The following is a 57,671-nucleotide window of genomic DNA, read 5'->3' as shown; positions in this document are numbered from 1 at the left end:
GCCGAACGGCCGGGACGGCTTAATTCAAAAATTAGACTTTGCTCCGGTTTCATAAACAGCCCTCCAGTGCGCTAGCGAATTGGTCGATTTCGTTTTTGCTTCTTTTTTCCGTTACGGCAACCAGCATATGTCCAGCAAGCTCAGGATAATCACGGCCCAGATCATAACCGCCGAGATAACCTTCCTTCAGCAGCTTCGAATTAATTGCGCTAACGCTGCTTCCCTCAGGAAGCTTCAAGACAAACTCGTTAAAGAAGGGGGAGGAGAAGGCATATTCAGCACCTGTTAGTTGGCTAAGTTTATCAGCGGCATAATGGCTTTTACGAATGTTTAGCTCGCCTACTTCACGCATGCCTTCTTTGCCCATAACGGACAAGTAAACCGATGCGCAGAGAGCCAGCAGCGCCTGATTGGAGCAGATGTTCGAGGTAGCTTTTTCTCGGCGGATATGCTGCTCCCGTGCTTGCAGCGTCAGAACGAAGCCGCGTTTCCCGTTACGGTCAACCGTTTGGCCTACGATACGGCCCGGCATCTTACGCATCAAGTGCTCAGCTACCGCGAAGAATCCACAGGTTGGACCGCCGAGGGAAGCTGGAATACCAAGCGGCTGAGCGTCACCGACTACGATGTCGGCTCCAAGCTTACCTGGTGTTTCTAGTACGCCAAGAGCGATCGGATTTGCACTGACGACGAACAACCCTTTAACAGCATGGATCAGCGGCTCAACAGAGCTAAGATCTTCGATGCTGCCAAAAAAGTTAGGCGATTGCATCAGTACTGCAGCTGTATCACCATCAATGGCTTCAGCAAGCTTTACCTGATCGGTAACGCCGTTTTTATAGTCAATCTCCACGACCTCAAGCCCCCAAGCATTAGCCGATGTGCGTAACACTTGGCGTGCTTCAGGATGAACGGTGCGGGAAACAATTAATTTTTTGCGTTTGGTAGCACCAGCTGCGAGGACTGCTGCTTCGGATAATGCGGTTGCGCCATCATACATGCTGGCATTGGCTACTTTCATACCGGTTAGTTCGCAAATGTAGGATTGGAATTCGAAGATCGCCTGCAGTTCGCCTTGGCTGATCTCCGGTTGATACGGGGTGTAAGCAGTGTAGAATTCAGAACGGGAAATGACATGGTTGATCACCACAGGGATGTGATGGTCGTATAATCCGGCGCCGAGGAAGCTGGCGTGCGAATCGAAATCAGCATTTCGGTCAGCGAGACCTTTCATGTGACGTAGCAGGGCGTACTCATCGAGTGGTTCAGACATCGGCATAGTGCCTTGATAACGGACGGCTTCAGGAATATCGGAGAACAGCTCATCTATGGACTGAATCCCGACGGTTTCCATCATCTCTACGCGGTCCTGTGCTGTCATGGGCAGATAACGGTGCTTCATTAAGGTTTCACTCCTTGGCTTTTTTAAAATATAAGAAAGTACAATTTTCACGCTATACTTTATCCTTCTATTTCTCGCTTAAAAGCTAACCGTCCCAATATGGACGCTAAAGGCGTTTATACTTGTAAAAAGGGGCTTTAATCACGACAGCCTTAAGCTGCTTGCCGCGTATCTCTACGAATACCTCTGTGCCTATTTCACTGTAAGCTGTATCAAGCAAAGCTAATCCCAGATTGCGTTTCAGCGTTGGTGATTGGGTTCCGGTTGTGACCTCTCCGATTTTAATTCCGTTCGCATAGACTGGGTAATGGGAGCGCGGAATGCCCCGGTCAATCATTTCTAAGCCGACCAGACGTCGGGGTAGACCGGCTTCTTTTTGCTGCAATAGCGCATCGCGACCGATAAAGTCCGCTTTGTCCAGCTTCACAAAGAACTGTACTCCAGCTTCAAGAGGGGTGATGTCAGCTGACAGCTCCTGACCGTACAGCGGCAATTTTGCTTCAAAACGCAGCGTATCACGGGCGCCCAGTCCAGCAGGTGTTAATCCGTGAGGAGTGCCAGCTGTAAGTAGGCCGTTCCATAACGTTGCTGCCCGATCCAGCGGAGCGTAGATCTCGAAGCCATCTTCGCCGGTGTAACCCGTACGGGAGATCAGTACTTCTACACCGCAGACGGTTGCGCGTTCGATGAAGTGGAAAGGCTTGAGTTCTGAGATCGGAGCATCAGTAACTTTCGCGAGTATGGTCTCTGCCAACGGGCCTTGCAAGGCAAGCAAAAGCGTCTCGTCAGAGACATTAGTGAGTGTAACTTCACCGAATTCAGAGGTCAGATGCTCTTGCAGCCACTGGAAGTCCTTATCGATGTTGGAGGCATTTACGACAAGCATATAACGGTCTTCACTTATTCGGTACACGAGCAAATCGTCGACCACACCGCCGTTTGGATAACAGAGCAGCGTATATTGTGCCGCACCATCGGTCAGGCGGCTGACATCGTTGGTCGTCATTTTTTGTAAAAAGGCTTCAGCACCGCTCCCGATCACCATGAATTCACCCATATGCGATACATCGAACAGTCCAGCCTGCTGGCGAACAGCTTCATGCTCCTTCACGATACCTGTAAACTGTACTGGCAGCTCCCAGCCGCCAAAATCAATGCACCTGGACTCCGTGTAAGCGGAATAGAGATCGTAAAAAGGTGTTCTTTTCAAAGCATCCATATTGTCACTCCCCTAGTCTGATTACATACGAAAAAAAGGACAGGCAGAAGCAATCATGCATAAATGCACTAATCGCTTTCTGCTCTGTCCTTTGTACCTGAGAGTTACCCTGCCGTAACGAACCTGCAAGTTTCCCCGTTGGTGACCTGACGCACTCAGCCCCGCGTCTGATGCTCTCCAGAGGTACGTCCGACAAAGGTCCTTTTGCCTGAGAGATTCACCCCTGTTAGGGCTTACTCCTTCGGCGCCGTCTTCAAGTGAGACAGTCTCTCCCTATGCCATCATCCGCAACTGTATTTGTTTTATATTTCTCCGAGAAACGGTTATCGTCTATAAAAAAGACGACAACGTCGTTTCTTCTTGTATGTCTCCATTAAACGGGTATAGGAGGGCGCTGTCAACAAGAAAAAGTCAAAAAAACGACAAATTTATTTTACTGTTAGTAATATTGACATTCTGCTCTGGGATCACTTAGGCTATAACTAAATTTAGAATTCCAATTTGGAAATGAGGCGGCTTGAAATGAGTGAAGTTTTAGATCACCTTCTTTACAGCGAAGAGCATGAGTGGGCACAGCAAGTGGAAGGACGCGTAGTACGTATTGGGATTACGGATCATGCTCAGCATTTGTTAGGCGATATCGTATTTGTGGAATTTCCAGAAGTGGGCTCGGCCATTTCAGCCGGTGACAGCGTAGGCAGTATCGAATCCGTTAAGACTGTATCGGAATTATATTCACCCGTCTCGGGGACGGTTACCAAGATTAATGACGGTTTAGAGGCTAGTCCGGAGCTGATCAACGATAAGCCGTATGGCGAGGGTTGGATTTTTGAAATTGAAGTGGACGGAGAGTATGCTGATGCTGTAAAAGGTCTGCTGGATGCATCCGGATATCGTGCATTGGTAGGAGAGTAATTGGGATTATTCACAGGATATTAATTTTATCGCGAGTGATATTTGTAGCAGCAAGTTTCTGTTTTTGGGGACTTGCTGTTTGGTATTTTTATTTAGAGGTGGGTGGGAATTTTTGCGTCATACCCTGGGACGGCTCGGAATTATTTGATTTTATTTAAAAGCGAATCTGCTAGTTGTGTAAATAGGGAAAACCTCCCTCATTTTAGACGAATATAGCGTGAAACTAAGGCTTTTAGGGAATTTCTCCCTGAAAATTCCGGTGAAACCGCTATTTTTTACTAAATAGGGGATTAATCAGGGAGGAATTCCCTAATCTTGCGCCTGAACAAGAGATCACGCGGATAATCAGGGAGTATTTCCGTAATTAATAGTGGCAAGTCCATTTTAGTATGTTGATAGCAGATTCGCACCCGCACTAACTACTATATCTAGCTCTGAGTACAATCAATATTTTATTCACCCTCTTGAAGCTGCCGCAGCACAATGATCTCTACACGGCGGTTCTTCTGCTTACCTGCTATCGTGGTATTATCTGCGGTGGGCTGGGTGTCAGCATAACCTGCGTATTGAAAAGTATCCGGCTTCAGTCCTTCATGGTCTAGAAAAAAGCGCAGTACAGATAGCGCACGAGCACCAGACAGCTCCCAGTTGTCGTTATAGTGAGAAGCCGAAGATACTGGCGTATTGTCGGTATGTCCTTCAATGCTAATCTTTGCGCCGATGTCTTTGAATAAACCAGATAACTGCTGAAGAGCAGGGAAGGCTGGTGATTTCAGGTCTGCCTTACCTATATCGAATAGAAAACGATCACTGAGTGTGATTTCTATACCCTGCGGTTTGTCAGCAACAAAAATTTGTTCTCCGAGATTATTTTCCTCCACATAGTGGGTGATCACACCCATTAATTCAGCAAGTTTAGTCTCTTGTTCTCGAAAAGCGAGCTCACGTGCCGAAGGTGTTTCATTCTCCGCTTGTTCACCAGATCCGTCATCCGGTCTTGCAGTTGCAGCTGCATCCTCATTTCCGTCTGTACTTTCCGGTTTGTTCTCAGTTGATTTCCCAGCATCTAAAATACCGTTCCCACCCTCAAGGACAGTGGTTCCAGACTTGAAGGTCTCGGATAACGAGCCTGTCACGATGTTATATTTGTCAGTATCCAGGCTGCTCATCGCATACAATATAACGAAAAAAATAAGTAAAAGTGTAATTAGATCTGCATAAGTAATCATCCAACGGTCACGGCTTTCCCGAGTCTCTACACGCCGCTTGCGCCGGTCTCTTTGTCTCATAAAAGGCCTCTAGTTTCCGCACGGTCATTCGTGTCCGAGTCTGAGATGAATGAGTTCATTTTTTTACGTACCAGCAGTGGATGATCCCCATTCTGTAGAGAAAGAATACCTACTAGCAGCATTTCCATGCTATGTAGCTCACTTTGACTGCGGGATTTGATTTTGGAGGCAATGGGTAAAAATATTAAATTAGCGATGGCTACACCGTACAACGTTGCAGTGAACGCTACTGCGATAGATGTGCCCAGATTTGACGGATCTGTAAGGTTGCCAAGTACACGGATGAGACCCATCACCGTCCCGATAATTCCCATCGTTGGTGCATATCCACCAGCAGCTTCAAAAATCTTAGCATAGTTCTCATGCTTCAATTCTTTAGCGTCCATTTCCAGTTCCAAAATCTGTCTTACCTGCTCAGGATCAGTGCCGTCGACAATAAGAAGCAGACCTTCACGTGTAAAAGAATCCGGATGTTCTTCAGCTTGTTTTTCTAACATTAAAACGCCGCCGCGACGGGCCACGGTTGCCATTGCAATGAGTTCTTCAGCTTTTTCCATATCACGATCAGGGTTGCTGCCGAAAGCCATGCGTAGTGCTGTTGGAATGGAGCGCAGCTTAGATGCCGGGAAGCTGATCATAACGGCGGCAAATGTACCCCCGAACACAATCAAAGCCGCATTAAGCTGCAGCAGTCCTGAGAGGCTTCCGCCTTCCCAGAGATAGCCGCCGATTAACGCAGCCAGTCCAGCCAATAGGCCAATTATTGAGGTAATATCCATGCTTCAAGCTCCTAACATTTCTATGTATTATGGTTTGCATCGATCTAGTCAACACTGTATAATGAACGGGAACACATATTCTTATCTTCCATATTTTTAATTATAAGAAAGTATAAGTTTCACGTTATACTTAAACCTTATAATTCTCGCACAAACGCTTAACGTCTTTTAGAGACGCCAAAGGCGTTTAGCTTGCTATCGTATGGAGAGAGAACATTCAGACAACAATTATAATATATTAATCTAGTTTAGACGATAGAGGGGAGACGGGCAAATGAGTGATATTGTCGTCAGTACGAAGACTTTTGAATTGGAGTCCGAGTATACACCCCAGGGCGATCAGCCTCATGCCATAGAGGAATTACTACAAGGCATCCGGCAGGGCAAGAAGCACCAGACGCTGCTGGGCGCGACGGGTACGGGGAAGACGTTTACCGTTGCACAAGTTATTTCCAAATTAAACCGCCCGACATTAGTTATTGCGCACAACAAGACTTTGGCTGCCCAACTGGCGAGTGAGTTTAAGGAGTTTTTTCCGCATAATTCGGTAGACTATTTCGTCAGCTACTACGACTATTACCAACCAGAGGCGTATATTCCCTCCTCCGATACTTATATCGAGAAAGACTCCAGTATTAATGAAGAGATTGATAAATTGCGCCACTCCGCAACGAGCTCCTTGTTCGAACGGCGTGACGTTATTATTGTGGCGAGTGTGTCTTGTATTTACGGCCTCGGTTCGCCGATGGAATATGGAAGCTTGCTTTTGTCATTGCGGGTTGGGATGGAGAAGCCTCGAAATGAGATTTTGAGCAGGCTAGTGGATATCCAGTACCAGCGTAATGATATCAATTTTGTACGCGGAACCTTCCGTGTACGTGGTGATGTGGTTGAGATTTTCCCGGCATCTCAGGGTGAGCATGCCATTCGGGTCGAATTGTTCGGTGATGAAATTGAGCGAATCACTGAGATTGATGTGCTGACGGGTGAACTGATCGGGGAACGCGATCATGTCGCTATTTTTCCGGCGTCTCACTTTGTTACCAAAGAAGAAACAATGCGTGTAGCACTGGTCAACATTGAAAAAGAGTTGGAAGACCGCTTAACGGTTCTTCGTGACGCAGGAAAGCTTCTTGAAGCTCAACGTCTGGAACAGCGGACACGTTATGATATTGAAATGATGAAGGAAGTGGGCTTCTGCTCAGGGATTGAGAACTATTCCGGACCACTCACCTTCCGTGAACCAGGGGCAACCCCATATACATTAATGGATTATTTTCCGGATGATATGCTGATCATTATTGATGAGTCCCATGTTACACTTCCGCAGATTCGGGCGATGTATAACGGTGACCGGGCGCGTAAGACAGTACTGGTAGAGCATGGTTTCCGTTTGCCGTCTGCGCTCGATAACCGTCCACTTCAGTTTGAGGAATTCGAAGAAAAGGTGAAGCAGATCGTATATGTTTCTGCGACACCGGGACCTTATGAAATGGAGCACTGTGACACCATGGTGCAGCAGATTATTCGGCCTACAGGTCTTTTAGATCCGATCATTGAGGTTCGTCCTACAGAGGGACAAATCGATGACTTGATTAGTGAGATTCGTGATCGGGTAGAACGAGACGAACGCGTCCTCGTCACAACGTTGACGAAGAAGATGTCGGAAGATCTGACAGATTACTTTAAGGAAATTGGGATTAAGGTTCGGTATATGCACTCTGATATCAAAACACTGGAACGGATGGCGATCTTGCGGGATCTTCGTCTGGGTACTTTCCATGTTTTAGTAGGGATTAACCTGCTAAGAGAAGGTCTCGATCTACCGGAAGTATCGCTGGTCGCTATACTCGATGCCGATAAAGAGGGCTTCCTTCGTTCCGAGCGTTCGCTAATTCAGACGATTGGCCGTGCGGCCCGTAACTCCGAGGGGCGTGTCATTATGTACGGTGATCGGATCACGGATTCGATGGAGAAAGCGATGAGCGAAACATCGCGTCGCCGCGCCATCCAGATCGCCCATAATGAGAAACATGGCATTACCCCAACCACCATTAATAAAAAGGTGCGTGACATCATCGAGGCAACGAAGGTTGCTGAGACTAAAGCGGATTACCTCACGGGTGTTGGTGGCAAGATGAATAAGAAAGAGAAACAAAGCCTGATCCAGCGTCTGGAAGCCGAGATGAAGGACGCAGCGAAGAACTTGCAATTTGAGCGCGCGGCAGAGCTGCGTGACGCATTGTTGGAGCTTCGGGCCGAGTAATAAACCTTAAATGCATCACCGATATTTAAAATATGTAAATGAACGGTGCTGTCCAGGCCGTTCTTTTTGAATAAATAGATGGACACGCATCCCGCAGGGACAGCTTAGCACTTACGTGTATTACGTAGGGAGAGTGCTCCGCAATGCTCTTAGCACTTACGCGTATCCCGCAGGGACAGCGCCCTGCAACGTTATAGCAGTTGCGGTAATCTTGCACTTCCCGCACTTAGCAAGTGTGCGCCTAACGTCCAAGCGGTCCCGTAGGGATAAGCGCTCCAAGCAGCACTGTCACTAAGTCCCGTCCTACCAACCTCCTTCGCCAATAAATGCGGGTGTCCAGAGGGTGCAACCCTTGGGGCCCTCCCTTGGAAGGGAGGGTTTGGGAGGGATCGAAAACGCTTTTGATAAAGCTTTGATATTTGATATTTGATTCATTAAGGAGAGGTTCCGTTGGCGAACGAAAATATTGTAATTAAAGGCGCGAGGGCGCACAATCTCAAAAACATCGATGTGACGATTCCACGTGACCGTTTCGTCGTGCTGACGGGACTGAGCGGCTCAGGTAAATCGTCGCTTGCATTTGATACGATTTATGCTGAAGGACAGCGGCGTTATGTTGAATCTTTGTCCGCTTATGCTCGTCAGTTCTTGGGGCAAATGGAGAAGCCGGATGTGGATTCGATAGACGGATTATCCCCGGCAATCTCTATTGATCAGAAGACAACAAGTCGCAACCCTCGTTCCACAGTAGGTACGGTAACTGAGATCTATGACTATTTACGGCTGCTTTTCGCACGGATCGGTCACCCTCATTGTCCAGAGCATGGAATTGAGATTACTTCCCAGACCGTTGAACAAATGGTAGACCGGATTATGCAGTATCCAGAGAAGACTCGTTTGCAAATCCTAGCGCCTATTATTTCAGGACGTAAAGGGGAACACAAAGGACTCTTCACAGACATTTCTAAGCAAGGGTTCGTACGTGTGCGTGTGGACGGTGAGCTAAGAGATCTGTCTGAGGATATTGAACTTGAGAAGAATAAAAAACACACTATAGAAGTTGTTGTAGACCGGATCGTCGTTAAAGACGATGTGGAGACCCGGCTGACGGATTCACTGGAGACGGCACTTAAACTTTCGGGCGGTAAAATCCTTGTGGATATCATCGGTCAGGAAGAGCTGCTGTTCAGCTCTAACTTCGCTTGTCCGATTTGTGGTTTTAGTATTGAAGAGTTGGCACCACGGATGTTCTCTTTCAACAGTCCATTCGGAGCCTGCACAGAGTGCGATGGACTTGGCATGAAGATGGTGGTCGATCCAGACCTGCTTATTCCTGATGCTGAGAAATCCATTGAAGAGGGCGCTTTTTTAGCTTGGACAGGAAGTACCTCCAATTACTATCCGCAATTTTTGAAATCCGTGTGTGAACACTTTAATATTCCACAGAACGTTCCAGTGAGCAGTTTAACACCTGATCATATGAACAAACTACTAAATGGTACAGGCAGTGAGAAGGTTCGCTTCAAATATGAGAATGATTTTGGACAAAAGAAAGATGCGATGGTTGCTTTTGAAGGGATTATTCCTAACCTTGAGCGGCGTTATCGTGAAACTGCTTCGGATGGTATTCGTGAATTTATCGAAGGATTCATGAGTGCAAAGCCTTGTCATGTATGTAAAGGCAAACGTCTGAAGAAAGAAATTTTGGCGGTGACGATCAACGAACAAAATATTTCGGACATTACCGATCTCTCGATTGGTGACTGTCAGCATTGGTTTGAAGAGATAAAATTGAGCGAAAAAGAAACAGCCATCGCCAATCTCATTTTAAAAGAGATTTGTAATCGGCTTGGATTCCTTGTAAATGTAGGCTTGGACTATTTGACGCTTAGCCGTGCAGCAGGCTCACTGTCTGGTGGGGAAGCACAGCGTATCCGGTTGGCCACTCAGATTGGTTCGAGCTTGATGGGTGTGTTGTACATTCTGGATGAGCCAAGTATTGGCCTGCATCAGCGGGATAATGATCGCCTCATCTCGACCCTTGCGCATATGCGTGACTTAGGGAATACGCTGATTGTTGTTGAGCATGATGAAGACACGATGATGGCAGCGGATTATATTATTGATATCGGACCAGGTGCGGGTATCCACGGTGGACAAGTTATGGCGCAAGGAACACCGGAAGAAATTATGAAGGATCCGAATTCCTTAACGGGTGATTATTTAAGTGGTCGTAAATTTATTCCGGTAACCGCTAAGCGTCGTGCTACTGATGATCGATGGATAGAAATCCGTGGGGCTAAGGAGAATAACCTGAAAAATGTGAATGTGAAGATTCCATTAGGTGTGTTTACAGCGGTGACAGGTGTTTCTGGTTCCGGTAAATCGTCGCTTATTAACGAGATTCTTTATAAGAGCTTGGCACGGCAACTGAATAAGGCTGTGAAGGTACGTCCGGGTCAGCACAAAGAAATTCGCGGCTTGGAAAATCTCGATAAAGTAATTGAAATCGACCAATCACCAATCGGGCGTACACCACGTTCTAACCCAGCAACCTATACGGGTGTATTTGACGACATTCGTGATCTGTTCTCGAAGACGAATGAGGCAAAGGTACGCGGGTTCCAAAAGGGACGCTTTAGCTTTAACGTAAAGGGCGGACGCTGTGAAGCTTGCCGCGGGGACGGAATTATCAAGATTGAGATGCACTTCTTGCCGGATGTCTATGTTCCTTGCGAAGTATGTAAGGGCAAGCGTTATAACCGGGAAACTCTGGAAGTGAAGTATAAAGGGAAAAACATCTCTGATGTACTGGAGATGACGGTAGAGGATGCTACAGAATTCTTCGTGAATATCCCTCGTATCCATCGTAAAATGCAAACACTGATGGATGTTGGTCTTGGTTACATCAAGATTGGTCAGCCAGGTACCACATTATCCGGTGGTGAAGCGCAGCGCGTGAAATTGGCTTCCGAGCTATACCGCCGTAGTACCGGAAAGACCCTTTATATTTTGGATGAGCCGACAACAGGTCTGCATGTGGATGACATTGGTCGTTTACTTGAAGTGTTGCATCGCTTGGTGGATTCCGGAGAATCAGTTCTCGTCATTGAGCATAATTTGGACGTTATTAAAACCGCGGACTATCTCATCGATATGGGACCAGAGGGCGGCAGTGGCGGCGGAACTGTGCTGGCAACAGGAACACCAGAGAAGCTCATTACCGTTACGGAGTCTTACACAGGTAAGTATCTGAAGCCGGTTCTGATTCGTGATACAGAGCGTACCAAAGCCCTTATGCTTGAGACGGCAGAAACCATCTAAGCTATAAATAGCTGGATAGTATAACTACTAAATGATAAAGGTCACGGCAATTTGCCGTGACCTTTTTGTTTGTTGTCCGTCCGAAATCATTATTTTGTGAAAACAATTGATAGGTAAAATGCTAGTAGTCACCTGTAAATTAGAGCCATTATCCGTTCTGATGTGAGTGTTCTAGTAAACGTTATATGACTCCTATAAAAAGAAAACAAAATCATAGATGAGATAGGCATAAGTAGGGCATGTCCGTCGTAAGATTTAATGAGTAGTATGCTGTTGCTATTGGTATGCTTAATGGGTAATAGGATGCAATAGGCGAGTAATAGGAGAGCAATAGGCGCAATGGTTCCTTGAAAAATTAATAACTAATTGTTATAGACTTAACTCTATCAAACGAATGTTTTATTAGATTAGGGAAAACCTCCCTAAAAATCTGAGTTTCTAGATCATAAAAGATGAAACCCGGTAAAAACTCCCTAATTATCAGGAAGTTTAAATCATTTAGCAGGATTTCTAATGATTTTTAAGGAGAAATTCCCTAAAAACCTCAAATTGATCTGATAATCGTACGATTTTAGGGAGGGTTTCCCTAATTCTTGAAAAACGTAAGATTTGAACGCAAGTGTGAAGTTCTATCTCTGAATTTTAAACTGAACTCCAAATTGATTCCTCAGTACTTTAAAAAGTACCTTCAAAGCACTAACTGGTTTCCTCTTTGAACCTTCACGACGCATACTATCTCTGGTTAGATTCACCTACTTTTTTTGATCGAAAGCTAAACGTCAGTGACCAATATCATCATTTTTGCGGATTTTGCAGGGATAAAATATATTTTTTGCGACAAATACATAATTTTTCTACAAAACCTATTGCATCGCCCAAATGGTAGCGATAACATAGAAGAGGATATGGGGAATACTGGATCTTGCTTGACAACATTTTTGAGGAGGTAAGGTAATGCTACTTGCAGAAGTTGCCGCGCAAGGACCGTCTAAATTTCATACCTTTGATGTTTTTATGATTTTATTCACGATCCTAATTTTGGTTGGAGTCGTTCGGTTACTGAGAGCTCCCCAGAAGAACAAGTTCGCCATTGCTTTCGGAGCGGTTAGTTTGTTGGTTTTTATAATCTCTGATTATGCCATGGTGATGCATTGGTTAAGTTAACGAAAGAATTAAATTGAACAGCTTTGCACCAAAAGACTCCTTTAACGCCGTGGGCGCATTGAAGGTGTCTTTTTTCAAATTATATAATGTAAAATTTATCCATGTGCAGAGAGAGGGTCTGGTGAAGGTTGATGAGGATTGGGGAGAAGCTGGTGAAGAAAGGATTGGGCCTGATGTTATGTGGTGTGTTGCTGTCAGGAGTATGGAGTGAGTCAGTTTATGCATTTGGTAGTACGACTAAGAAGATTAGCACGGCGACGACAACCCAGAAAAACAAAATCAAAAATTCTACACCAGTTGAAGACCCTGTCCCAGGGATTATTAAAAGTATCACCCCTTCCGTAGTGGGCATTATCGGCAAAGACGATAGTGGCGGGAATAGCGGACCGGATGACCGGTACAATCTGACGCATGGCTCTGGCATTATTGTGAAGTCGAACGGATGGATCGTAACCAATGCACATGTCATCAAGGATCTGCAGAATGCCTTGGTAGTGACGTCAGACTCCAAAACCTACAGCATTAAAGAAACATATCTCGATGAAGTTAGTGATCTGGCCCTGATCAAAATCAATGCAACCTCCCTTAAACCTGCAAAGTTTATTCCATCGACCGGTAAAACCGTTGTTGGTGAGAAGGTAGTGGCCATCGGAACACCGATTAGCTTTTCTCTAAGGAATTCAGCGACGGTAGGGGTTATAAGTGGCCTTAACCGTGAAGTAGCTGCGGCTTATCGCCTGATCCAAAGTGATACAGCAATTAATCCCGGAAATAGTGGGGGTCCGCTAGTGAATATGAAGGGCGAAGTGCTGGGAATAAACAGCCTGAAATACTCAGCGGTGGGTGTGGAGAATATGGGCTTCTCTATACCGGCGGATACCGTGCAGTATATTATGAACCAGCTTTTTAAGTACGGTGAAGTAAAACACCCGAGTCTTGGACTGGAGTTAGAGCCGAGTTGGTCCTCGATTGTGGGCTTGCCAACGCTTGATCCACTTACCGTAACAAAAGTGATATCTGCTGAAGCACGTAAGGCGGGTGTTGCCGAAGACGATGTCTTGTACAGCATTGACGGCCACCGTGTGGTCTCACTAGTTGATATTAATGAATTGTTCAAAAGCTATTCTCCGGGTAAGACGGTACGATTGGTTATGCAAAGTGATGGGGATATTGTCGTCCGCAAGGTCGTACTCACTCAGGGTGATCCCCTGTTAAGTGAAGACAGTTCTGGAACAGATGGGGACGAGCATACGGAAGAGTGATCAGGAAACTTGAGAGGGGGACGGTAAATGGGCTTTAAAGTTTTAACACAAGGATTGTGTGCGATGCTGGCTTTATTATTGCTATTTTTTATATTACCGATACAAACCGCACGGGCAGCAGAAACAGAGAAGCTACAGCTGAGTCTTAAAGTTGGCAGTACTTCAGCTACGGTGAATGGCAAGAAGGTGACTATCGAGCGGCCTTATATGGAGAACGGAACGGTTATGGTACCGCTCGGGGTTTTTAAAAAGACATTTGGCAGCAAGGTTTCCTTAGAAGGAAATGATATAGTGAAAGTAACGTACGGCTCTCATACAGGGTTAATGATGATTGGTAGTATTAGTGCCTGGAAGGATGCGACTAAAGTTAAACTCACCTCCGCTCCTCGGATGGTTTCAGGTGTGTTGATGGTGCCGCTGCGTTTTGTGGCCAGCATCCTGGGTGCAACTCTTTCCCAAGGTAACGGTGGAGAACTCGTCATTACCTTAGTTCCTGCAGATAATGAAGGCGATGTGCCAGTGGATACTGGTATTGATAGCGATGTGGGGAAGACGCAAATTGGGAACAGCTATTTTCGATGGACACTAAATTATCCGTCTGGATTGATTGCTGGAAATAGCGGTGGTGATGAGAGTGTGGCTGCTTTCTCCAGTACGGACAATCTTTATTATTTGGAGATTCATGCAAGTGATCAGGCAGTTGCTGTTGATGCAGACGGGTTATTAGAACAACTAGTCCGGGAAGTCGAGTTAGGCGGTGAGCTGATATTAGATCAGGAGTCGTTTCCGAAAGCCTCTGTACCCTATGCACGATTGGTCAGTAAAGATTCCAGCGGAGCACTCTGGGAAAGCAGGCTGATCTATGCTGAAGGTAGACTTTACGAGATGTATTTGACCGATGAAAAAGCCACTCATTATAAAGACTTAGCCAAATATGCAGGATTGCTGGGCTCTTTTCGACCCTCTTTTGACACTAAGGATAACAAAATCCGTGATCTCTCTACCGTAAAGAATGGCTTAAGTGAAGCCTATAATGAGGACTATGGCATCTCACTACAGGTTCCTGCTGCTTGGACTAAGGATGACCAGCATTTCTATTATGAAAGCAAACAAGGAAGTCATTTGACTGTGGCGATTACATCGGCGCCTGCTGGTTCTACACTAGAGAGCTGGGCTGAAGAGTTGAAGACAAAAACGCAAGAAAACTTTGTATCGGACGCTTATGTTTTTAAGGATAGCATGAAGTCTGAAATCTCCGGCGTACCTGCGCAAATAAGTGAGACACAGCTGAATTTTGGAAACGGTTGGACGACAGAATATCAGGCACTCGTGCTCAAGAACGGGTATCGGTATTATTTTGAATATGTGACACCTGCTGGACAAGAAGAAGATAAGGCCAAGTTTAAAGCCATTATATCCTCGATTGATATTAATTTTGATCACATGAAGGAGAACTTCGGCCGAATCGCTAGTGATGATTATAAGATAATCAAGAATAAAACGATAACCAAAGTATCCAAAAACGGCTATGCCATCGACATTCCACGTTTATGGACACCCAATCAAGATGTATTCGAGACACAACTGGTAGAGTATCGGTTCATCGGAGGACGTTTCCAGATCAACTCGAAACCTGAGAGCTCAGTCGATTATGCTGTAAATATGCTCAAAGATTCTTATCAGAATAAAAATAATGATCCTAAAGGTCCTCACATTGAAAGTATAGTGGAGTCTACCTTTGCTGGTGTTCCTGCTACGATCCTTACTGTGCATCAAATCAAGAATGGTGTTCCTCTCCGCAGTAAGCAAGTTGTTTTTGGCAAAAATGAGGTGGTCTACACGATTACTGTTACGCTGAATGATGCCAATGCTACTGCAGAACAGCAAGCTTTGTTGGATAAAACGCTCCAGTCGTTTCAGTTCACGGGGAATGAGTAGTTTAGGGATGTTTGGAGTTCTTTACTAACTAATAGTAGAGTGTAATTCAATTAGACGAGAACGTCCCTGTAGCCAAAATGGCGTGGGGCGTTCTTTTCTTTATATAAATGTTGGTAAACACATGGCGCTGAGATGTGATATTTGATACAATTATCAAGTTAATCAACTAGAAATGACCCGCCACATGGCGGTTTGGGAGGATATAAATGAAAGAGCAACAAATACGCAGAGAAGACGTGGAGCTATTGGCACCTGCAGGTGACTGGGACTGCATGCGTGCGGCGGTAGCGAACGGAGCGGATGCTATCTTTTTTGGCGTAGAGAAGTTTAATGCACGGGCGAGAGCGAACAACTTTCGCATGGACGAGCTGACGGAAATTATGGCGTTTTTGCATAGTTATGGTGTGAAGGGTTTCCTGACCTTTAATATACTGGTTTTTGAAAATGAATTGACGGATGCTAAAGAACTGATTGACGCTTGTGTAGATGCTGGTGTGGACGCAGTGATTGTCCAGGATTTAGGTTTGGTCAAAATGATTCGTGAAATCTCACCAGACTTCCCGATTCATGGATCGACACAGATGACGATTACTTCCCCGGAGGCGGTCGAGTTCACTAAGCCTTTCAGCTTGGAACGTGTGGTACTCGGTCGTGAGAACAATCTGAAGCAAATTAAGACGATTGGGGAACAAGCTCGTCTGCCGATGGAAGTATTTGTGCACGGTGCCTTGTGTGTCTCTTATTCGGGTCAATGTTTGACTTCGGAAATGTGGGGCGGACGTTCCGCGAACCGGGGAGAATGTGCTCAGGCTTGCCGTCTGCCTTATGATCTGATGGTGGATGGCGAAGTTAAACCTATGGGTGATGTGACTTATTTACTCTCCCCTAAGGATTTGGCAGCTATTGATCTTATGCCTGAATTGATCGAGGCGGGCGTAACTTCTTTTAAAATCGAAGGGCGTCTCAAGACCCCAGAATATGTTGCGAATGTAGTTAGTAAGTACCGTAAGGCAATTGATCGGTATTTTGATGGCGATATGTCCAAACCATCGAAGGAAGAAGTTCGTGAACTGCAACAAAGCTTCTCCCGCGGTTTCACGCATGGTTTCCTAGATGGAACGAACAATAAAAAGCTCGTAGACGGCACTTTCCCGAAAAGCCGGGGTGTATATCTCGGAACAGTTGAACAAATTCTTCGTGACGGCGTAGTATGCCGTATTCACGCACCGCTTAAGCGGGGAGACGGAATCGTGTTTGATGCAGGGGATCCGACGAAAAAAGAAGAAGGTGGACGTGTTTACGATCTTCGTCGTAAAGGTGTGAAGCTCGAAGGTGAAGCAGGAGAAGGCTGGATCATCGACATCGTAGCGGGTCGTAATGATGTAGACCTGCGCCGTCTAAATGTTGGTGACCGCATTTGGAAGACGAATGACCCTGCGCTAGACAAGGCGCTACGTCAGACGTATGAGACTGAGAAGCCGTACCGGGTATTTCCGGTACATGTGCGAGTGCAAGGCTGCGTCGGCGAGAAGCTGACCACTTGGTGGACGGACGTTCAGAAGAACGTTACCGTCCGTGTGGACTCGGAGCTCGCGCTGGAAACCGCGCAAAAGCGTCCGATGGATACCGCGCTGCTGGAAGAACAATTCGGCCGCCTGGGCGGGACCGTGTTCCAGCTTGATGCGCTAGAGTCGCATCTGCAAGGCGACGTGATCGTCCCTATGCGCGAGCTGAACAGCATCCGCCGCCAAGCGGTGGAGCTGCTTGCGGGCGAGCGCCCGAAACCGCCCGTGTACGTGAAACGGGCGATCGAGGTCTACGGCGACGCTACCCGCAGGGGCGTCGCTCCGCAGCGCGCTGGTGAAGCGGAGCTCACCGCGCTGTGCCGCAGCCTGCCGCAGGTGCAGGCTGCGCTCGAGGCCGGCGTGAGAAATATCTACGCCGACTTCGAGTTTATCAAGCAGTTCCCGGCAGCGGTAGATGCGGTACGGGCTGCAGGGGCCAGCATCGCGCTGGCCACACCGCGCATTCATATGCCGGGCGAGAACGGCTACCACGCCAATATCCTGCGCTTGCAGCCTGATGCCGTGTTAGTACGCAATACCGGCGCGCTGTATTATTATCTGCGCCGCCGCCAAGAGCAGCCTGATGCCGTGCATCCACGCCTGATCGGCGATTTCTCACTGAATATCGCCAATCATAAGGCAGTAGACCTGTTCCTGGAGGCGGGCTGTGACATGGTAACACCATCCTATGACTTGAACATTCAACAGATGGTTGACCTGCTTGAACACAGCGATACTTCTCGTATGGAGATCGTAATCCATCAGCATTTGCCGATGTTCCACACAGAGCACTGTGTATACTGTACCTTCATGAGTGAAGGCACAGACTTTACGAACTGTGGCCGTCCGTGTGAAGAGCATCGCGCTTCCCTGCAAGACCGTATTGGAATGTCACATCCAGTTCGTGTGGATGAAGGCTGCCGTAATACCGTCTATAACGCGGTTGAACAGTCCGGTGCGGAGTATTTGAACAATTTCCGTGATCTAGGCGTATCCTCGTACCGCGTGGAGTTCCTGGAAGAGACACCAGAGCAAGTGGCTGAAGTAATTAGTCTCTATAGCCGCGCACTGCGTGGAGAGATCTCTGGTACGCAGGTATGGAAGAGCTTGAAGGCTACCAACCAGCTGGGGGTTACACGGGGACAATTGGTTAACGCGAAGTAATAAGGGTTAAAGGAATAGGGCTAGGTGACTACCAGAGGGTCTTCTGGTGTTGCTTGGCCCTTTTTTATAAGGAAGGAAAAATAACAATTACATCCTACTTTTTTGAACGAACAAATCTTGTGTGAAATTTCTAACTCTAGTTAGGAATGAGTATGTGAAAAGTATTGAAAAATATTGCTCACACAAAAACTTGTCGCTACGTTTGAGCATCCTATTACTTTACCTGGATTCTAACATTATTAATAGTTTTGCGTACTACTTAGTTCTTTGATGTTCTTCTGTTTGCCTCATAACTAAAAAGCGCGCCTAGAAAGCTGGTGAGCAGCACAGGACATGCTATATTAGATCTTCGATAAGTTGATTGTTTCTTAAATGCTTGACCATTCCAACAATAATCCACTGCTCCACACCGACCGTTGTTTTTAGTATACTTCTATGAAATTTGAGGTAATCTAACGTAACAAAACTGATACAAAGGTTGTCCCGAGTGGGATGCTTTATCTATAACAGAGGGATTGAGTCTTTCTGGGGAACATTAAAATGTGAGAAGTGTTTCACATACCTACAGAACCATTGATGAACTCCAAAAGAGCATTAATAAGTACATATATTTTTATAATAACGAACAGTTACAGGTAAAACTAATCGGCCTCAGTCCCATGAAATTCAGGAGCAAGGCCGATTAGCTAAGTTTTATTATTTACTATGGTTACTTTACGGGTGTCAGTTCAAAGTGGGACAACCTCATTGTGTTCTAGCATTTTTAATTTTTTTTCGGTCATCGAGTACTAGCTTAGTTATTAAGTAACCGACGGGGAAATTAATGATGGTTGTAAAAATAGGTGAAAGTCCCTTTAATACTTGAACATAGTGAACAAATATAAATGGAACAAAAAATGATACTACCATTTGGGTCAGTAAGACAAAGGGATAAAGTGTGAACTTTTTTATACTCACCGATGTGCGAAATGTAAAGCGGGTATTTAAAAAGAATGATACAACATTAGCAATTATAAAAGCTATTAAATTTGCATAGATATATCCTAATTGAGAATGGAGCAGATAGAACCAAAAGTAATGATGTAAGGTGTTGAAGACGCCTGTAATTGCATAACGAAAATAAGTGGATTCGAATAACTTAGTTTTTTTCACTATACATTGTTCCTCAATAATACCGGGATGTTTTCTTTTTTTGCTGAACTTATATGTGTATTTTTAATAATATAATTTGGACGTGCTTTTACTTCAATGAATATTCTCCCAATGTACTCACCTATGATTCCAAAGAATATTAATTGGATTCCACCAAAAAGTAATAGCAAGGAGACAATTGAGACATATCCACTAACTGCATTTCCAAAAAACAATTTATCAATAATTATATAAAACATGTATATGAAAGATGATATAGCAGTGAAAAAACCAAAATAAGTCGCCCATCTCAATGGAGAAGTTGAAAACGAAACGATCCCGTCTATGGCGTAATGTACAAGTTTAAAGAAACTCCAACTAGTTTCCCCGACTTGTCTCTCAACATTCTCAAACTCAATACACTTTGTGTTAAATCCCGTCCACATGAACAACCCTTTTGCAAAGCGATTACGTTCACGCAATTTTAAAAAACTATCTACGGCTTGTCTATCCATAAGTCGGAAATCGCGTGCTCCATCTACGATCTGAACCTCACTCATTTTATTAATGAGCCTATAAAACATCTTAGCAAACCAACTACGTATAACCGGTTCTCCTGACCTAGTTACTCTTCGGGTGTACACGACCTGAAACCCGTCATACAACCAATTTTTAATCATTTCTGGCAATAAACTTGGAGGGTCCTGGAGATCGACATCCATAATAATAACAGCGTCTCCCAATGCAGATTCTATCCCAGCTAATATAGCCGCTTCTTTCCCAAAGTTGCGGCTAAAATTGATGTACCCAACGTGATTATGCTCTAAACTTAATTGATGGATTTTTTGCTCGGTTTGATCCGAGCTGCCATCATTTACAAAAATAAATTCATAGGAAATTTCCTTAATCATCTTTAAAATGTTATTTACGCTGGAATAAAATAAATCAATTGAGTGTTCTTCGTTGTAACAAGGTACAACTATCGAAATTAGCTTCATAAGGCTGATCCTCTCTTTCTAAGTAAATCAATACATAATGTGAAATCCGTTGGATAGCCACGAAATCAAAAATTGCAATAAATTTAGGACTGGCAAGCAACCCAATAGGACTAGATGATATTTAGTTGTGATCAATTGACGATCTAAAATAAGTTTCGCAGTGATAAGGGTCAGAATAATCGAACTCACCGCTAATACTCGGTTTCCAGATGCGTATATTGTTGGGGAAAAGAACATGACAACAAGAGAAAAAGCCGCCGCGGATAATGCTAGGAAAATGAATATTTTTTGTTGGCTCAATTTAATAATTAGTACGCACAATAATGCGGTGAATATGGTCCAAAATACGTAAGGTATGAGTGCGTAAAGAAAGCCTTTATCGGTTCCGAAGATATGAAAAATGCTATGGAATAAGTTGTATTGTTTTATCGCCTCGAAATTATAAAATATTTCAGTATTATAACCTAAAACCATATTTGAAAATATGATAAAGATAAGCACACCGAATATTTTATATGAATATTTTCTGTTAAAATTAGAATCTCTGTAGCAAGCTATGAACACTATAATTGAGAGTAACATTATTAGGTATTTTAAATCTACAAATAACTTCTGAAAAATCCAAATAATTCCTATATAAAGATGATCTTTTATTGATAATTTATCGAAACCCGGAAACCAAGTGGCAACTTCATTAACGTATCGTGAATGATTACCAGGGGCGAGAAGTAAAATGCAAGTTCCTAGAATCATTATCACCGTGATTATGAGCAGTTTTATATCTTGCGGTTTACGTTTCAGTATTAGAGAGATGTGAAGCAAAATAGAAAAGGCGATCATGCATAGAGCTACTTGTTCGTTTGATATTGAAGCTAGAGATGCGCAAATGACAGTTATAGCAAAATGCTTCATCGAAAATGGTTGCTCATCTCTAAATAACTTGTCTGCATATGGAATCATAGCTAACAACCCCAAAGCAATCGGCCAAAGATAATTTACGGAACCCGTTCCCCAGAAGAAAGCTGAACTCAAGACATTTTTGCTGAAGTAACCCAAGATCAATAGGCTAATTAATAAATCTCGTATTCTAAAATCCTTTATTACTATTCTTACTATCGCGTATGATGACAACATTATGAAAAGAGGATTTAGTAGCTGCCAAACCTCATAATGATTTTTGAACAACATAAACGCTAGTGTATCAGGAAATAAACGTCCCGACCAAGTCTCATAACGCAATCTAATCCAGTCAAAAAAAGGGAATTCCACTGTGGAGAAATACATGTCGTCACCAACAGTTAAAGACATGAAATTATGGTAAGTATATAAGATAATATAGCAAAAAAAGAAAAAATAGGTATTTTTGTTTCTGAATATGTTTAACATTTGATTCTCCTTCAATTGATAATGCCGATCAATACTATTCTACTATAAGCATACCAAATTTGGCGACCAATGTTTTTTCCAAAAGAATAAAATGGATTAGTATACAATAACGCTGGTGACTGCTCAATCAATAGGCATATTATTCATATAAAATGTGCGTTGAATGTTAAGTTCGATAAATGGTGGAATTTAGCGGATGTTATTAATTGCGAAGTACTCACATTATGCGGGAGACGAGCTTCTGGGGAAATAAAAGAAAACTAGACCAGCATAGGTACAGATTAGCCGCCCGCATTATTAATTTCCGTAAATTACCATAAAGCCATAATGTATGCTTTTCAAACAAACCGCTGTCTTGCATCTGTTTCTTTATATTGGAGAGATAATGAGCATTATAAATTCAATAAACAACTTACCATTTAGACTTTTCTCAGAAGAAACCATTGTGCGGCGCACATTTTGAGTTGCTCTACTAAATTCTGCAAAGGTTTATTTCAGCACAACCTTGTTTTGGATAATATCTAACGCAGTGGTTGCATCACCGTTTCATTTATTATCTGGGGAAAATCATCATATTACCGTTTAGCCATAACAACGACTTCTTCATTATCAGTAATCCGATACTAATAGTAAATGTTGAAAGGTCTTGGTTCAGTACGCATCTTGTTTATAAGGACGATGTTCGGTAAAGTTCCACTGGGTCTGCACGATGTGGCATTAAAGCCTATGTTTGTCGTACGGTGTTAAAATAGCAAAATTGATCGTACCTCCATCCAATTCCTTACGGATCAGCGGTAATGGTATCCAGGGCAAAAACAGTAATAAAAGCTCGCGTGTGGATGTTTTCTTCACTTTGTATGCCCCCCATAACTAGTTTTACTTTAAAAAAACGAGTACAGAGAACTCCGTCAGCAGATCGTGATGGTCTTGACATCCAGGTTGCTTCCTGCAAACTTGCGAGAAGGGCTAAAATAAGCAACTATTATCTAATTTTGATCAATGTTAGATATTGAAAGAGTTATTACGAGAGGCAGATATAGTTGACTTAATCTGCTTGTTTAAAAATTCGATTATACAAATAATTCGCAATTTTTATCCCGTTTTTATCAACATACTTATAGATTAAATAAGAACCAATTAACATCAATGGGAGTGATGCAATAAAGCTTATAATAAACGAAGTACTATACGATAGATAGTTAACGAGTTTGATGAACATATAACTTGTAAACGAACCAATAATTATTACATGGAGCAAATACATCGAAAAGGATATCTTACCTAAAAACTCAAAAAATGGTTTGGAGAGAATGTATTGAAGTTTAGTTGAGTTTAATAGTACAACCATTATGAAAAATGCTCCAATTATATGATATATAACTATTGTAGTGAAATTAGTTGCCTCAAAAAATCTGTACACAGAATTGTCTACCGTTGTACCCGTAGGATATGAACCAAAGAGTACTCCAATTCCTATGAAAAATATCTTTAAACTAAATTGTTTAAAGATTCTATTATCAAAATAACCATTGTTTTTCAAATCACTTAATAGCATACCTAAGATGAATCCTAAATAATAGGTGTTAAAAAGTAAAATTATAATGATCATGTAGAACAAAAATCTATTTTTTACTCTACCAAATAACGCCAAAAAACCAAAAACCAAAAATGATCCAAATAACTCATACGTCATCGTCCAGAGAACAGTATTATATTTATCATCATATTTAAAAAAAACACCAAAAAAAATATTTTTTGCTACATCTATGTAACTTGTGTCGAAATTCCAAAAAATCCCTAGCCACCAATTTGATAAGCTCAAAGAACTAGCTTCTTTGTTATAAAATAGAGATAGTTTCATTAATAAAAAGACAATAGAGACTGATGCTATTACTGGGGCTAAAAGCCTGAAATATCTTTTTACAGCACCACTAACAAGATATTCTGAGTTTTTTGTCATGAAATATTTATAACTTAGTACATAACCGCTTAGTATAAAGAATATACACACAGCAAAATTACCATTGTACAGTAAATTAATAGGATTCTTTGCTATAACTATTTCTACTGCATTACCTGTATGGACTTGGTTAATATCTCCATTATATAGTGCGGGATAAAAAGCAACAATAAAATGACTTAATACAACAATAAGTGCTGCTAATCCTCTAAAGCCATCTAAATATTTTAATTTCTGCATAATGTCACTCCTCTTAATAGTAGTATTATGCATTATAATTTAGTGCGAGACAATAAAGGAATGATCCCCCTAAATTTGAACTCTATAACTCTATAACATTGGGGGGGAATAGGTATACAAAGAAGAAAAGTGAGCAAATAAGCAAAACGCTGTGAGATTCTTCAATAAATACCCACCGAATTAATAATTGATAACTATTCCTATGAGGTAAACTAAATTTCAAATAATTAAAGTCAAAGGTAAAGCTCTTTGTGTGCATACTTGAAAATTTCACTATGATCTTTAATTTGAAGCCTGTTTAGCCATTCTTCGTAGTGAGTATATCTTTACCTTCCGTTTAGAGCACTATTTTCCAGTGTGGAATAAGTGTCTAAATTGAAATTGAATTATTCAGAAAGAAAAATTAGCTTTCGCTCTACTTGAGGGAATCAACTTAAGTATCATAATAAACTAGATGCTGTACAGACGTTGCTTTGATTGTTTATCTCGTAGAATTAGTAAGGCAAAGTATAAAAAACGCCCTAGAGTGCCAAGTGGCATCCTAGGGCAAGATAAAGAGATTTAATATACAAAATTATGTGAGGAATTCTTTAGCAGTGGAGCTCTTTCATCCTTAGCGGATAGCACTGGCTCTATATCTATCGGCCATTCGATGCCAATCTCAGGATCATTCCAGAGGATACCGCCATCGCATTCCGGAGCGTACAGTTCATCGCATTTGTACTGAACCTCCACGTCATCCGTCAGGGTCATAAATCCATGAGCAAAGCCTTTAGGAATCAGTAATTGCTTCTTGTTATCAGCCGTCAGCTCGATGCCAAACCATTTGCCATACGACGGACTACCGCGACGAATATCCAATGCAACGTCGAGGATTGCCCCTTTAGTACATCGGACAAGTTTGGTTTGCGCTTTGGGATTAATTTGATAATGAAGTCCACGCAGCGTACCCTTGGTAGCTGAAAAGGACTGATTGTCTTGTACAAATTCCAATTGCAGCCCTTGCTCCTGAAATTTTGCTTCACTGAAGGTTTCCATAAACCATCCTCGATGGTCCCCAAAGACAGCAGGTTCTACAATAAGAACGCCTTCCAGTTCTGTTGGTGTGAATTTCATGGGTCATTCTCCGCTCCTTAATATTGAATTTTGCCGGTGGCCACTTTAATCAGATATTGTCCATATCCGGTCTTACTCAGCTTTTGCCCGCACTCCAGTAGATGCTCTTTGGTAATCCATCCGTTTATATATGCGATTTCTTCAGGAGCAGAGATTTTGATGCCTTGATGGTCCTCAATTGTTCTGACAAAATTGGTCGCATCGACTAGACTCTGATGGGTACCGGTATCGAGCCAAGTAAAGCCGCGGCCTAGTAAGGCAACGTCCAATTCTCCCATTTTCAAGTAAGCTTCATTAATCGAGGTGATCTCAAGCTCACCCCGGATGGAAGGCTTTACTTCCTTTGCCAGAGATACGACGCGATTGTCATAAAAATATAAGCCAGTAATCGCATAGTTGGATTTGGGATGTTCCGGCTTTTCTTCCACACTAAGCACTTTACCGGTGCTATCAAATTCAACTACGCCAAATCGCTCTGGATCAAGTACATGATATCCGAACACGGTTGCACCGCGTTCTTTTTCAGCTGCCTGTTTAAGAAGTTTGGTAATCCCGTTTCCGTAATAAATGTTATCTCCAAGGACCATGGCGACAGAATCGGTTCCGATAAATTCTTCACCTAAAATAAATGCTTGGGCCAACCCGTCGGGGCTTGGTTGAACAATGTACTGCAGCGAAATTCCAAATTGAGAACCATCACCGAGCAAATTTTCAAAACGAGGGGTATCCTCAGCTGTCGAAATAATTAGAATGTCCTTAATGCCAGCCAGCATTAGCGTGGATAAGGGGTAGTAAATCATTGGTTTGTCATAAATTGGAAGCAACTGCTTACTGGTTACCATTGTAAGAGGATAGAGGCGAGTGCCGCTTCCTCCCGCAAGAATAATGCCTTTCATAAACGGAATCAGCTCTCCTTAACTACATATAAATTATGGGAATAGTGTGAACATTTACGTGATTGATCTATTCTATACTATTCTATTTTACGCTTGATGGCCATAATTTGTCTATTAAAGGGAAAAGGGAAGCTTAACCAATGTTTAATAAGAGAAAGTAAATAGGATTGCCAAAGCCTGTTATATTACTGGTGGTTCGCTGTGATATTTTGAAACTCTAATAAGCTAAAGATATATCAAAGTCCCGCCAAACAGTGGTTTAGGGGGAATAGATAAATAAGCAAGGATTATACAAAGAAATGTGGAGTTGCTGGTTCCAGTCGGTGAATGGGACTGTATATGTGGAGGAGTAGCTAACGGTGTAGATGTCATTCTTCTTTGGCAAGAAATTTAATGCCGAGGCAGGGGAATAACTTCCGCATGGACGAGTGATGGAGAATATGGTATTTCTGCGAAGTTACTAGAAGAAGAGCTTCTGATCCTTAATATTTTTTTTGAAAAAGAGTTGCACGACGCTGATGGCTAATCGAGGTCTTTGTAGACGCGGTTATCGTGCAAAACTTGGAGATGGTGAAGAAGATGCCATGACATATTTTACTGGATTATCTGCTTTATGGTTTAACTCAGATGACGATCACTTCACCGAAGGTGTTCGAATTCAAAAAAACCGTTTGGGATTGAGCGTGTTGTACTCGGTCATGAAAACAACCTGAAGCAGACTCGTACGATCTGTGAGTCTTGCTTAGCCCTTTTTTATAGATACCATATCGTCCTCTTCGAAGTTGCATATACTAGATAATAAATAGCGAGGGTTAGTTAAGGGGTTAATCTTTTGAAAGACTTATTATAACTTCTCCCTCTCGGGTTTGATTGGAATTGATATACAAATATAACAAACTCTCTGACATTAGCCTGCTATAACTGCTATAATAGAAGGAAATATGTAATTTTACTATACAGAGTTTTTTAGATGGAAGAGTAACCGACAGAAGGAGTTAATGTGATGAAGATCCGAAAAGCCATTATCCCCGCTGCAGGTCTTGGTACCCGTTTTTTGCCTGCAACCAAAGCAATGCCTAAAGAAATGCTACCGATAGTAGATAAACCGACGATCCAATATATTGTCGAAGAAGCAGTTGCTTCAGGAATCGAGGATATTATTATCGTGACGGGGAAAGGGAAACGTGCGATTGAAGACCATTTCGACAACTCTTTTGAACTGGAGTTTAACTTAGCAGAGAAGCAGAAGTGGGAACTTCTTGAATCCGTTCGCAAATCCTCCGAAATGGCTGATATCCATTACATTCGCCAAAAAGAACCGAGAGGTCTTGGACATGCGATTTGGTGTGCGCGCAAATTCATTGGGAATGAACCGTTTGCTGTACTGCTAGGCGATGATATTGTTGAAGCAAACAAACCATGTCTCAAACAAATGATTGATGTGTATGATGAATATAAATCTTCCGTAGTTGGTGTACAGCCTGTCCCTTGGGAAGAAGTTTCACGGTATGGTGTTGTAGACGCTTCGCCTTTGGCTGAGCGGGTCTATAAGGCTAACCGTCTTGTAGAGAAGCCAAAGAGAGAAGATGCTCCTTCTAATCTAGCGATTCTAGGACGGTACATCTTAACTCCACGCATCTTTGATATGCTTGGTGAGCAGCAGGTGGGTGTGGGTGGAGAAATTCAGCTGACGGATGCCATCTCCCGCTTAAGTGAAGTGGAGCGGATTATTGCTTATGACTTTGAAGGCAAACGTCATGATGTGGGTGAGAAGATGGGCTTCATCCAGACTACTATACATTATGCACTTCAGCATGAAGAGCTTAAAGATGATTTACTTCGTTATATGAAAGAGCTTGTAGATAGTGAAGTTGCTAGGGCTGGGTTATAAGTAGAACTCATATCATCGAAAAAAAGTGCGCCACTGTAATCACAGTGGCGCACTTTTTTCGTTTCTTGCTTATTTAAAACTGTGAATTTGCGATTGTCTCGATCTGTGCTGCTTCCGCAGGATCTGTTGCGATTAGTTTATCATATATTGCTTGATCCTCGTTGTTTGATTTCTTCAATGCAGCAAGGTACCATCGAGCAATTTCACGATTCGTTGCATTCGTATAATCGTCGCTCAGACCAAGTTTCAAGGTCCCAATAGCATTTTGTAACTGCCCCGACATTAACTGAATTCTACCCGCATTCAGAGCAATACTTGGTGTAAGAGTTGCAAGGTCACCAACCACTTGGTTATAAGCTTGTAGCCCGATCTTGAGATTAAGCAGTTTACTTGCATCGTCTTGCCCGGCACGAGCTTGTTCTGTCAGCTCGTAAGAACGGCTTATGAGCGCTTCATACCAGTTCATATCCCAGAGCGTTCCGCTGTTAATGATATCAGCATAACCTTCATTAAAACCAAGCTTCAAGGTTGCAGCAGCAGCTTCTTCCTGTCCAGATATTTGCTGCATTTTGGCGACGTTTAATGCAATCGTTGGTGTTACAGAGAACGGTCGTCCTTGCAACTGTTCAGGCGGGAGAGTCTTCAGGTGCTCAACACTAGCAAGAACGTGTTCATACGCTTCAAGCTCAGTTTTGAAATATCCCTGTTTCTTAGCTTCATCTTTTTGGGCAAGGGCTTGTTGTCCTAACGCGAGAGAACGACTAATCAGAGTATCGTACCATTCAATATCCCAGTTGAACTTTTCTGCATTGTCACGGTAAACGCCATAAGCTAGATCACTTTGGCCTTTTAAGTCATAATTGTTTACTAATTGAGCTAGAATATTTTTATTGTATGGCTCATCTTTTAGTGCGCGAATCAGTACGTTATAAGCCTCATTTAGAAATTGTTCATCTTTGTTCTGACTAAACACCTGTTGATCTAAAGAGGATAGGTACAAGACTGATTCTGGATGACCTGGACGTGTTTTTAAAGCCTCAGTTAATGGTTTCTTAATTTCCTCGTAAGAATTACTAACCCCGATTAGATTTTTACCCTTTAGGGCAGCATTACTGGAACCAATATAGCTAATCGAGAGGAATAACAAGAATACAGTTCCTACCGTGAGAACAGCGGAATATCCAAGCCGCAAACCAGGTTTATTCCAACTTTTACGTAGTTGTTTGCTATCCATGACAACTGCCATGCCCGCCAGTCCAAGGAAGACGAGTATTCCCATAAAGGCATAACTCATATTGAAATCAAGTAGGCTGTGCACAAGGATAGATAGCGCAATAATTAGATAAAAGAAACCATTCTCAAAATCATTTTTATCCCGTTTCACATACCCACGAATGTATTTATAGAAAATATACAAAATGAATCCCATAAATACGATGAAACCAAGGATCCCAACCTCAATCAAGTATTGTAAAAAGAAGTTATGCACTTGGCGGCTGGTGTATGGGTTGTTCTGATAATGCTCATATAGTGAGGACCATCCACCACCACCAGCGCCAAGGATCGGATAATCCTTAACTACCTTCATCGCATCTTTATAAAAAGTAATCCGTTCAAGAACACTATGTTGCTGGAAGTTGATGTTTTCAAGACGAGTTGCCATATTGCTAGGTAAGATATTTTTTGCGCTTGTACCTATTAGTAGGAAAGCTACAATTCCGACGAGTGCAATAGAACCAAGTGGAATCCATAGACCTGTCAGTTTACGAGACGACCAATTGCTGAGCTTCTTCTCTAGCCAAGGAGCGAAAAACCTCTGAATGACCCAAGATACTACAGCTACAGCCAGTGAAGCTCCAAGCAGATAACCCCAGCCTTTTAAGGCACCGGAAAAAGTGGAATTTGTATTTAACTCTAATCCTAAGTTAGTTACTGGAGTAGTAATGAGTAACGAAGCAATTCCAGCAACACTAAGATGTAGAATCCAAAGGATTTGCTGCGCAGGTTTTAGGAATAACAGCAGCAATATAAATACGACAGGTAGCAATACTAAACCACCACGAGATAATGTTAATAAAATCGATACAATGATGGGAACTAACATAAAGCTGTGTGTTAATGTTCCATACATTTTTTTAGAGCGAATAAGGGCGAAAATAGCTACAAACAAAAAGGCCATCAAGAATGCCGCGTAGGTATTTGCATATTGAAAGATCGAAGTCAGACGAAGTCCGTTAGAGTCCGTCATTACTGCATCTAAGTAGATATTGTTTCTTACGGTGTTTGAGAACCAACCCACTAGAGCTCCCGCTAGTTTGTTACTCCCCAACCAATTCAGTAGACCAAACCCTACTATGAAATAAGCAATGGCTAAAATAGCATTTTGAATGACAACATTTACTTGCTTCTGCTTTAAGAGATAAAAGGCTATAATGAAGACTGCAACATACATGCTCTGAATAAACAACATATTCATCGCCATATAATGCGAAACTGCGACTAACAATGATAGAGCATAAGTCAGAGGTAGTAATATTGAAGCTGATGCCACTAAGTCTCTCTGTTCATCTAGATTGAACTTTTTGTAGTATAAGCCAAGGCAGACTAGTAGCATAAGTCCGCTTACCAGTGCTGACACATATATAGGCTTCTCGAAGTCTAACTGCTGTCCGTTAAATAATCCCACTTGAAATGGGGCCCAACATAAAAATAAAATGAAAGCAACAACCAAGGCCCATATCGGACTTGCTATCTTTTCAGCATTTCTCGGCTGAGCGGCGGATTTGCCGTATACTGGTTTCGACACGTTATAATCTCCTTTTCCTGTAGGTACGACAATATTTTAGCATAATACTGTTCTACTGTTCCACTGAGTAAGTTCATGAGCTGAAAATAATTATTGTTGTCGCAATTACTTTGCTCTGTCCAGAGTGGAATTGTATTTTAAGTCTTGTAAACCTCATATTCAATAAATAAGTGGGGTCCTCCAAAAGGGTTTTCCTCTCATTTCTAATCTCTCCAACTGACCTTACAAAAAAAATCCTTCAGCACCGTATAGATTAAGAGCTTGATGTAGGGTTAAATAGATGCTAAATCATCCCACTTGAAAGAATAACGACAACATAAGTACAATTAAGTACATGTTTTAAAAACTGGAGAAGAAGGGATGCGCTAAGCTCGACTCAGTGTATAATTTGCCGTATACTGAATCTTGGCGATTTTTTATTTTATATTACAGCATTTTGATAGGCTGTATATTGATGTAAACTATACTGCGGTCAAAAATCAAATTATCAATACTAGACTAGGGAGAATCATACTTTGAAAATTAAAAAAATTCTGAAAATGGTAATTTTATTTATAGCGGCGTATCTACTTCTTTATAATGTATTTATAAAATTGATACCTAATCCCAATTTCCTATCCTTATCAGTAAGTATACAATCGGATAGCAATAATGAATTTCAAGTATACTATTCGAATAGTGCAGGCGAATTTTCAGAAGATCAATCGATAAAAAAATCATTTGAATCTGCTCCTGTCCCGAAAGCATTAAAATTCAATATTAATACTGAAATGAATGCATTAAGATTGGATCTGGGCAATCACCCGTCTCGAATTACACTTCAGAGTATTTCTTTGGGGAGTATTATAGGGGATTATTCATTACCATTAAGTGATTTGTCCAACAGTTACAATAATGAGATAGATAAATTGAAAATGGTTAATAACAATCTTGAGGTGATTACTAACGGTGGAGATCCGTATATTCTTCTTCCCATTAGTGATCAAATGAAGACAAATATTATTAACGATAATCTTCAGACGAAAACTTATTCAGCTATATTTCTCTCAATGATTGCTTCGATTTTTATATGTGTTCTGATCTTAATTAGAGGAAAATTGTTTAGAATATTTAAAGAATTTAATGTTCATAGAGCATTGATTCTTAATTTATCGAAAAATGACTTTAAGACCAAGTACGCAGGTTCTTATTTAGGAGTTATTTGGGGATATGTACAGCCAATAACAACAATTTTGGTTTATTGGTTTGTTTTTCAGGTGGGTTTGAAGGTAACACCTACAGATAATAACGTTCCTTTCGCGGTTTGGTTTATGGCTGGTTTAATACCATGGTTCTTCTTTTCAGACGCTCTTTCAAATGCAAGCAATAGCTTCGTTGAATATAGTTTCCTAGTAAAAAAACTTGTGTTTAAAGTGAGTATACTTCCTATTGTCAAGATTATTTCTTCTTTATTTGTGCACCTAGTGTTTATTGTGTTCCTATATATTGTCTATTTCTCGTATGGATTTAACTTTCATGCCTATAATATTCAGTTGTTATATTATTCTTTATGTACATTATTCTTTACAACTGCGTTGTCATATTTAACATCTTCAGTGGTTGTCTTTTTCAAGGATTTAGGTCAAATTATTGTTATTTTTCTCCAAGTGGGTATGTGGATTACTCCCATTATGTGGTCTGAGAAGATATTAAGTGATAAGTATAGTTGGTTATTTAAAATGAACCCTATGTATTACGTTGTGGAAGGGTACCGCGATTCCTTGTTCAATCGCGTTTGGTTTACAGAACATATATATTTAACCTTTTATTTTTGGTCTGTTACTTTTTTTCTTTTTGTATTAGGCGCATTTATATTCAAAAGATTAAAGCCGCATTTTGCTGACGTACTATAATCGTGGGAGTGTTAATTATGGAAGAAAACGCAATTGAGCTTACTAATATAACTAAAATCTATAAATTATATAACAATCCCAAAGATCGGCTTTTAGAAGCGTTGACTCCGTTCCGCACTAAGAAGCACACGGATTTTCACGCGCTTAATAATGTCACCCTTAAGGTAAAAAAAGGGGAAACGGTTGGCTTTATAGGTAAGAATGGTGCTGGAAAATCAACTTTATTGAAGATTATTACTGGTATACTCACGCCTACTTCAGGTAAAGTGGATGTTAATGGAAGGATTTCTGCTCTTCTTGAATTAGGAGCCGGCTTTAATCCTGAATACACGGGGTTGGAAAATATTTATCTTTACGGGTCACTAATGGGCTACGACAAGGAAGAAACGGAATCAAAAGTGGATTCGATTCTTGAATTTGCCGATATCGGGGATTTTATTCATCAGCCCGTTAAATCTTACTCCAGTGGTATGTTTGTACGTTTGGCATTTGCATGTGCGGTCAATGTGGATCCTGAGATATTAATCGTTGATGAGGCTTTGAGTGTCGGAGATATAAGATTTCAACAAAAGTGTTACAGGAAGATCAGGGAGTTCAAAGAGAGAGGGACAGTTCTCTTTGTCAGCCATGATCTTGGAGCGATAGCTAACTTTTGTGATAGGGTAATTTGGTTTAATGAAGGAATGGTTCATAAGGATGGATTGCCTGAGGATATAATAGATGAATATCATGCTTTCATGACGTATGATACAGTTTTAAGTGAAATTGAGGATTTGGTGGAAGATTCAGGTTTGGAGGAAGAAAGAGAGGCGTTTAATCGATCCCAAGAATTTGGAGAAAAGGGTGCAGTGATTACAAACGCAAAACTACTGAATTCTTCTGGGATAGCCAACACTTTTATTGCTGGCGGAGAAGATGTGGATCTGTTGCTGAAGGTGGAAACTTACAAATTAATATCCATGCCTATCATAGGATTTGTTTTAAAAGATAAGCTCGGTAACTCTGTACTTATCGTTAATACGGATACCGAGAAGTCTAAAATATCTGACCTAAAACAGAATAACCAGTACTACTTTAAATGGTCTTTTGCATTCCCATATATAAGAGACGGGATATATAGTATAGATTTGGCTATCGCAGATGGAACATATGAGAGTCATGTACAACAACATTGGATAAGCGATGCTCTTCTAATCGATGTCCGCAATAAAAGATCATATTCGTATGCACAAGGTTTTTGTATCTTAGACAAAGTGAAATTTGAACTGATTTGAAATAACTATGTTTTAGGAGGAAAAGATGGATTTCACAGGTGAAAGATATATACCACGGAAAGCTCTGGGTGAAATTGAGATTGAACATCAGCAAAGATACCATGCCATTTTGGAGTTTTTGGAAGATAAGACAGTCTTAGATGCAGCTTGCGGAGAGGGTTATGGCTCTGGATTGATGGCAAGTGTCGCGAAACAAGTAGTAGGAATCGATATTTCCACTGAATCTATTGAATGGGCACGCAGTAAATATAATAATGAGAATCTATCCTTTTTTACAGCAAGTATTGAAGATATCCCCTTGCCGGATTCATCTGTGGATGTTGTTGTTAGTTTTGAAACCATTGAACACGTTGATGTAGCTATACAACAAAAGTTCATGATAGAAGTTAAGAGGGTCTTGAAAAATGATGGAGTGTTGATTATCTCAACACCGGACAAGCTGAAATATTCGGATGAACCTCATTTTAGAAATCCTTTTCATGTCAAAGAGTTTTATTTTGAAGAGTTTGAACTGTTTTTGAGTAAGTACTATTCTAATGTCTCTATCTTTAAACAGGGGTTTGAAATGTTCAGTGTGCTAAGTAATCTAACAGAAACCGCTGATAATAAATATATGGTTGTGGATCCCGATAAAAGTCTCAATGAAGATGGGAAATATTTGATAGCTGTTTGTTCTGAACAAAGTCTCCCGGATATAACCTCGATTAATAATCTTATGCTATTTAAAACAAAACGTGAGTTCACAAGCAAATTATACCTTGATTTTGGCGGCGGCTTTAGTGAGGATGTCGTTGTTTACAGTGACTTATCATATGACGGTACGGCCTTTAGAGTAGAATTTGGGTTGGATTCGTTGCCAGAAATCAAACAGGCGAAATGGCTTCCGTTCAAAGATCATTTGATTAAAATTAAGATAAGCGAAATGTACCCTAATGTAAATATTCAATGCGTAAATTCTTGGACGCAATCAGAGGGATGGGACGAGTTTCAAAATACCAGTCCTGAGTATCTAATTTCATCAAACGTAATTAATCAAACGGGTAAGATGATTATTACTGGTGAACTATTGTTTCAAAATGAAAATATGGTGCATTCCAGCCTGATGAAAAAGATTCGCGAGTTAGAATCGATGAAAAGTGATCAGGATAAATTCAATGTGTTAGAGAGAAAGTTGGACAAGGTTTCAGAAACTTTACAGGAAGAGCTACTGAGAGTTAAAGAAGAGCTATTAACAGAGGCTGAAATCAAATCCTCTCTCATTGAGGATAATAAATCTTTGAAGAGCGATATTGAGAAAATGCTCAAAGATTTCGAAGCAGAGGTTACGTCAGCTCAAAATCTACTTAATCAAACAATAAATGAAAAAAACCATTTATTTCATGATCGGAATTATATTTTAGCTGCGAATCAAGATTACAACCAAAGGTTATCAAGTCTTTTGAACTCTAGTTCATGGAGAATGACCGCACCATTGCGTGCAATAAAATATAATGCAAAAAACTTAGCGGCAATTTCTAAAAGGGCAATAAAGAAAACAATTAAAGCTTTTTACAGACTGCTTCCTCTGAACTCGAAACGAAAAGAAGCTGTCAAAGCCTTTATATACACCAAGTTTCGCTTCTTGCTGAAAGATACAGGTATGTATAGAATTTGGCTTCAATCGCGGGAGGGACATTACAGCTCACAAGAAAAATTTTTATTGCTTTCAAGTTCCTCTTCACTGGATTCAGTGGATTTGGTGGAGACTCAACCTGGAAAAATAGCTGTACACTTGCATCTTTTTTATATAGACCTTCTAAATGAATTTTATAATTATTTTAATAACATGCCATATGCTTTTGATCTGTATGTTTCAATTACGGATAAAAATGCGCAACAATCTGTCTATGAGAAATTTGAGACTATTAATAATGTTAATAGAGTTGTTGTAAAGGTCACGCCAAACCAGGGGCGCGATGTTGCACCGATGTTCGTCGATTTTGGAGAGGACCTAGTGCATTATGATTTCTTAAGTCATGTACACTCGAAAAAATCACTGTATACAGGTACAGAGCAAGATGGCTGGAGAGGGCATCTGTTGGATAATTTATTCGGCGATTCCTTGGTTATTAAAAAAGTGTTCAGCCTGTTTAGTCAACATGAAAACTTAGGACTTGTGTACCCGGAAACATATAAAACGATTCCGTATTGGGCTCATACTTGGTTATCGAACAAAGGCATTGGGAATTCTTTGTTAGGCAGATTAGGGATCAGACATGATTATTCCAAGTATTTGGACTTTCCTGCAGGCACTATGTATTGGGCTAGAACGGCAGCGATCAAACCATTATTTGATTTGAATTTATCTTATGATGATTTCGCGAAAGAAGATAAACAAATCGACGGCACGATTGCCCATGCTATAGAAAGAGCAATGGTCCCTATTGTTACCAGTACAGGAAGTTCATATGTGGAGATCAATGTTTTCACTGGTGATTACAGATTTAATAAAGGCAGCAAAAATTTAATGCAGTATTGGCCAAGAAAGCTTAATGAATTAAAAGATATTATCGACGGAATTGAAGTGATCTCTTTCGATATCTTTGATACGTTGATAACACGCCCATTATTAAAGCCGGATACGGTATTTGATTTGATTGGGATTAAAGTGAGAGAATTTTTGGGTGAACAGGACTTCACCTTACTCAGAAGAGAAGCAGAGAATAATGTTCGAAAGAAAAAGAATTATCAAGGCGATTGTTCGATAGACGAGATTTATCAGGAGTTATCAAAGATTGCCAATATCAGTGATGGTATCTGCGAAGTGATTATGAGCATTGAAATCGAGTGGGAATTAAGGTTATCAGTGCCGAGAAAAGAAGTAATCGAAGTTTTGAATTATGCAAAGTTTAAAGGAAAGAAAATTATTTTGATCAGTGATATGTATCTTACCGAAGATATCATTAAAAAAATGCTAGCAAAATGTAATGTTCATTATTACGACGAATTATGGGTGTCTTCTTCAGTACAGAAGCGTAAAGATAACGGTCTGATGTGGGATCACTTTAAAGAAAAATTTCAAGGTAAGCGTACGCTCCATATCGGCGATAATGAGCATTCGGATGTTCAAATTGCTGAAGGGAAAGGGCTGCTTGTGTATCATGTGATGTCAGGAAGCAATATGTTTTATAATACTGATTTCGGTAATCACATGGGCTTTCATATTGAAAACAACTCCAGCTTGGGTGATTCGGTTATGTTTGGGCCTATTATATCTAAAGAGTTTAATAGCCCGTTCAAATTGTCTTACTCGAATGGGAAGTATCAAATTTCTGACTTGAAAACACTTGGGTTTACGATTTTTGCGCCAATCTTATTCAGCTACACAATGTGGTTAATCCATAAAATTAAGCATGATAAAGTGGGAGCTGTACTTTTCTTGGCAAGAGAAGGGTACCTTCTGAAGAAGGTATTTGATATTTGTGTTGAAAGATTAGATGATGAAGAATTAAATAATGTGAAAAGTGTATATTTTTATACATCCCGGAGAGCTTCTTCTGTTGCTAGCCTGGAGAATGTCGAAGATATCTATGAACTATTGCAAATCTCATTTGAGGGAACAATTGCCGACTTGCTTAAGGTCAGATTTGGAATTAATGCTTCTGAATCAAAGTTGAACAAAGTGATCTCTCTTCCTACCGACATTGATACAGTTAAACAAGGGATTAATGATTTTATCGATGCTATTTTAGCCAGAGCAAAGAAAGAAAGAGAAACTTACAAAGAGTACATTAATCAGATAGGGTTAGATGACATTAAAGCGGCTGTTGTAGATGTGGGATATTCAGGTACAATTCAATATTACATGTCAAAACTTCTTAATAAACCATTGGACGGCTATTATTTTGTGACAAGCAACAAACAAAGAGGTACACAATTTGACGGCAATACGATGCATGGTTTCTTTAGACAAAATGAGGATTTTGCAACAACAGACAGTGCAGTCTATAAATATCAATTATTACTCGAGAGTGTCCTCACTTCGGATCAAGGTCAATTTGTGAATTTTGAAAAAGATATGACAGGAAAACTGGTGCCGAATTTTGCTGTCGGTGGATTTGCTCAATACAATTTCGATAGTCTGAAGAAAATCATGATGGGAATTGAAGAGTATTTTGAAGAGACCCTGACGGTGTATAAAGATGTCATCATGGATATACCGTTATCAGGAAATGCTGTGGATAAATTGCTGGAAGCAACCATGTTATTTGAAGATCTGGTGAGTTTGGATTTAAAGCAGCTCTTTTTGGTAGAAGATACGTATTGTATGTCTAGCGAAATATCCGTCTTTAATCATTACAAGCAATGGTACGGTCTATGAATGTATACGTATCACTAGAGGGGATGCAGAATGCGATCTACAATAATCATTCCTAACTATAATGGTCTAGAGTATCTTAAGCCTTGCTTGAGATCACTAGTAATGGATGTAGATTCACAATTAGACGAAATAATTATTGTAGACAATGCTTCTACAGATCTGAGTATTAGTTATGTAAATGACAATTATCCTAAAGTGAATGTAGTTGTTTTAGAACGTAATTATGGTTTTGCGGGTGCTGTAAATAAAGGAATAGCTGCAGCAAAAGGCCGATTCGTCGTTCTACTGAATAATGATACCGAAGTCTGCAAGGGTTGGCACACAAGCCTGATAGAGACTATAGAATCTGATCCCAGAATATTTTCTGTCAGCAGTAAAATGATTCAAATGAACAACAAAGATTTTATTGATGATGCTGGAGACGGGTATACAGTTTTGGGATGGGCGTTTAAACGTGGTGATGGGCACAAAATTGTACATTACAATGAACCAGAAGAGGTGTTTAGTTCTTGTGCAGGAGCAGCAATTTATCGGAAAGATATATTTGAGCAAATCGGTGTTTTCGACGAGGAATTCTTTGCTTATTTAGAAGATATTGATCTTTCTTACCGGGCCAAGGTACATGGGTACGTGAATTACTACTCACCAGCGGCAAAGGTATACCATGTTGGAAGTGCGACCAGCGGGGAAAGTAAAGGTAATTTAAATTCCTTTAAAGTTCATATAAGTGCACGCAATAATGTGTATCTTATATATAAAAACATGCCATTTTTGCAGATTTTAATTAATTCCCCTCTTCTGTTCATGGGGTTCCTTTGGAAGTGGAGGGTTTACGGGCGCTTAGGGTTCGGAAAAGATTTTCTTAAAGGCACACTCCAAGGCTGGTCAGGTCTAGGTAGAATAAATAGAGTAAGGCATAAGTTTAAATATGTACCGAATTATCTGAGAATAGAAAAGGAATTAATACTTAACACATTTAGCTATTACAATAGCAGAAAAGAAAGGGATAAGTAACGGTCGCATTTGGCGACTTGATGATCTGATATAGGCGTTTTTTTGTTCCTTAAGCAACGTGAAAGCATATATTAAGGAATGATATGATTTTTGAAGAACTGTTTCCTATAAATATTTAATATAAAGGTGGTCTACACATGAAACTGCTAGTTACCGGCGGAGCCGGATTTATCGGCAGCAACTTTGTATTATACATGCTGCAACAACATCCTGATTACCAAATCGTTAACGTAGATGCGTTGACGTACGCGGGTAATCTGGAGAATTTGAAGTCAATCGAGAATCACCCTAATTACACTTTTGCTAAGGCTGATATTACAGATGTTCAGGCAATGGATGCTTTGTTTAGCCAAGGTGTGGATGTGGTGGTGAATTTTGCTGCTGAATCGCATGTGGATCGGAGTATTTTGGAGCCGGAAGTGTTTGTGAAGACGAATGTGCTTGGAACACAAGTGCTTTTGGATGCGGCGAAAAAATACAGTGTTACTAAGTTCGTTCAAGTTTCTACGGATGAGGTGTACGGATCACTTGGAGCAACTGGGTTGTTTACTGAAGAAACTCCTTTGACTCCGAACAGTCCTTATTCTGCAAGTAAAGCAGGTGGGGATTTGCTTGTTCGTGCTTACCATGAAACATTTGGTCTGCCAGTAAACATTACCCGCTGCTCGAACAATTATGGCCCGTATCAATTCCCTGAAAAACTAATTCCGTTGATGATCTCTCGCGCACTTGCGGACCAAGCGTTGCCTGTTTATGGCGATGGGATGAATATCCGCGACTGGTTGTATGTTGAGGATCATTGCAGCGCGATTGATTTAGTCATTCATGAGGGTGTGAATGGAGAAGTTTACAACATTGGTGGTAATAACGAGCGTACGAATGTGCATATTGTAAACACGGTATTGCAGGAACTAGGCAAACCTGATTCATTGATTACTTATGTTCAAGACCGTCCTGGTCATGATCGTCGCTATGGTATAGATCCAACTAAGATTATGAACGAACTGGGATGGAAGCCGAAACATACGTTTGAAACAGGTATTAAAGAAACCATCCAATGGTATCTCAATAACCGCGAGTGGTGGACTCGCATTCAATCTGGGGAATACCAGAAGTACGCTGAATTACAATATGGCGATCGTTTGGGAGAATCTCTATAATGGCTCAACTGAAGGTACTTGTTACAGGCGCGGCCGGACAACTAGGCCAGGACGTAGTTTTACTACTCCAGTATCAAGGTCACCAAGTGATGGGCTGCGACCGTCAAGAGATGGATATTACTGATCTCGATCAGTGTGTCCAGGTTATTGGTGAGTATGGACCGGATGCTGTCATTCACTGTGCTGCTCACACGGCTGTGGACGCGGCAGAAAGTGACATTGATGCTGCTTATTTAATTAATGCCACTGGAAGTCGAAACGTAGCGATAGCTTCTGAAAAAGCTGGGGCTAAGCTGGTATATATTAGTACAGATTATGTATTTGATGGTTTAGGATCACAGCCTTACCATGAGTATGATAATACTGATCCTAAGAGTATATACGGTAAATCGAAACGTGCGGGTGAAGTGCTCGTTCAATCTCTTTCCTCTAAGTATTTTATCGTACGCACATCATGGGTGTATGGTAAATACGGAAATAATTTTGTTAAAACAATGCTAAAGCTTGGTCAAGAAAAGCCAATGCTTCAAGTTGTAGATGACCAAAAAGGTTCGCCTACCTATACAGTCGATTTAGCTCGATTCTTGCTTGAGCTTATTCAAACTGAGAAGTATGGAGTATACCATGCTTCAAATAGCGACTCTTGCACTTGGTTTGAATTTACGCAGGCGATCTTTGCGGAGGCTGAGGATATTCTGGGCCTGAAATTTACTGCCAAGCTTGAACCGTGTGCTACGGAACAGTTCCCGAGACCTGCACCACGTCCTCGGAATTCGGTGATGGAGCATCTATCGATACGTACGAACGGTTTTCAGGATATTCGACCTTGGCGTGAGGGCCTGAGAGATTTCCTCTTAGAGCTAAAAGAATAAGATAGTAGCAATTGAAACTCCCAAATCGTTCATAACGATGCGGGAGTTTTTTGTATTCTTTCGCTATAATAGGAAGGGAGTAGGTAGTTAACAAGAAATCACAAAGTCGAGGATACCCATGAACAACAAATCAGTTAGTGTACATATCGTCACCTATAATAGTGCTGACGACATCATAGATTGTATAGAGGCAGTAATGGCACAGAATTATTTGGTCAAAAAAATTGTCGTAGTGGACAACGCTTCAACTGATGGTTCGGCGGATAAGGTCAGAACGTTCTATCACCAGTTTAAATCGGACTCACCCGCTGCATTCTTGGTGGGGCATGAAGCTATGAACTCCGCAAGGGAGATAAAGCAATATCCAACAATTGACCTTCTGGAGAATGAGCTTAACACAGGCTTCGCCCCAGCCCACAACCAGGCGATAGCCGCAACGGAGACAGATTACGTGCTCGTCCTTAACCCTGACCTAACGCTGGCTCCAGACTATATCTCCAGACTTATCACACAGATGGAGAATAATCCACAGATCGGCAGCGCCACAGGTAAGCTTCTTCTAAAGGGCGATTATGGACTGGTAGACAGCACGGGTCTCCGTATGAACAGAGCACGGCGTGCGTTTGATCGCGGTGCGGGTGAGCCAGCAGCCCAATGGACACAGTCTGGATCTGTAATTGGTGTATCTGGAGCGGCTGCGGTGTATTCTCGTCGGATGATCAACGACATTAGTGTCGATGGTGAATTTTTTGATGCGGACTTCTTTGCATATAAGGAGGACGTGGACGTCGCCTGGCGCGCTCAGCTCTTTGGCTGGCAAGCTTGCTATGATGCTGAGGCGATCGGGTATCATGAACGTGGCTGGAAAACGTCTGGCCGCAGCACCAAAGCGATGTTCATCCGACGAATATCTTACATTAACCGCTACAAAATGATCTATAAGAATGAACCTGCTCGAACGATGCTGAAGACAATCTTCATTTCTCTTCCCTATGAGCTTGCCGCGCACGGCTATATGCTTCTTAGAGAGCCGCAGTTAATCACAGCATGGAAATCCTTTTTCACTCAGCTCCCTGCATTAAAAAAGAAGCGGAAGTATATACAAACCACCATAAAAGAGAGAAAGAAACACAAAATCTAAATCGAATCTGGAAAAACCTCCCTGAAACGTCACCTCCTCTCAGGGAGGTTTTATGTTATAATTATTGTCGGTAGATTACTATATTTGTCAGGAGCGTTACGCAGTGAATGTAGATGTAAGTATACTTATTGTTAATTACAACACATGTCGCCTGACGATGGATTGTCTCAGGTCGGTATATGACTCAGCAACGAACTATTCCTATGAGATTATTTTGATAGACAATAATTCCCATGATGATTCAGTAGAGAAGATTAGTAGAGAGTTTCCAGGTGTAATGTTGATCGCAAATAACGACAACGTCGGCTTTGCCCGTGCAAATAATCAAGGTATGGAGGCTTCATCCGGAAGGTATGTGCTTCTGCTCAACTCAGATACAGTAGTGCGTAAGGATACGCTGGAGACAATGATCTCCTTTATGGACAGTCGGCTCGATGTTGGGGCGTCAGGATGTAAGATTATTTTACCGGATGGTTCGCTAGATAAAGCCTGTAAGCGGGGATTTCCGACACCGTCAGCTTCCTTCTATTATGCTTTTGGATTTAGTAAGCTATTTCCGGATCGTCCGAGGTTTAATGGTTACCAGTTAGGATATTTGGACCCTGATCTTGATTACCCGATAGATTGTCTGGTTGGTGCGTTTATGCTGCTGCGGCGGGAGACGATTAACCAGGTGGGTGGATTGGATGAAGAGTTCTTTATGTACGGCGAGGATTTAGATTGGTGTTATCGTATTAAAGAGGCTGGCTGGGGGATTTATTATTATCCGAAGACCTCTATTGTACATCTTAAAGGTGGCAGTGCCAGACGCAGACCGTTTAAGATCGTCTATGAATTCCACCGGGCAATGATTTTATTTCATCGTAAGCATTATAGTAAGAAGTACAACAGTATGATAAATGGAACAGTATACGCTGGAGTTGGCGTGAAGTTCGCACTTTCTCTTTTGCGGAATGCCTTAATCTCTCCTAAAAGAGTTCCATCACCTGCACAGAGTCTTAACTCCGCTAATGAAACAGGTGCACGTAACGAAAAGAATACTGAGGTGAATTTATGATTCGGCGTAATCAGAAATTTTTGACACAGCTCTATATGGTGGCTGACTTTCTTGTTATCCAGCTGTCCTTCCTTATAGCCTGGTGGCTAAAGTTTAGAAGTGGTTGGATGGAGTATGAAAACCCGTTGCCTGTAGAGTCGTACGCTTACTGGAGTATGATTTATGGCGGAATTGCAGTGTTAATCGGTATACTGCTGTCGCTGTATTTGCCGAAGCGTAAGAAACGGTTTGTCGATGAATTCATTAAGATTTTCCAAGTGCATATTATGGGCATTTTCATTCTGCTTGGTCTGATGTTTTTCGTGAAAGAAATAAATATCTCCCGAACATATCTAGCTCTTTACATGGGATTGAACATTCTTTCTATTATGCTGTACCGTTATGTACTAAAGAAAATGCTTAAATCTTTTCGCGAAAAGGGCTTCAACCGACAGTTTGCACTCATTATAGGCGCAGGAACGCTAGGCAAAAGATTCTACAATAATCTAGAACAGTACCCTGAGCTTGGGTACGAAGCGATTGGTTTCCTGGATGACTATCATACTTGGGATGGAATTGAAGAACAACGATATAAACCAATTCTTGGAACAGTTGACCAGTTGTCTGGAATGCTAGAGATGCTGCCTGTGGATGAGGTTATACTTGCGCTGCCACTTGATGCGCATTCGAAGTACCCTTCAATTATTGCGGCCTGTGAAAAAGCAGGTGTACGCACATTGATTATCCCTGATTTTTTCGACTACTTACCAGCCCGCCCTTACTTTGATAACTTTGCAGGCATGCCAATGATTAATGTTCGTGATATTCCATTAGATATGACGGGGAATAAGATGGCAAAACGATTGTTTGATATTGTGTTCTCTTTGTTCGCAATTATTATGATCTCTCCAGTGATGCTTATCGTGGCTCTTGGTGTCCGGCTGACCTCTCCGGGACCGATTATATTCCGGCAGGAACGTGTAGGTCTGAACCGTCGTAATTTTATGATGTATAAGTTCCGCTCCATGAAGATGCAGCAGGATGGTGAAGAGGATACAGGCTGGAGTACGCGTGAAGATCCTCGCAGAACTCGGTTTGGTACTTTTATCCGTAAGACAAGTCTAGATGAGCTTCCGCAATTTTTTAATGTGTTGCTGGGACATATGAGTGTGGTGGGACCTCGACCAGAACGCCCATATTATGTGGAACAGTTCCGTGATGAAATTCCGAAGTATATGGTTAAGCACCATGTACGCCCTGGAATTACAGGTTGGGCACAGAGTAATGGACTCCGCGGTGACACTTCCATCGAGGAGCGGATCAAGCACGATATTTTCTACATTGAGAACTGGTCTTTACTGTTTGACATTCGAATTATTTTCAAAACGATTCGCAACGGCTTTGTCAACAAAAATGCTTATTGATTCCTGCACTTATTCAGATTTTCTAAAACTTTAATTGGATCCCCGTTTCTACCTATGGTAGAGCGGGGTATTGTTTTTCTATTGGTTTTATAATCTAAACTTCGCAAAGGAAACTCTCAACTATGGATAAGAAAAAGATTGTTGCTACCGTAATTGTAATTGGAGCTCTTATCATGTTACTTGTAATCGCTTTTAGTAATGAAGACGAACAGCCTGCAAGTGGTTTTGAGGCTCACAAGGTCGTAGCACATGCCATGGGTGGCATTAACGGTCATACATACACCAATGCCTTTGAAGCATTTGTTGCTAATTATGCACAGGGAACTCGTGTATTTGAAGTAGACTTGTTATTATCGGCTGATGATCAGCTAGTAGGTAGGCATGAGTGGTCAGGCAACATGAGTAAGCTTTTAGGTCAGTTGGATGTACTTCCTGCTAATAAACAAGGGGTAGTGCTAGATTATAAGGAATTCATGGACAGTCCAATCTTAAATATATACTCCCCGATCGATGTTGAGAAGTTGCTTGATCTGATGCAGCATTATTCAGATGCTTATATCGTGACCGATACGAAAGAAATCAAACCTGAACTTATAAATAAACAATTTACATTGTTGGTAGAAGCGGCGCAGCGCCGGGATCCAGCCATATTAGATCGAATCATTCCACAAATATACAATCAGACGATGCTGGATGAGATCAATAAGGTATATTCTTTTCCGGAAGTGCTCTACACCCTGTACCAATCCAAGGATACGGATGAACAGGTTATTGAGTTTGTAAATAAAACAGGTGTGGATATTACCATGCCAGTTAGCCGAGCCACCAAGAGCTTTGTTAAAAAGCTGAAGAAGACTGGCGCTCGAGTATATGTTCATACAGTAAATGAAGAAGATGAAATTAGGGAACTGGCCCGTATGGGCGTGGATGGTTTTTACACTGATTTTGTACCCGAAAAGGATTTGATTAACATCTCAGGTGTACGTTGAAATCGTAGACTACTTATTGCCATTAATATATCCCCACAAATTGCTGCTTTCCTTAGCGTGTATTCAGGTACTTTGCGGGGTTTCCCAAAATTTATATGCGAAAAAATGTTCGCATTTTTGTTCGCTTTAAATTGACACACCTGCTGTGCTGGCATAGACTAGATTTATATCTTTTGCGGCGGCAGGAGTGTCTTTGTCTTGCCCAAATGACTATTAAGGATGATTCTCATGAAATCAGTGCAGCAAATGATCAAACCTTGGCGGCATGTGTTTAAGCTTGACCCTGACCGGATGATTTTGGATGAGGATTTGGAGGCCGTTTGCTTATCTGGCACGGATGCCATACTGATAGGGGGCTCTACAGGAGTAACCTATGAGAACACAGTGGATCTCTTATCCAGAGTAAGACGGTTTGAGTTGCCCTGTGCACTCGAGGTGTCCGAACTTGAAGCTGCTGTGCCCGGATTTGATCTTTATATGATTCCAATGGTGCTTAATACGCCTGATCCAGCTTGGATTGTAGGCCATCATCGCCGAGCGATTGAACGCTATGGATTTATGATTCCATGGGATTCGTTACTAACGGAAGGCTATATTGTGCTGAATAGCGAATCTTCAGTTGCGCGGATTACAGGGGCTGAGACGGCGATTGATGCTGAAGAAGCGGCTGCTTATGCTCAGGTTGCGGACAGGCTGATGTCACTGCCAATTGTTTATCTTGAATACAGCGGTAGATTCGGGGATATGGAGACCGTGCGGACAGTGCGCGAAATGGTGGAGCAAGCCCAGCTTTTTTATGGTGGAGGCATTACTTGTGAGGCGGAAGCCGAGCAGGCAGCAGCTCTATGTGATACAGTAGTGGTCGGCAATATTATTTATAGTGATGTACAGAAGGCACTGCTAACAGTTGCGGCTGTGAAGAAGACAGTACAAGAGCAATTTGAGTAGTGGTTAGTCCAAGGACTACTTATGATTTGTGATTTTATATTGTGATTTTATATTTAGAAAGGAGCATGTTACACATGCAACTTATTAGCATACAAGATGCAGTGAGTCGACTGAATCCTCCACAAAGACAGGCTGTCGAAACTACTGAAGGACCCCTTTTGATTATGGCTGGTGCGGGCAGTGGGAAGACGAGAGTGTTGACTCACAGAATCGCCTGGCTGATTGCCAATCGAAAGGCGCCGCCTTGGGCGATTTTGGCGATTACGTTTACGAATAAAGCCGCGCGGGAAATGCAGGAACGGGTATCTAAGCTCGTTGGACCTGAGGGAAGAGATATCTGGGTATCCACCTTTCACTCTATGTGTGTGCGGATTTTGCGGAAGGATATCGAGCGGATTGGCTTTACCTCCAACTTCTCCATCTTGGACTCTACAGATCAGCTATCGGTAATCCGTAACTGTATGAAGGAACTGAACATTGATACGAAAAAATTCGAGCCAAAAGCTGTACAAGCTGTAATCAGCGCATCCAAAAATGAACTGATCACTCCAGCGCAGTATGAGCAGAAGGTTGGCGATTATTTTGAAGGCCTTATTGCTAAGGTTTATAAGATGTACCAAAGACGTTTGAGAAGCAATAACTCGCTGGACTTTGATGATTTGATTATGAAGACTATCGAATTATTTAAAGAAGTTCCCGAGGTTCTTGATTTCTACCAAAAGAAATTCAAATACATCCATGTAGATGAGTATCAGGATACGAATAGAGCGCAGTACATGTTATGCCGCATGCTAGCTGATAGCCACCACCGGATTTGTGTGGTAGGGGATAGTGACCAGTCGATTTATCGCTGGCGCGGAGCGGATATTACGAACATTCTTAATTTTGAAGAGGATTATCCAGAAGCGAAGACCATTCTTTTAGAACAAAACTATCGTTCGACCGCTAATATCCTGAATGCAGCGAATGGTGTGATCGCGCTCAATAGTGGACGGAAGCCGAAGAAGCTGTGGACCGACTCTGAAGAAGGCGCCAAGATTAAAGTGTACAGAGCAGATTCTGAGCATGACGAAGGGTACTTTGTAACCGGAGAAATTAGTAAGAATGTAAAACAAGGCCAAGCTTATCAGAATCACGCGATATTGTATCGTACGAATGCCCAGTCACGGGTAATCGAGGAAATTCTGATTAAATCAGATATTCCGTATCAAATTGTTGGCGGGATTAAGTTCTATGATCGTAAAGAAATCAAGGATCTACTGGCGTATCTACGCCTGTTGTCTAACCCTGATGATGATATCAGCCTGACGCGTATTATTAATGTACCTAAGCGGGGATTAGGGGATACAACGGTTGGCAAGCTGGCAGCTGCGGCTGGTGAACGTGGTGTTTCTATCTTCCGCGTACTGCAAACTGTTGATGATTTGGGCTTTGCCGGACGGACGCGGAATATGCTAGTAGAGTTCTACGATATGATTGAAGCTCTGCACCGTATGGTGGAGTTCTTGTCTGTAACTGAACTGACGGAAAAAATCTTGGAGATGTCGCAGTACCGTTTGGAGCTGCAAAATGAAAACACACTCGAATCTCGCTCCCGGCTAGAGAATATCGATGAGTTCTTGTCCGTGACGATGGAGTTTGAAAAGAATAACGAGGACAAGTCACTGGTCTCCTTCCTCACGGATCTGGCCCTTATCGCAGATATTGATAGTGTCAACGATGATGAAGAGGATCGTAGTGATGCTGTTGTGCTAATGACAATGCACAGTGCCAAAGGTCTGGAATTCCCGACCGTTTTTATCGTCGGTATGGAAGAAGGCGTATTCCCGCATAGCCGTGCTTTCCAGGACAATGATGAGCTCGAAGAGGAACGTCGGCTTGCTTATGTAGGGATCACACGCGCCGAGAAACAACTGTTTCTCTCCTGTGCACGGATGCGTACACTCTTTGGGCGGACGACGGCGAACCAGCCGTCCCGCTTCCTGGAGGAGATTCCAGAAGAGCTGAAGGAAGATACCGTTAAGACGAAGGACCGCTTCCAGCGCGGAGGCGCGGACGTAGGCGGTGCTTACGGCGGACGCGGCTTTAGCGGCGGTAGCCGTGGGAACTTTGGCGGCCGGGGCGGAGCGGCCGAAGCTACGTCGGCAGGCGGAAGCACGGCGTCAGCAGCGACAAGCAAGAGCAGCGTGACCGTAACCTCCGGAGGCGCTCAGCGCGCTACTGGAGCAGGGGCTGCAGCAGCTGGCGAATACAAAGCGGGTGATAAGGTTTCGCATGGCAAATGGGGCACTGGCACCGTTGTAGCTGTGAAGGGCACCGGGAATGATACGGAGCTACAAATTGCTTTTCCGGCACCAGTGGGTGTAAAACGACTGCTTGCAGGGTTTGCACCGATTACCAGGGTGGAATAATAGTAACAAACGATTAACGAACGGATATTTAGACCACGCTAACCATTAGGAAACTTATTGACGGAGGGATGTACCTGCATGGATGCTATGCATGTGATGGAAGAGCTTGTTGCAGAATTGAATCACTATAATTACCACTACTATACGCTGGATACACCGCTAGTCAGCGATAAGGAATACGATGTTTTATACGACAAGCTTGTAGCACTGGAGGCTGAGAGTGGCTTCGTGTTACCGGATTCTCCTACACAACGTGTAGGAGGAGATCTTCTTAAGGGCTTCACGCCGCATCGGCATCTGGCTCCGCTTTGGAGTCTGGATAAAGCACAGAATATCGAACAGCTGCGGAGCTGGAATACGCGGGTACTTCGCTTAGTGAATGAGTACAATCTTAAGAACCCAGGCAACCCTCTGCCTGATCCTTGTTATGCAGTAGAACTGAAGTTCGATGGCTTGACGCTAAATCTAACCTATCGGAATGGTGTTCTCGAACAGGCATCAACCCGTGGGAATGGTGTAGTGGGTGAAGGAATCCTTGCACAGGTGAAGACCATTAAGTCTGTTCCATTAACGATTCCTTTTAAAGAAGGGGTCATTGAGGTTCAGGGTGAAGGAATTATGAATCTGTCTGTGCTGGCTGATTATAATACACGGGCTGCAGAGCCGCTGAAGAATGCACGTAATGCAGCAGCGGGTGCACTGCGTAATCTTAATCCAAAGACGACTGCAGAGCGTCGGTTGAATGCTTATTTCTATAATGTAGGTTTTGCAGAGGGTGTAGATTTCGCAGATCATCAGGAGATGATGGATTTTCTGCGGAATAACAAATTCAAAGTAAATCCTTATCTGACTTACTGCAATGATTTCGATGATGTGACCGAACAGCTTGCTGGAATCGAGGAGAGTCGTTCAAGTCTTGATTACCTGATCGATGGGGCCGTAATTAAGGTGACGGATTTCCGTATCCGTGAGGTTCTTGGTTATACGGATAAGTTTCCACGCTGGGCGGTGGCTTATAAATTTGAAGCGGAAGAAACAACGACCGTGCTAGAGTCTGTTAGCTGGAATGTTGGACGTACAGGTAAAGTGACTCCGCTGGCTCGTGTTGAGGCTGTAGAGCTTGCTGGAGTTACCGTACAGAATTGCACATTAAATAATGTGGGCGATATTGAGCGCAAAAACTTGAAATTCGCCTTAGGCTCACGAGTGTTTATTCGGCGCTCTAATGATGTTATCCCGGAAATCCTCGGCAAAGTAACAGAAGAGAATGACGGTGAAGAGATCATTTTTCCTGAAAATTGTCCGGCTTGTGGATATCCGCTGGAAATGCGCGGCGCACATCTTTTCTGTAATAATAAGCTGAATTGTAGGCCGCAAATTATTAGCCGGATCACCCATTTCGCTTCGCGAGATGCGATGGATATCGAGACGTTCAGTGAGAAGACGGCAGGCCAGCTCTACGACGAGCTTAATGTACATGACTCTGCCGATCTGTATGAATTGTCCTTTGAGCAGCTTGTACAGCTAAATCGTTTTGGAGAGAAAAAAGCACAGAATTTGCTGCAAGCGTTAGAAGATAGCAAGGGGCGTGATCTCGCTTCGTTCCTCTTTGCGTTAGGTATTCCTAACACAGGAAAAGCAACAACCAGGATGCTGGCCGATCATTTCCGCGATTTGGATGCTGTGATGCAGGCTAAAGCAGAGGAGCTCGCTGAGTTACCGGACATTGGCGGGATTGTCGCCGAAAGCATTGTTAACTTCTTCGCAGATCCTATCGTTGTGGCGAACGTTTCGCGGCTGCGCGCGCTTGGGGTTGAAGCGAAAGCTCCTGAGGCACCACGTCCTGTTAGTACGAATTCCTTCTTTAGCGGAAAAACGGTAGTGTTGACCGGTTCGTTACAAAAGCTTACCCGAGACGAAGCCGCTGAACGCTTAGAAGCACTTGGAGCGAAGGTATCCGGTAGTGTATCCAAGAAGACGGATTTAGTTATTGCCGGCGAGAAGGCAGGTAGTAAACTGGCCAAGGCGCAGCAGCTGGGCATTCAAGTCATTGAGGATGAGGATGAGCTGATTCGATTGCTGGAGATGTAAGCATAGTTATACTAGAACCTCAAAAGGTTCCAGTTCCATTTCGTTTAAGTACGAGAGGAGCTGGAACCCTTTTTTTGCGTATTCTTCTTATTGTCATTCGATTGATCTGCTAATATATAAGCTATAGATACTTATTACTCTATTTGAAAGGATACCCCTTCCGTGAAGAGAGAGACGATATTGTTAGTAGATGATGAGAGGGAAATTGTAGAGCTGTTATCGATTTATCTCAGCAATGAGGGCTACCGGCTGCTTAAAGCCTATGATGGGTTGGAAGCGCTGGCGTGTCTGCAGAAGGAAGAAGTGGATTTAATTATTCTTGATGTCATGATGCCTAAGATGGATGGACTAGCGGCATGTATGAAGATCCGTGAAGCGCGGAAGATGCCGATTATCATCCTTTCAGCCAAAAATACCGATATGGACAAAATCTCAGGACTGAGCATAGGAGCGGACGACTACGTGGGCAAGCCTTTTAATCCTTTAGAGATTGTGGCCCGCGTCAAGTCACAGCTGCGTCGTTACCACGCATTTAATAAGGATAATAGTAGCTTGGGGAGTGAAAGTAAACTGAGCTTTGAAGATTTAACCATAGATACGTCTAAGCATGAGGTACATGTAGATCTACAGAAGATTAAGCTGACTCCGCGGGAATTTTCTATTCTAGAGCTTTTGGCAAGGCACCAAGGTCAAGTGCTCAGCTTAGAACAGATTTACGATAAAGTGTGGAATGAACCATTTTTAGATGGAGGCAATACAGTTATGGTACATATTCGTAATCTCCGCGACAAAATTGAAATCGATTCAAAGCGCCCGCGTTACATACAAACCGTCTGGGGAGTTGGCTATAAATTAGATGGACCTTCCTGAAAGGATTAGGTGAGGCTTCTTGAATTCGAAATATATAACAACGATCCGGTGGAAGTTTATATTTGCATTTTTACTTAGTGTACTTTCCGGTGGTTTGTTACTTATGGCTGGCTACCAGCTCGTTAATTTTATGATCTATCTGAATCCAGCTCCAGAGTCGGCTCCCTATTCACGTATCTTACGCTGGATCATTAATCATATTGGCTCTGTGCCACTACTGACCGCAGCCGGGATTATCAGCTTTTTGCTGTTCTTTTTTATCTATACTCGTAAAGTAGTGCTGTATCTGGAGGAGATCACCAAAGGGATTCAGGAAATCACGAGCTCAGGGATGACTCACCGCATTGAGGTCAGAACATCGGACGAGTTGGGTGTGCTGGCTGAGAATATTAATGAAATGGCTGAGCGTTTGCAGCACTCCGTGGAAGAGGAACGTAAAGCTGTGAATGCGAAAAATGACTTGATTACTGGCGTTTCACACGACTTACGAACCCCACTCACCTCTGTCCTCGGCTTTCTGGAATATATCGAGCAAGATCGATGCCAGGAAGAAGTAGAAATACGATATTACGTGAGCATAGCCTACAACAAATCCCTTGTGCTGCGTAAACTGATCGACGATCTTTTTGAATATACACGCGTAAATAGTGGGGAATACCCTCTGGCTATGGAGCGATTAGATTTAAAAGCATTTATACGGCAGTTAGCGGAGGAGTCGGTTCCTGAACTAACAAAGGCTGAAATGACCTACGAGATCGATGACCAAGCTGATGAGCTGTGGATAGAGGCTTCCCCTAAAGAATTAGTTCGTGCTTATGAGAATTTGATTACGAATGCAATCCGTTACGGGAGAAGCGGCAAAAAACTGGAGATTGGTTTCAGTAAAAAGGGAAATGAAGCGATTGTCCGCATTAGCAACTTTGGAGAGAGGATTGCAGAGAGCGATATTCCGTTTATTTTTGAACGATTTTATCGGGCAGAGAAGTCCCGTTCACAGCATACAGGCGGTTCAGGCTTAGGCCTTGCCATTTCAAAAAGTATCATCGAACGCCACAATGGCGTTATTTATGTAGAAAGCTCCCCACTTCGCACGGATTTCATCACCTGTTTCCCCTTCTTCATAGAATCTTAAGAAAACTCTAGGCAGGTTCTTAAGATTTGGAAGCTATCCTTGAAATATAAGAAAGTATAAGCTTCAAGCTATACTTTATCCTTATATTTTTCGAAGAAATGCTTATCGTCCTTAAAAAGGACGCCGAAGGCGTTTCTTCTTATGAGCACAAGGAGGGATTACTATGCACAAACTTCGGACGGTTCGCATCCATTATCTTTATGTTTTTATAGGGAGTGCTCTTTTGAGTGCTGCCTTTCTTTTTGCTGTCCAGCGGGTTGTTGCTTTACTGTATGCTCATTATTTGGGGCAATCAGGCGTCTTTTTTGTTCGTCTTATCCATTGGACCATTAATCATATTGGAACAATCCCCAGCGCCATAATTCTATTTGTTCTATTCTTCAGCGGGTTGTTTATTCTCCGTTCACAGAAAATTGCCGATGATTTGCACACGGTATTGCTTGGAACCTCAGAGTTAGCAGATAAGGGAGTAACAAAAGAAATCAAGGTTCTCTCCGGAGGAGAATTAGGACAAATCGCTGCTAACCTGAATCGCATGCAAAGAATTGAAGTTCCAAATAGAGGCGTAGCACCAGAAACGATGCAGGACACACCAGCAGTAGCTTTATTGATAAGAACTCGGGCAATTCTCCGTGCTCTCCGTGAGGTAGAGGATGCTGACAATATGGATGATGGGATGGAAGCCCAAGCACTTCTTGAAGCAGCGAATGTTGAAGCCCGTAGTATGGAGCGGTTCTTAGAGAACCTGATTATAGAGTCATGAATGCCGTTACCGAAAAAAAACAAAGTGTAGCCCGTTCAGGCAAGGATGGCAGATGGATCATGCGTACCCGGATACTCCGTCTGGGGTATTTATTATTTGATGGGAGTATCATTGGAATAATAATAGCGCTCGTGGGTTTGCTTTACGTATTTCAATACGGCGGGCAAGTGGTTGAGCAGCAAGAGGATAAACTTCAGCTGCCGGAATCGAGCATCATTAAGGCCTCGGATGGGACGACATTACGAAGGATCCCTTTACCGGGCTCGGGGTATAGACATTCAGCGGAGCTGGAGGAGATGCCTGCATTATTGATCAATACGTTTTTAGCGGTGGAGGACCGGCGCTTTTATAGCCACCAGGGGTTAGATTATAAAGGGATTTCTCGCGCTTTTCTAAATAATCTTGTGGATATGGATCTCTCCGAGGGCGGGAGTAGTATTACTCAGCAGCTAGCTCGCAATCTTTATTTGAACAGGAACAAGAATGTCATACGTAAGCTAAATGAAGCATCCATTGCTCTTGCATTAGAGAGACAGTTAACAAAACGAGAGATCCTAGGGCTTTACCTCAATCAGATTTATATGGGGCGTGGGCAATATGGAGTAAAGGCAGCTGCGGAGCGTTACTTCGGCGTATCCGATTTAAAAAAACTAGAAATATGGCAAATCGCCACCCTAGCGGGAATTCCTAAAGGACCGTCTATTTATAATCCGGTAGATAATTGGACATTATCCAAAACAAGAAGGGATCTCGTTCTACAGATTATGTTAGATCAAGGACTGATCACTAATGAACAAATGATTAAGGCTAGAGATATACAGTATCATCCTCCCGCTGCAAACAAAGAAGAAATCATTGGCGTACATTATGTGGATGCTACGCTTAAGGAAGCGGCTCAGATCACTGGGAAGTCTGTGGAGGAGCTTCGGACGGGTGGCTACATTATTGTTACAGGATTGAACATTCAAGCACAGCAGGCGCTTGAACAGGCCTTTCTTAAGCACTCATCTTTCCCGCCCGACGGAAAAGATCAGCAGGTAGAAGCAGCTATGACGATCATGGATCATCGTACAGGTGAAGTGGTAGCATTGATTGGTGGACGTGAACATAACGAGGGGAGCTTGAATAGAGCTACAATTGATGCGCGGCAACCTGGGTCCAGCTTCAAGCCGATCATTGACTATGGACCCGCACTAGAGAGCGGGAAGTATAGCCCGGATAGCATACTGTCTGATCGCAAATACGCTTATGGAAGCTATGTACCTGAGAATTTGAATGGAGTGTACCAAGGTAAGATTACCATGAACACAGCGCTACAAAAATCCATAAATGCGCCAGCCGTCTGGCTTTTGAAGCAGGTTGGAATCTCATCTGCGCGGCAATTCGCAGCCAAATTAGGAATTGTACTTACGGAGGAGGATAACCATTTATCAATAGCTTTGGGAGGGCTTCATAACGGAGTATCTCCACTTAAAATGACACAAGCCTACGGTGTCTTTGCTAATGGAGGTAAACTGAATGAGGCTCATATGGTACGCACGATAATGGATTCAAAAGGGAAGGTCGTGTATTCACATCTCTCCGAATCACGGCAGGTAATCTCGCAGCGAACCGCAGAGGCAATGACGATGATGCTCCGTAATGTTGTCAATGAAGGAACAGGCAAAAAAGCGCAAATGAACAGACCTGTAGCAGGGAAAACCGGAACAACCCAATTGGATTTGCCTGGCGTAAGCAAGAAAGCTAATCGGGATTTGTGGTTTGTTGGTTATACTTCGGAATGGACAGCTGCAGTGTGGATGGGGTTTGATCGTACAAATAGGGATAATTATATGACAGAGGGCAGCGGGAAGGCTGCCGCTCTATTTTCTGCAGTCATGAGTAAGGCGTTAAGTGGTTACTGATTTTACTGATGTTTATTGAGCGGCCCATTCTTCTAGTTTCTCGTCTCTAGGAAGCAGGAGAGCAAGGAAACCAAGAAGAGGGAGGAATCCACAAGCAATAAACACTTTTGAAATTCCAATGGTGTCAATCAGATTGCCGAGTACCAAAGAGCCAATTCCTCCGAGCCCAAAAGCAAGACCAGTGATTAACCCTGAAACTGTTCCGATATTGCCTGGATAAAGCATCTGAGCGTAGATTACAGTAACGGAGAAGCTGGACAAAAGGATGAAACCACCAATCAGCAGGAGAATAGCTGCCCACATTTGGTTCACAAAGGGTAGAGCCAGCGCAAAGGGCACTGTTCCGACCATAGAAAGAAGGATGAGATTACGCCGTCCGAAGCGGTCAGCCAGTGGGCCTCCAAAGAATGTACCGACAGCTCCAGCTGCCAGATACATAAAAATATAGATTTGGGCCTTATCAAGCGTCATTTGATATTTGTCCATTAAATAGAAAGCGTAGTAACTGCCGATAGAAGCGCCGTACCAAGATCTTACAAAGACTAGGAACACAAGGATGATAGTTGCCGTGCGAATACTTTTGCGGCGGGCAGGATCGATTGCGCGTGCGGTTGATTTCTTATGAAACGTATATCCCGCATCCAGCATCTCCCGATACCAGCGAGCGACATAGGTCTGGACGGCAATTCCGGCAGCCGCAACGATAGTGAAGCCAAGAGCCCCGATCTGCCCAAAGGGAATGAAAATCCATTTTGTAAGCATTGGACCTAGAGATTGCCCGGCATTGCCGCCGACTTGAAAAATAGATTGCGAAAGACCTTTCCGCTGACCGGCAGCCATATGAGCCACACGCATGCCTTCCGGATGAAAGGTAGCAGATCCGAAGCCGATTAACATGACGGAAAACAATACAAGGATATAGTTGTTGGCATAAGCCAATAAAAGTACGCCTAAAAATGTGCTGCACATGCCCAGTGGTAACAAAATAGGACGAGGTTTGCGATCAGCGGCATATCCGATGACTGGCTGGATCACTGAGGACGTCATGTTTAAGGCGAAGGAGATCCACCCAATTTGAGCAAAGGAGAGCATCAGGTTATCTTTAAGAATAGGGAAGATTGCAGGGATAACTGCCTGAATAGAATCGTTAAATAAATGAACAAAGCTGACAGCCAGCAAAATCTTATAAATTGTTGCTTGCTGCAGATTACGCTGCTCCTTGTCCTTAGTGTTTGTTTGGCTCGTAGCAGTAGATGGATTGTTTTTCATTTAGACTCCTCTCGTACGTATCATTAGAAGTTAATATATGGGATTGCGATAGATTCTATTTAGCCACAGATTATGAATTATTGGAATCAATTTGTGTTGGTTTGTGTTAGTTTGAAAGTATTTATTCGTAGATTATTTTTATTTCAAAAAAAGCTTGCAAACATAAGAACGGCATGGTATATTATCTCTTGTGCTTATGACGCATCGAACAAATGAAACACAAACGATGAAAAAATAAGTTGACAAGAAATACGACAACATGATATACTATAATTCCTGTGCAAGAGACATTGAATGTCGAAATGCTAGGAGCAAGTTCTTTGAAAACTGAACAAATGGAACGCGTTAATTTTTAAAAAGATTCATTTAATGAATCGTCAGTTTCAAAATGAGCATATCGCTCTTTTCAA

General features: G+C 42.4%; 40 protein-coding genes and 1 riboswitch (1 of these 41 running past the window's edge). Of the genes, 26 read left to right on the top strand and 14 right to left on the bottom strand.

Annotation, left to right across the window (positions count from 1 at the left end; translation table 11 throughout):
- From gcvPB to gcvT, 3 genes are all read right to left on the bottom strand, one after another.
- Positions 1-53, bottom strand: the start of a protein-coding gene (gcvPB, locus tag CA598_RS11070) for an aminomethyl-transferring glycine dehydrogenase subunit GcvPB (protein WP_094876526.1). Its footprint begins 1,408 nt before the window's first position; 53 of the gene's 1,461 nt are visible here — the first part of the coding sequence; the start codon lies at positions 51-53; its stop codon lies off the left edge, out of view.
- Positions 50-1,402: an aminomethyl-transferring glycine dehydrogenase subunit GcvPA gene (gene gcvPA, locus CA598_RS11065; RefSeq protein ID WP_094870861.1), complete on the bottom strand. Its 1,353-nt coding sequence runs from the start codon at positions 1,400-1,402 to the stop codon at positions 50-52. Before gcvPA ends, gcvPB begins: the two co-directional genes overlap by 4 nt.
- A gap of 106 nt (positions 1,403-1,508) precedes the next feature.
- Positions 1,509-2,621 (bottom strand): glycine cleavage system aminomethyltransferase GcvT, encoded by a 1,113-nt coding sequence (gene gcvT / locus CA598_RS11060; protein WP_094876525.1) that lies wholly within the window; start codon positions 2,619-2,621, stop codon positions 1,509-1,511.
- 186 nt (positions 2,622-2,807) lie between these two features.
- Positions 2,808-2,906: riboswitch (glycine riboswitch) on the bottom strand.
- A gap of 237 nt (positions 2,907-3,143) precedes the next feature.
- Between gcvT and gcvH the strand changes: the two genes are divergently transcribed.
- Positions 3,144-3,536 carry a glycine cleavage system protein GcvH gene (gene gcvH / locus CA598_RS11055; protein WP_094876524.1) on the top strand — a complete coding sequence of 131 codons (393 nt, stop codon included), beginning with the start codon at positions 3,144-3,146 and terminating at the stop codon, positions 3,534-3,536.
- 452 nt (positions 3,537-3,988) lie between these two features.
- On the opposite strand, the gene CA598_RS11050 is transcribed toward gcvH, so the two are convergent.
- Together CA598_RS11050 and CA598_RS11045 are read right to left on the bottom strand one after the other, a co-directional pair.
- Entirely contained in the window at positions 3,989-4,825 is an 837-nt protein-coding gene (locus CA598_RS11050) for a flagellar motor protein MotB (RefSeq protein WP_094876523.1), read from the bottom strand.
- Positions 4,822-5,604: a flagellar motor protein gene (locus CA598_RS11045; RefSeq protein WP_094870854.1), complete on the bottom strand. Its 783-nt coding sequence runs from the start codon at positions 5,602-5,604 to the stop codon at positions 4,822-4,824. Before CA598_RS11045 ends, CA598_RS11050 begins: the two co-directional genes overlap by 4 nt.
- Before the next feature lie 274 nt (positions 5,605-5,878).
- Here CA598_RS11045 and uvrB point away from each other — a divergent pair, with 274 nt between their 5' ends.
- The 7 genes from uvrB to CA598_RS33475 all read left to right on the top strand — a co-directional run bounded on the left by uvrB (position 5,879) and on the right by CA598_RS33475 (position 18,973).
- A complete protein-coding gene (gene uvrB, locus CA598_RS11040; protein ID WP_076286987.1) occupies positions 5,879-7,870 on the top strand; it encodes an excinuclease ABC subunit UvrB in 1,992 nt (663 codons plus the stop codon).
- A gap of 450 nt (positions 7,871-8,320) precedes the next feature.
- Positions 8,321-11,194, top strand: coding sequence for an excinuclease ABC subunit UvrA (gene uvrA, locus CA598_RS11035; RefSeq protein ID WP_094876522.1), 2,874 nt, complete (start codon positions 8,321-8,323; stop codon positions 11,192-11,194).
- 954 nt (positions 11,195-12,148) lie between these two features.
- Positions 12,149-12,358, top strand: coding sequence for a DUF2759 family protein (locus CA598_RS11030; RefSeq protein WP_042192275.1), 210 nt, complete (start codon positions 12,149-12,151; stop codon positions 12,356-12,358).
- A 152-nt stretch (positions 12,359-12,510) separates the two neighbouring features.
- On the top strand, positions 12,511-13,620 hold the full coding sequence (locus CA598_RS11025; RefSeq protein WP_256990462.1) for a S1C family serine protease: 1,110 nt from the start codon (positions 12,511-12,513) through the stop codon (positions 13,618-13,620).
- Between the two features lie 27 nt (positions 13,621-13,647).
- The gene (locus CA598_RS11020; RefSeq protein WP_094876521.1) at positions 13,648-15,558 is read left to right on the top strand and encodes a stalk domain-containing protein; all 1,911 of its coding nucleotides are present in this window, start codon (positions 13,648-13,650) and stop codon (positions 15,556-15,558) included.
- A 206-nt stretch (positions 15,559-15,764) separates the two neighbouring features.
- Positions 15,765-18,287, top strand: a complete 2,523-nt coding sequence (locus CA598_RS11015) for a U32 family peptidase (RefSeq protein WP_094870846.1) — start codon at positions 15,765-15,767, stop codon at positions 18,285-18,287.
- A gap of 542 nt (positions 18,288-18,829) precedes the next feature.
- Complete coding sequence (locus tag CA598_RS33475) at positions 18,830-18,973, top strand: IS3 family transposase (protein ID WP_094876520.1); 144 nt, start codon at positions 18,830-18,832, stop codon at positions 18,971-18,973.
- A 58-nt stretch (positions 18,974-19,031) separates the two neighbouring features.
- On the opposite strand, the gene CA598_RS33470 is transcribed toward CA598_RS33475, so the two are convergent.
- From CA598_RS33470 to rfbA, 7 genes are all read right to left on the bottom strand, one after another.
- Positions 19,032-19,439, bottom strand: coding sequence for a GtrA family protein (locus CA598_RS33470; protein ID WP_179283645.1), 408 nt, complete (start codon positions 19,437-19,439; stop codon positions 19,032-19,034).
- Positions 19,439-20,416: a glycosyltransferase family 2 protein gene (locus CA598_RS11000; protein ID WP_094876518.1), complete on the bottom strand. Its 978-nt coding sequence runs from the start codon at positions 20,414-20,416 to the stop codon at positions 19,439-19,441. The genes CA598_RS33470 and CA598_RS11000 overlap by 1 nt, the downstream gene beginning before the upstream one ends.
- A gap of 27 nt (positions 20,417-20,443) precedes the next feature.
- Entirely contained in the window at positions 20,444-21,802 is a 1,359-nt protein-coding gene (locus tag CA598_RS33465) for a DUF6056 family protein (protein ID WP_094876517.1), read from the bottom strand.
- A gap of 781 nt (positions 21,803-22,583) precedes the next feature.
- Positions 22,584-22,736: a hypothetical protein gene (locus CA598_RS32265; protein ID WP_179283644.1), complete on the bottom strand. Its 153-nt coding sequence runs from the start codon at positions 22,734-22,736 to the stop codon at positions 22,584-22,586.
- A gap of 111 nt (positions 22,737-22,847) precedes the next feature.
- The gene (locus CA598_RS10990; RefSeq protein ID WP_179283643.1) at positions 22,848-24,002 is read right to left on the bottom strand and encodes an acyltransferase family protein; all 1,155 of its coding nucleotides are present in this window, start codon (positions 24,000-24,002) and stop codon (positions 22,848-22,850) included.
- Between the two features lie 561 nt (positions 24,003-24,563).
- Positions 24,564-25,118 carry a dTDP-4-dehydrorhamnose 3,5-epimerase gene (gene rfbC, locus CA598_RS10985; protein WP_094876515.1) on the bottom strand — a complete coding sequence of 185 codons (555 nt, stop codon included), beginning with the start codon at positions 25,116-25,118 and terminating at the stop codon, positions 24,564-24,566.
- Positions 25,119-25,135: 17 nt separating this feature from the next.
- Complete coding sequence (gene rfbA, locus CA598_RS10980; protein WP_094876514.1) at positions 25,136-26,014, bottom strand: glucose-1-phosphate thymidylyltransferase RfbA; 879 nt, start codon at positions 26,012-26,014, stop codon at positions 25,136-25,138.
- A gap of 1,003 nt (positions 26,015-27,017) precedes the next feature.
- Here rfbA and galU point away from each other — a divergent pair.
- Positions 27,018-27,905 (top strand): UTP--glucose-1-phosphate uridylyltransferase GalU, encoded by an 888-nt coding sequence (gene galU, locus CA598_RS10970; protein ID WP_094876512.1) that lies wholly within the window; start codon positions 27,018-27,020, stop codon positions 27,903-27,905.
- A gap of 73 nt (positions 27,906-27,978) precedes the next feature.
- On the opposite strand, the gene CA598_RS10965 is transcribed toward galU, so the two are convergent.
- Complete coding sequence (locus CA598_RS10965) at positions 27,979-30,711, bottom strand: O-antigen ligase family protein (protein ID WP_094876511.1); 2,733 nt, start codon at positions 30,709-30,711, stop codon at positions 27,979-27,981.
- A gap of 515 nt (positions 30,712-31,226) precedes the next feature.
- Here CA598_RS10965 and CA598_RS32920 point away from each other — a divergent pair.
- The 17 genes from CA598_RS32920 to CA598_RS10880 all read left to right on the top strand — a co-directional run bounded on the left by CA598_RS32920 (position 31,227) and on the right by CA598_RS10880 (position 55,992).
- On the top strand, positions 31,227-32,603 hold the full coding sequence (locus tag CA598_RS32920) for an ABC transporter permease (protein ID WP_256990458.1): 1,377 nt from the start codon (positions 31,227-31,229) through the stop codon (positions 32,601-32,603).
- Positions 32,604-32,620: 17 nt separating this feature from the next.
- Complete coding sequence (locus CA598_RS10955) at positions 32,621-33,877, top strand: ABC transporter ATP-binding protein (RefSeq protein WP_094876510.1); 1,257 nt, start codon at positions 32,621-32,623, stop codon at positions 33,875-33,877.
- Between the two features lie 25 nt (positions 33,878-33,902).
- Positions 33,903-38,237, top strand: coding sequence for a rhamnan synthesis F family protein (locus tag CA598_RS10950; protein ID WP_094876509.1), 4,335 nt, complete (start codon positions 33,903-33,905; stop codon positions 38,235-38,237).
- 30 nt (positions 38,238-38,267) lie between these two features.
- The gene (locus CA598_RS10945; protein ID WP_094876508.1) at positions 38,268-39,251 is read left to right on the top strand and encodes a glycosyltransferase family 2 protein; all 984 of its coding nucleotides are present in this window, start codon (positions 38,268-38,270) and stop codon (positions 39,249-39,251) included.
- 137 nt (positions 39,252-39,388) lie between these two features.
- Complete coding sequence (gene rfbB / locus CA598_RS10940) at positions 39,389-40,411, top strand: dTDP-glucose 4,6-dehydratase (protein WP_094876507.1); 1,023 nt, start codon at positions 39,389-39,391, stop codon at positions 40,409-40,411.
- An 8-nt stretch (positions 40,412-40,419) separates the two neighbouring features.
- The gene (gene rfbD, locus CA598_RS10935; RefSeq protein WP_094876543.1) at positions 40,420-41,283 is read left to right on the top strand and encodes a dTDP-4-dehydrorhamnose reductase; all 864 of its coding nucleotides are present in this window, start codon (positions 40,420-40,422) and stop codon (positions 41,281-41,283) included.
- 118 nt (positions 41,284-41,401) lie between these two features.
- The gene (locus CA598_RS10930) at positions 41,402-42,424 is read left to right on the top strand and encodes a glycosyltransferase family 2 protein (RefSeq protein ID WP_094876506.1); all 1,023 of its coding nucleotides are present in this window, start codon (positions 41,402-41,404) and stop codon (positions 42,422-42,424) included.
- 157 nt (positions 42,425-42,581) lie between these two features.
- Positions 42,582-43,481 (top strand): glycosyltransferase family 2 protein, encoded by a 900-nt coding sequence (locus CA598_RS10925; protein ID WP_373455819.1) that lies wholly within the window; start codon positions 42,582-42,584, stop codon positions 43,479-43,481.
- A complete protein-coding gene (locus CA598_RS10920) occupies positions 43,478-44,884 on the top strand; it encodes an undecaprenyl-phosphate glucose phosphotransferase (protein WP_094876504.1) in 1,407 nt (468 codons plus the stop codon). The genes CA598_RS10925 and CA598_RS10920 overlap by 4 nt, the downstream gene beginning before the upstream one ends.
- Before the next feature lie 122 nt (positions 44,885-45,006).
- Positions 45,007-45,873 (top strand): phosphatidylinositol-specific phospholipase C/glycerophosphodiester phosphodiesterase family protein, encoded by an 867-nt coding sequence (locus CA598_RS10915; RefSeq protein WP_094876503.1) that lies wholly within the window; start codon positions 45,007-45,009, stop codon positions 45,871-45,873.
- Between the two features lie 228 nt (positions 45,874-46,101).
- Entirely contained in the window at positions 46,102-46,821 is a 720-nt protein-coding gene (gene pcrB, locus CA598_RS10910) for a heptaprenylglyceryl phosphate synthase (protein ID WP_179283642.1), read from the top strand.
- A gap of 74 nt (positions 46,822-46,895) precedes the next feature.
- A complete protein-coding gene (gene pcrA / locus CA598_RS10905; RefSeq protein ID WP_094876502.1) occupies positions 46,896-49,232 on the top strand; it encodes a DNA helicase PcrA in 2,337 nt (778 codons plus the stop codon).
- Between the two features lie 78 nt (positions 49,233-49,310).
- A complete protein-coding gene (ligA, locus tag CA598_RS10900) occupies positions 49,311-51,323 on the top strand; it encodes an NAD-dependent DNA ligase LigA (protein WP_094876501.1) in 2,013 nt (670 codons plus the stop codon).
- 162 nt (positions 51,324-51,485) lie between these two features.
- Positions 51,486-52,193, top strand: a complete 708-nt coding sequence (locus CA598_RS10895; protein WP_094870809.1) for a response regulator transcription factor — start codon at positions 51,486-51,488, stop codon at positions 52,191-52,193.
- A gap of 19 nt (positions 52,194-52,212) precedes the next feature.
- Complete coding sequence (locus tag CA598_RS10890; protein ID WP_256990457.1) at positions 52,213-53,325, top strand: sensor histidine kinase; 1,113 nt, start codon at positions 52,213-52,215, stop codon at positions 53,323-53,325.
- A 163-nt stretch (positions 53,326-53,488) separates the two neighbouring features.
- Complete coding sequence (locus tag CA598_RS10885; RefSeq protein ID WP_094876500.1) at positions 53,489-54,088, top strand: hypothetical protein; 600 nt, start codon at positions 53,489-53,491, stop codon at positions 54,086-54,088.
- Between the two features lie 59 nt (positions 54,089-54,147).
- A complete protein-coding gene (locus CA598_RS10880) occupies positions 54,148-55,992 on the top strand; it encodes a transglycosylase domain-containing protein (RefSeq protein ID WP_094876540.1) in 1,845 nt (614 codons plus the stop codon).
- A 12-nt stretch (positions 55,993-56,004) separates the two neighbouring features.
- Here CA598_RS10880 and CA598_RS10875 read toward each other — a convergent pair whose 3' ends face one another.
- The gene (locus tag CA598_RS10875; protein ID WP_094870805.1) at positions 56,005-57,261 is read right to left on the bottom strand and encodes an MFS transporter; all 1,257 of its coding nucleotides are present in this window, start codon (positions 57,259-57,261) and stop codon (positions 56,005-56,007) included.
- Between the last annotated feature and the right edge of the window lie 410 nt (positions 57,262-57,671).

Origin of the sequence: Paenibacillus sp. VTT E-133291 (assembly GCF_002264395.1) — a bacterium.
Classification (GTDB): Bacteria; Bacillota; Bacilli; order Paenibacillales; family Paenibacillaceae; genus Paenibacillus_AQ; species Paenibacillus_AQ nitricinens.
The sequence above is the reverse complement of the archived record's forward strand: the minus strand, read 5'-3'. Positions and strand labels throughout refer to the sequence as shown.

Excerpts from the sequence above, each read along its gene's own strand:
- CA598_RS11030 (WP_042192275.1), top strand. The coding sequence starts at position 12,149 with ATGCTACTTGCAGAAGTTGCCGCGCAAGGACCGTCTAAATTTCATACC.
- CA598_RS33465 (WP_094876517.1), bottom strand. The coding sequence starts at position 21,802 with ATGTTAAACATATTCAGAAACAAAAATACCTATTTTTTCTTTTTTTGC.
- uvrB (WP_076286987.1), top strand. The coding sequence starts at position 5,879 with ATGAGTGATATTGTCGTCAGTACGAAGACTTTTGAATTGGAGTCCGAG.
- CA598_RS11000 (WP_094876518.1), bottom strand. The coding sequence starts at position 20,416 with ATGAAGCTAATTTCGATAGTTGTACCTTGTTACAACGAAGAACACTCA.
- rfbC (WP_094876515.1), bottom strand. The coding sequence starts at position 25,118 with ATGAAATTCACACCAACAGAACTGGAAGGCGTTCTTATTGTAGAACCT.
- gcvT (WP_094876525.1), bottom strand. The coding sequence starts at position 2,621 with ATGGATGCTTTGAAAAGAACACCTTTTTACGATCTCTATTCCGCTTAC.
- galU (WP_094876512.1), top strand. The coding sequence starts at position 27,018 with ATGAAGATCCGAAAAGCCATTATCCCCGCTGCAGGTCTTGGTACCCGT.
- CA598_RS10990 (WP_179283643.1), bottom strand. The coding sequence starts at position 24,002 with ATGCAGAAATTAAAATATTTAGATGGCTTTAGAGGATTAGCAGCACTT.
- CA598_RS10885 (WP_094876500.1), top strand. The coding sequence starts at position 53,489 with ATGCACAAACTTCGGACGGTTCGCATCCATTATCTTTATGTTTTTATA.
- CA598_RS11020 (WP_094876521.1), top strand. The coding sequence starts at position 13,648 with ATGGGCTTTAAAGTTTTAACACAAGGATTGTGTGCGATGCTGGCTTTA.
- CA598_RS10915 (WP_094876503.1), top strand. The coding sequence starts at position 45,007 with ATGGATAAGAAAAAGATTGTTGCTACCGTAATTGTAATTGGAGCTCTT.
- gcvPA (WP_094870861.1), bottom strand. The coding sequence starts at position 1,402 with ATGAAGCACCGTTATCTGCCCATGACAGCACAGGACCGCGTAGAGATG.
- CA598_RS10880 (WP_094876540.1), top strand. The coding sequence starts at position 54,148 with ATGCGTACCCGGATACTCCGTCTGGGGTATTTATTATTTGATGGGAGT.
- CA598_RS10925 (WP_373455819.1), top strand. The coding sequence starts at position 42,582 with ATGGATTGTCTCAGGTCGGTATATGACTCAGCAACGAACTATTCCTAT.
- ligA (WP_094876501.1), top strand. The coding sequence starts at position 49,311 with ATGGATGCTATGCATGTGATGGAAGAGCTTGTTGCAGAATTGAATCAC.
- CA598_RS10920 (WP_094876504.1), top strand. The coding sequence starts at position 43,478 with ATGATTCGGCGTAATCAGAAATTTTTGACACAGCTCTATATGGTGGCT.
- CA598_RS10945 (WP_094876508.1), top strand. The coding sequence starts at position 38,268 with ATGCGATCTACAATAATCATTCCTAACTATAATGGTCTAGAGTATCTT.
- CA598_RS10875 (WP_094870805.1), bottom strand. The coding sequence starts at position 57,261 with ATGAAAAACAATCCATCTACTGCTACGAGCCAAACAAACACTAAGGAC.
- CA598_RS11050 (WP_094876523.1), bottom strand. The coding sequence starts at position 4,825 with ATGAGACAAAGAGACCGGCGCAAGCGGCGTGTAGAGACTCGGGAAAGC.
- pcrB (WP_179283642.1), top strand. The coding sequence starts at position 46,102 with ATGAAATCAGTGCAGCAAATGATCAAACCTTGGCGGCATGTGTTTAAG.
- CA598_RS10930 (WP_094876506.1), top strand. The coding sequence starts at position 41,402 with ATGAACAACAAATCAGTTAGTGTACATATCGTCACCTATAATAGTGCT.
- rfbA (WP_094876514.1), bottom strand. The coding sequence starts at position 26,014 with ATGAAAGGCATTATTCTTGCGGGAGGAAGCGGCACTCGCCTCTATCCT.
- CA598_RS11015 (WP_094870846.1), top strand. The coding sequence starts at position 15,765 with ATGAAAGAGCAACAAATACGCAGAGAAGACGTGGAGCTATTGGCACCT.
- gcvH (WP_094876524.1), top strand. The coding sequence starts at position 3,144 with ATGAGTGAAGTTTTAGATCACCTTCTTTACAGCGAAGAGCATGAGTGG.
- CA598_RS10950 (WP_094876509.1), top strand. The coding sequence starts at position 33,903 with ATGGATTTCACAGGTGAAAGATATATACCACGGAAAGCTCTGGGTGAA.
- CA598_RS11045 (WP_094870854.1), bottom strand. The coding sequence starts at position 5,604 with ATGGATATTACCTCAATAATTGGCCTATTGGCTGGACTGGCTGCGTTA.
- pcrA (WP_094876502.1), top strand. The coding sequence starts at position 46,896 with ATGCAACTTATTAGCATACAAGATGCAGTGAGTCGACTGAATCCTCCA.
- CA598_RS32265 (WP_179283644.1), bottom strand. The coding sequence starts at position 22,736 with ATGTCAAGACCATCACGATCTGCTGACGGAGTTCTCTGTACTCGTTTT.
- CA598_RS10955 (WP_094876510.1), top strand. The coding sequence starts at position 32,621 with ATGGAAGAAAACGCAATTGAGCTTACTAATATAACTAAAATCTATAAA.
- rfbB (WP_094876507.1), top strand. The coding sequence starts at position 39,389 with ATGAAACTGCTAGTTACCGGCGGAGCCGGATTTATCGGCAGCAACTTT.